The sequence below is a fragment of the Fischerella thermalis PCC 7521 genome (genome assembly GCF_000317225.1).
GTDB classification, from domain to species: domain Bacteria; phylum Cyanobacteriota; class Cyanobacteriia; order Cyanobacteriales; family Nostocaceae; genus Fischerella; species Fischerella thermalis.
Genome location: NZ_AJLL01000037.1, coordinates 1 through 57,671, shown reverse-complemented (window position 1 = coordinate 57,671; position 57,671 = coordinate 1). Strand labels below are relative to the sequence as shown.

General features: G+C 41.4%; 47 protein-coding genes (1 of these 47 running past the window's edge). 21 read left to right on the top strand and 26 right to left on the bottom strand.

Annotation, left to right across the window (positions count from 1 at the left end):
• A protein-coding gene (locus UYK_RS0109200; protein WP_009456029.1) for a CHAT domain-containing protein crosses the window boundary here: on the bottom strand, positions 1-1,325 show its 5' portion. The gene continues 790 nt to the left of window position 1, outside the view; only the first 1,325 of its 2,115 coding nucleotides appear in the window; it begins with the start codon at positions 1,323-1,325; its stop codon lies off the left edge, out of view.
• A 120-nt stretch (positions 1,326-1,445) separates the two neighbouring features.
• Between UYK_RS0109200 and UYK_RS0109195 the strand changes: the two genes are divergently transcribed.
• The gene (locus tag UYK_RS0109195) at positions 1,446-1,943 is read left to right on the top strand and encodes an acyl-CoA thioesterase (protein ID WP_009456030.1); all 498 of its coding nucleotides are present in this window, start codon (positions 1,446-1,448) and stop codon (positions 1,941-1,943) included.
• A gap of 154 nt (positions 1,944-2,097) precedes the next feature.
• Here the strand turns inward: UYK_RS0109195 and UYK_RS0109190 are convergent, their stop codons facing one another.
• Together UYK_RS0109190 and UYK_RS0109185 are read right to left on the bottom strand one after the other, a co-directional pair.
• The gene (locus tag UYK_RS0109190; RefSeq protein WP_009456031.1) at positions 2,098-2,289 is read right to left on the bottom strand and encodes a hypothetical protein; all 192 of its coding nucleotides are present in this window, start codon (positions 2,287-2,289) and stop codon (positions 2,098-2,100) included.
• A gap of 167 nt (positions 2,290-2,456) precedes the next feature.
• Positions 2,457-4,568: a phosphodiester glycosidase family protein gene (locus UYK_RS0109185; protein WP_009456032.1), complete on the bottom strand. Its 2,112-nt coding sequence runs from the start codon at positions 4,566-4,568 to the stop codon at positions 2,457-2,459.
• 769 nt (positions 4,569-5,337) lie between these two features.
• On the opposite strand from UYK_RS0109185, the gene UYK_RS0109180 reads away from it, so the two are divergent.
• A complete protein-coding gene (locus tag UYK_RS0109180) occupies positions 5,338-10,026 on the top strand; it encodes a glutamate synthase-related protein (RefSeq protein WP_009456033.1) in 4,689 nt (1,562 codons plus the stop codon).
• Between the two features lie 340 nt (positions 10,027-10,366).
• Here the strand turns inward: UYK_RS0109180 and UYK_RS0109175 are convergent, their stop codons facing one another.
• The 6 genes from UYK_RS0109175 to UYK_RS0109150 all read right to left on the bottom strand — a co-directional run bounded on the left by UYK_RS0109175 (position 10,367) and on the right by UYK_RS0109150 (position 20,134).
• Positions 10,367-11,281 carry a polysaccharide deacetylase family protein gene (locus UYK_RS0109175; protein ID WP_016871296.1) on the bottom strand — a complete coding sequence of 305 codons (915 nt, stop codon included), beginning with the start codon at positions 11,279-11,281 and terminating at the stop codon, positions 10,367-10,369.
• A gap of 1,051 nt (positions 11,282-12,332) precedes the next feature.
• A complete protein-coding gene (locus UYK_RS0109170; protein WP_016871295.1) occupies positions 12,333-13,619 on the bottom strand; it encodes a mannosyltransferase family protein in 1,287 nt (428 codons plus the stop codon).
• A gap of 428 nt (positions 13,620-14,047) precedes the next feature.
• Positions 14,048-15,508, bottom strand: coding sequence for a glycosyltransferase family 39 protein (locus UYK_RS0109165; protein ID WP_016871294.1), 1,461 nt, complete (start codon positions 15,506-15,508; stop codon positions 14,048-14,050).
• A 226-nt stretch (positions 15,509-15,734) separates the two neighbouring features.
• Positions 15,735-17,093 carry a DUF2079 domain-containing protein gene (locus UYK_RS0109160; RefSeq protein WP_009456037.1) on the bottom strand — a complete coding sequence of 453 codons (1,359 nt, stop codon included), beginning with the start codon at positions 17,091-17,093 and terminating at the stop codon, positions 15,735-15,737.
• A 138-nt stretch (positions 17,094-17,231) separates the two neighbouring features.
• Positions 17,232-18,614, bottom strand: coding sequence for a DUF2079 domain-containing protein (locus tag UYK_RS0109155; protein WP_009456038.1), 1,383 nt, complete (start codon positions 18,612-18,614; stop codon positions 17,232-17,234).
• A 245-nt stretch (positions 18,615-18,859) separates the two neighbouring features.
• Positions 18,860-20,134 (bottom strand): mannosyltransferase family protein, encoded by a 1,275-nt coding sequence (locus UYK_RS0109150; RefSeq protein WP_016871291.1) that lies wholly within the window; start codon positions 20,132-20,134, stop codon positions 18,860-18,862.
• 143 nt (positions 20,135-20,277) lie between these two features.
• Here UYK_RS0109150 and UYK_RS0109145 point away from each other — a divergent pair, with 143 nt between their 5' ends.
• From UYK_RS0109145 to UYK_RS0109105, 9 genes are all read left to right on the top strand, one after another.
• Positions 20,278-21,474, top strand: coding sequence for a 1-deoxy-D-xylulose-5-phosphate reductoisomerase (locus UYK_RS0109145; protein WP_009456040.1), 1,197 nt, complete (start codon positions 20,278-20,280; stop codon positions 21,472-21,474).
• A 523-nt stretch (positions 21,475-21,997) separates the two neighbouring features.
• Positions 21,998-22,414 carry a phosphomannose isomerase type II C-terminal cupin domain gene (locus UYK_RS0109140; protein WP_009456041.1) on the top strand — a complete coding sequence of 139 codons (417 nt, stop codon included), beginning with the start codon at positions 21,998-22,000 and terminating at the stop codon, positions 22,412-22,414.
• A 178-nt stretch (positions 22,415-22,592) separates the two neighbouring features.
• Positions 22,593-22,919: a HesB/IscA family protein gene (locus UYK_RS0109135; RefSeq protein WP_009456042.1), complete on the top strand. Its 327-nt coding sequence runs from the start codon at positions 22,593-22,595 to the stop codon at positions 22,917-22,919.
• A 143-nt stretch (positions 22,920-23,062) separates the two neighbouring features.
• On the top strand, positions 23,063-23,437 hold the full coding sequence (gene rpsL / locus UYK_RS0109130; protein WP_009456043.1) for a 30S ribosomal protein S12: 375 nt from the start codon (positions 23,063-23,065) through the stop codon (positions 23,435-23,437).
• 522 nt (positions 23,438-23,959) lie between these two features.
• Positions 23,960-24,430 carry a 30S ribosomal protein S7 gene (gene rpsG / locus UYK_RS0109125; RefSeq protein WP_009456044.1) on the top strand — a complete coding sequence of 157 codons (471 nt, stop codon included), beginning with the start codon at positions 23,960-23,962 and terminating at the stop codon, positions 24,428-24,430.
• Positions 24,431-24,579: 149 nt separating this feature from the next.
• Entirely contained in the window at positions 24,580-26,658 is a 2,079-nt protein-coding gene (gene fusA, locus UYK_RS0109120; protein ID WP_009456045.1) for an elongation factor G, read from the top strand.
• Between the two features lie 22 nt (positions 26,659-26,680).
• The gene (gene tuf, locus UYK_RS0109115) at positions 26,681-27,910 is read left to right on the top strand and encodes an elongation factor Tu (RefSeq protein ID WP_009456046.1); all 1,230 of its coding nucleotides are present in this window, start codon (positions 26,681-26,683) and stop codon (positions 27,908-27,910) included.
• A gap of 246 nt (positions 27,911-28,156) precedes the next feature.
• Positions 28,157-28,474, top strand: coding sequence for a 30S ribosomal protein S10 (gene rpsJ / locus UYK_RS0109110; protein ID WP_008232935.1), 318 nt, complete (start codon positions 28,157-28,159; stop codon positions 28,472-28,474).
• A gap of 358 nt (positions 28,475-28,832) precedes the next feature.
• Entirely contained in the window at positions 28,833-29,483 is a 651-nt protein-coding gene (locus UYK_RS0109105) for an LON peptidase substrate-binding domain-containing protein (RefSeq protein ID WP_009456047.1), read from the top strand.
• 66 nt (positions 29,484-29,549) lie between these two features.
• Here UYK_RS0109105 and pheA read toward each other — a convergent pair whose 3' ends face one another.
• Entirely contained in the window at positions 29,550-30,416 is an 867-nt protein-coding gene (gene pheA, locus UYK_RS0109100; protein WP_009456048.1) for a prephenate dehydratase, read from the bottom strand.
• Between the two features lie 623 nt (positions 30,417-31,039).
• On the opposite strand from pheA, the gene UYK_RS0109095 reads away from it, so the two are divergent.
• Positions 31,040-31,633, top strand: a complete 594-nt coding sequence (locus UYK_RS0109095; RefSeq protein ID WP_009456049.1) for a DUF1997 domain-containing protein — start codon at positions 31,040-31,042, stop codon at positions 31,631-31,633.
• A 103-nt stretch (positions 31,634-31,736) separates the two neighbouring features.
• Here UYK_RS0109095 and UYK_RS0109090 read toward each other — a convergent pair whose 3' ends face one another.
• The 4 genes from UYK_RS0109090 to UYK_RS0109075 form a co-directional block, all read right to left on the bottom strand.
• Positions 31,737-32,399, bottom strand: a complete 663-nt coding sequence (locus UYK_RS0109090; RefSeq protein WP_009456050.1) for a ribonuclease HII — start codon at positions 32,397-32,399, stop codon at positions 31,737-31,739.
• A gap of 24 nt (positions 32,400-32,423) precedes the next feature.
• Positions 32,424-34,463: a ribonuclease E gene (gene rne, locus UYK_RS0109085; protein WP_009456051.1), complete on the bottom strand. Its 2,040-nt coding sequence runs from the start codon at positions 34,461-34,463 to the stop codon at positions 32,424-32,426.
• Positions 34,464-35,025: 562 nt separating this feature from the next.
• Positions 35,026-37,698, bottom strand: coding sequence for a TIGR03960 family B12-binding radical SAM protein (locus UYK_RS0109080; RefSeq protein WP_016871290.1), 2,673 nt, complete (start codon positions 37,696-37,698; stop codon positions 35,026-35,028).
• Between the two features lie 438 nt (positions 37,699-38,136).
• Positions 38,137-38,439 (bottom strand): STAS domain-containing protein, encoded by a 303-nt coding sequence (locus tag UYK_RS0109075; RefSeq protein ID WP_009456053.1) that lies wholly within the window; start codon positions 38,437-38,439, stop codon positions 38,137-38,139.
• Positions 38,440-38,881: 442 nt separating this feature from the next.
• Here UYK_RS0109075 and UYK_RS0109070 point away from each other — a divergent pair, with 442 nt between their 5' ends.
• Entirely contained in the window at positions 38,882-39,076 is a 195-nt protein-coding gene (locus UYK_RS0109070) for a hypothetical protein (protein ID WP_009456054.1), read from the top strand.
• A 301-nt stretch (positions 39,077-39,377) separates the two neighbouring features.
• On the opposite strand, the gene UYK_RS0109065 is transcribed toward UYK_RS0109070, so the two are convergent.
• Positions 39,378-39,734 carry a hypothetical protein gene (locus UYK_RS0109065; RefSeq protein ID WP_009456055.1) on the bottom strand — a complete coding sequence of 119 codons (357 nt, stop codon included), beginning with the start codon at positions 39,732-39,734 and terminating at the stop codon, positions 39,378-39,380.
• A gap of 264 nt (positions 39,735-39,998) precedes the next feature.
• Here UYK_RS0109065 and clpS point away from each other — a divergent pair, with 264 nt between their 5' ends.
• Positions 39,999-40,280, top strand: a complete 282-nt coding sequence (gene clpS, locus UYK_RS0109060; RefSeq protein ID WP_009456056.1) for an ATP-dependent Clp protease adapter ClpS — start codon at positions 39,999-40,001, stop codon at positions 40,278-40,280.
• Positions 40,281-40,398: 118 nt separating this feature from the next.
• Positions 40,399-41,247, top strand: a complete 849-nt coding sequence (locus tag UYK_RS0109055; protein ID WP_009456057.1) for a CPBP family intramembrane glutamic endopeptidase — start codon at positions 40,399-40,401, stop codon at positions 41,245-41,247.
• A 394-nt stretch (positions 41,248-41,641) separates the two neighbouring features.
• On the opposite strand, the gene UYK_RS0109050 is transcribed toward UYK_RS0109055, so the two are convergent.
• From UYK_RS0109050 to UYK_RS0109040, 4 genes are all read right to left on the bottom strand, one after another.
• Positions 41,642-42,280, bottom strand: a complete 639-nt coding sequence (locus tag UYK_RS0109050) for a pentapeptide repeat-containing protein (RefSeq protein WP_009456058.1) — start codon at positions 42,278-42,280, stop codon at positions 41,642-41,644.
• Between the two features lie 146 nt (positions 42,281-42,426).
• Positions 42,427-43,824: a DICT sensory domain-containing protein gene (locus UYK_RS0109045; RefSeq protein ID WP_009456059.1), complete on the bottom strand. Its 1,398-nt coding sequence runs from the start codon at positions 43,822-43,824 to the stop codon at positions 42,427-42,429.
• A 246-nt stretch (positions 43,825-44,070) separates the two neighbouring features.
• Positions 44,071-44,319 (bottom strand): hypothetical protein, encoded by a 249-nt coding sequence (locus tag UYK_RS27760; RefSeq protein ID WP_373278430.1) that lies wholly within the window; start codon positions 44,317-44,319, stop codon positions 44,071-44,073.
• Between the two features lie 140 nt (positions 44,320-44,459).
• Positions 44,460-46,040 (bottom strand): photosystem II high light acclimation radical SAM protein, encoded by a 1,581-nt coding sequence (locus tag UYK_RS0109040; RefSeq protein WP_026086413.1) that lies wholly within the window; start codon positions 46,038-46,040, stop codon positions 44,460-44,462.
• 627 nt (positions 46,041-46,667) lie between these two features.
• Between UYK_RS0109040 and UYK_RS0109035 the strand changes: the two genes are divergently transcribed.
• The 4 genes from UYK_RS0109035 to UYK_RS0109015 all read left to right on the top strand — a co-directional run bounded on the left by UYK_RS0109035 (position 46,668) and on the right by UYK_RS0109015 (position 49,914).
• A complete protein-coding gene (locus tag UYK_RS0109035) occupies positions 46,668-47,060 on the top strand; it encodes a DUF1830 domain-containing protein (RefSeq protein ID WP_009456061.1) in 393 nt (130 codons plus the stop codon).
• Between the two features lie 175 nt (positions 47,061-47,235).
• A complete protein-coding gene (locus UYK_RS0109030) occupies positions 47,236-47,673 on the top strand; it encodes a DUF4079 domain-containing protein (protein ID WP_071588112.1) in 438 nt (145 codons plus the stop codon).
• A 695-nt stretch (positions 47,674-48,368) separates the two neighbouring features.
• Positions 48,369-48,935: a hypothetical protein gene (locus UYK_RS0109020; RefSeq protein WP_009456063.1), complete on the top strand. Its 567-nt coding sequence runs from the start codon at positions 48,369-48,371 to the stop codon at positions 48,933-48,935.
• 211 nt (positions 48,936-49,146) lie between these two features.
• Complete coding sequence (locus UYK_RS0109015) at positions 49,147-49,914, top strand: ABC transporter ATP-binding protein (protein WP_009456068.1); 768 nt, start codon at positions 49,147-49,149, stop codon at positions 49,912-49,914.
• A gap of 69 nt (positions 49,915-49,983) precedes the next feature.
• Here UYK_RS0109015 and UYK_RS0109010 read toward each other — a convergent pair whose 3' ends face one another.
• The gene (locus tag UYK_RS0109010; protein WP_009456070.1) at positions 49,984-50,751 is read right to left on the bottom strand and encodes a response regulator transcription factor; all 768 of its coding nucleotides are present in this window, start codon (positions 50,749-50,751) and stop codon (positions 49,984-49,986) included.
• A 519-nt stretch (positions 50,752-51,270) separates the two neighbouring features.
• Between UYK_RS0109010 and UYK_RS0109005 the strand changes: the two genes are divergently transcribed.
• Entirely contained in the window at positions 51,271-51,522 is a 252-nt protein-coding gene (locus UYK_RS0109005; RefSeq protein ID WP_009456072.1) for a DUF6761 family protein, read from the top strand.
• A gap of 212 nt (positions 51,523-51,734) precedes the next feature.
• Here UYK_RS0109005 and grxD read toward each other — a convergent pair whose 3' ends face one another.
• The 3 genes from grxD to UYK_RS0108990 form a co-directional block, all read right to left on the bottom strand.
• The gene (grxD, locus tag UYK_RS0109000; protein WP_009456074.1) at positions 51,735-52,058 is read right to left on the bottom strand and encodes a Grx4 family monothiol glutaredoxin; all 324 of its coding nucleotides are present in this window, start codon (positions 52,056-52,058) and stop codon (positions 51,735-51,737) included.
• A 164-nt stretch (positions 52,059-52,222) separates the two neighbouring features.
• Positions 52,223-52,474, bottom strand: a complete 252-nt coding sequence (locus tag UYK_RS0108995) for a BolA family protein (protein ID WP_009456076.1) — start codon at positions 52,472-52,474, stop codon at positions 52,223-52,225.
• 195 nt (positions 52,475-52,669) lie between these two features.
• Positions 52,670-53,281 (bottom strand): hypothetical protein, encoded by a 612-nt coding sequence (locus UYK_RS0108990; protein ID WP_009456078.1) that lies wholly within the window; start codon positions 53,279-53,281, stop codon positions 52,670-52,672.
• A 298-nt stretch (positions 53,282-53,579) separates the two neighbouring features.
• On the opposite strand from UYK_RS0108990, the gene UYK_RS0108980 reads away from it, so the two are divergent.
• Positions 53,580-55,682 carry a S8 family serine peptidase gene (locus UYK_RS0108980; RefSeq protein WP_009456080.1) on the top strand — a complete coding sequence of 701 codons (2,103 nt, stop codon included), beginning with the start codon at positions 53,580-53,582 and terminating at the stop codon, positions 55,680-55,682.
• A 79-nt stretch (positions 55,683-55,761) separates the two neighbouring features.
• Here the strand turns inward: UYK_RS0108980 and UYK_RS0108975 are convergent, their stop codons facing one another.
• From UYK_RS0108975 to grxC, 3 genes are all read right to left on the bottom strand, one after another.
• Positions 55,762-56,535 carry a lysophospholipid acyltransferase family protein gene (locus UYK_RS0108975; protein WP_083819797.1) on the bottom strand — a complete coding sequence of 258 codons (774 nt, stop codon included), beginning with the start codon at positions 56,533-56,535 and terminating at the stop codon, positions 55,762-55,764.
• A gap of 117 nt (positions 56,536-56,652) precedes the next feature.
• Positions 56,653-57,138 (bottom strand): tRNA adenosine(34) deaminase TadA, encoded by a 486-nt coding sequence (tadA, locus tag UYK_RS0108970; protein ID WP_009456084.1) that lies wholly within the window; start codon positions 57,136-57,138, stop codon positions 56,653-56,655.
• 181 nt (positions 57,139-57,319) lie between these two features.
• Positions 57,320-57,634 (bottom strand): glutaredoxin 3, encoded by a 315-nt coding sequence (gene grxC, locus UYK_RS0108965; RefSeq protein WP_009456087.1) that lies wholly within the window; start codon positions 57,632-57,634, stop codon positions 57,320-57,322.
• Positions 57,635-57,671 lie beyond the last annotated feature (37 nt).

Here is a 57,671-nt window from a genome sequence, read left to right as displayed (position 1 = left end):
ATGTAACGTAACTGCCCATCTGGTGCATAAACTATAGTTTGGGTAGCTGCTTGGGTCAGGTCTTTTTCTATTGGTTTGATCAGCCAATCATACAACTGGCGTGCAGGTTTTTTTACATCTAAACTAGGGTTTTCTAAGGCTTTACGAAAATTCAGAATTGTTTGGTGGAGGTTTTCTTTTTTAACGGCGACTGTACGATGAATTGGTGGAGAATCAGGGGTTACTAATACCAATTCCAAACTATTTTCTAAAACCAGAGGATATAAAATTACAGATTTTTCAGGTAGTCGGGCTAAGTTATCACGAATTGCATTAAGACTTTCCAAATCCAAATTTTGCCGCCTAGCTGTGCGGCTAATTTGTTCTAATTGTGCTTTGACATCTGGACGATTGATAAAATTATTGAATTCATCCAGAATTTTCTGCTGATTTTCTGCGATTTGTTGGATGCGTTGTTTTTGCTGTAGCGATCGCTTTTCCGGAGGAATCTGTCGTAATTTCGTCAATTCTTTGCCCAGGACAACTGCACTATCTAAGCTTTGATCTAATTTTTGTTTAATTGGTTTTTCTGGGGGTGTGATCTCAATTCCCTTAGCGGTGAGTTGATTACCTTGAACGTTTTGGAGATATTCTTCTAGTTCTTCGACTTTGATTAAATCCAGAATCCGCTGTCCTTCTGTGGTGCGATCGCTTTTTAGTAACTCTTCACCCAAAGCGTAGTATGTTTGAGTCACAGTGAGATTATAAGCGTCTAGTTGCTCACCAGTAAAAGCTGCTGGATTAAGACGGACTTTTTCGCGATTATTGACACAATGCTTATAAAAGAAAATAGCCAGTTCTGGTTGATTCTGAAGCTCTGATAAGTATCCTAAATTACTATAAGTTTTGCCTAAGGCAATGTGGGCCTGCCCAGGCGTCTTTTCATTGATACTAAGCTCTTTATTGATGGCTAAAGCTTGTAGATAAGAATTAAATGCTTGGGGAAATTTACCTTGTTGTTGGTAAACTCTGCCAATATTATTAAAAGTTGCTGCTTCTAGTGGACGTTCCTGAATATCTCTGCTGATAGCTAAAGCTGTTTCTAGTTTTGGCGATGCATCTTGAAAACGATTTTGTCTCGATAGTCGCATTGCCTCTTGATTAAGTTGCTTAATCTGCTCAGAACGACTAGTGTTTTTGATAAAACTTTGGGTTATTTCAGTATATCTATTTTGTATAATTGTATTTGCTGTTACCAGAGTAGTTTGAGAAAAGACCATCCCTGATCCCAGAGTAAATACCACTGTGGCAGTAACAATTTTTGAATATAGTTGCGGAGGGTGCATACAAAAACCCTACCTATTTTGTTTTGCTGTTTGCTAAAGGAAAATAGTTGTATAAAACAACTATTGTTTATGCTATTTCAAAATTTGGAAAATCTCTGAGAATTCCTAAGAAAATTTAAGATGTCTGAAGAAAAAACAAACTTATCCGAACTACCTACAACTGCTATAGACAGTCCCACGAGTCAGACACTGGAGTATTGGTTTGAGTACCCAGTCAGAGTGCAACCTCATCACACCGATTATTTAGGCGTGGTTTGGCATGGAACTTATATTGCGTGGATGGAAGAAGCGCGGGTAGAATGCCTGCGTTCCATAGGAGTAGAATATGCGGATTTAGTTGCTTTAGGTTGCGACTTACCGGTAGTAGAACTTTCGCTACGTTACCACCGTTCGATTCAATTGGGTATGGTAGCAGTGGTAAAAACACGCATGACTGAAGTCACCAGCGTCCGCATCAATTGGGATTATGTAATTGAATCTCCAGATAGGCAACAATTGTACGTTACAGGCAAAGTTACACTAGTAGCTGTAGACCGAGAAAGAGGTAAGGTCATGCGTCAACTACCTGAAAATGTTCAAGATATGTTGGCGAAAATCTCAGCTTCACTAAATAAATAGTGGTTGGTTGTTGATTGTTGATTGTTGGTTGTTGTACCAGACCTGCCATGGCACGTCTCTACATTGGTTAGTGGTTTACTTCTGACACTCCCTACTCTGCCCCTAATCCCCACTCCCTTGGGGGAGTGGGGGCGCCGAATCCCCCACCTCCCCACTACCTACCCAACTGTGGTAACTTCTGGGGTAATTGCACTATATAATTCCACATTTGTTGAGGTCCAATACCATAACCAACCTGTAGTAAAACAATGATTGCAGCAATTAAGAAAGCTGTTTTCACGGTTGTTTTGACTACTTTAACTAGGATTGTAAATATTAACCAAGCGACAATTAGAGCTATAAGCATAATCAGAAATCCTAAAATGTCGCCTTTACTATTAATGAGATGATGTTAGAAAAGGCGATTTTATTTTAAAAATTGGTTGATTCTCACTGATGACCTCGAAGCCTCTCAAGCCTCGCCACTGTGGTAAAGTACCTACACCTGTTAGACTCCCCACCTCCCCATCTTCTTCAGCGTGGTTGCAAGAAAATTCCTATGCCATTATGAACACGAGCTGCGGTATTGGGGAAACGATCTAGAAGTTGCCCTCCCAAGTAAAGACTGGTAGAACTACCACCGTCGAGATTCAACGCATCTACACATCCCATTTGCTGCATTAGTTGCGCGTGTTCTGCTAAGGTAGGGCCAGCACCACCAACACGATTGTGAACAGCAGCGAACATGAGGTTGCCTGTTGTAGTTTTACAAATAGCACTACGGACTGCTTTTTGGACAATAAAGGCATTACTGAATTGTTCGCCTTTGGCATCAAGGACAATTTGACGATTTTGTAGTAGCAGGGGGCCTGCTCCTAAAATATGGGGGTAATTGCTAAATTCAGCAGGATTGGTGGAACTTTCGATGCGAACTGAAGAACCAACAGGTAACATTGAAGCAATATTTGTACCACTGCCGCGTAAGGTGAGCAAATATCCATCCCCAGGAATTGGAAAGGTACTTTGACCAACCTTACCTGCTGGTAACTGATTAATTATTTGATTTTTCTGCACGGTTAGGATAATTTCGTTGTCAGTCAAGGGAGAATAGTTCGCTCCCCATGCAGGAGTATAACGAGCTATGCCACTTTGAACATAACCACTATTGAGGGTTAAGATCGGCAATTTTTGGTTGTTAGGAGTGATTAAATTTTCTAAGAGAGCCAGACGATCCATGTAAAATTGTCCAGAATCATTCCAAGCGATCGCACCTCGGTTCAAAATTGGACTTGACAACCATTGACCATCCCGACGAATTGCCCCCAAAGGTAAGCGATTATTGCGGTTAAAATAACCACCGTTAATGGCTGCGACTGCCAATTGTTGTTGTGCTGTCTGCAAGAGGGGAGCAGTTCCCTCCAGAGTATTGGAGTTGGTTAAAATTGGTTTGATTTTTAAGCCGACGGTACGCGGATTGATTTCTAACCACACGACTGGAAAGCGTTCTTGACCTAGATTGATATACTGCTGACGCCAGTTTAATCCCGTAGCCCAAGTAATTGCTCGTGGTAGTAATGGATCAGGGCGAATATCGATGAGCAGACGGTTAGGATTGGGTACAGTGCTAACTAAGGGAGCTAACCCAATGGGAACTTCTAGACGAATAATTGTTTGGTTATTAACTACCTGTACTTGCTTGATTAATGGCGGGGGAGGTGGAGGAGTGTTTTGTTGATTCTCATTTGGTGGCAATAATTGTTTTAGTAGATTTTCTGGAAATGGCCCAGGAGTGGGAATTTTTTCTACCGGAGGGGGTGGTGGAGGGGTGTAACGTTGGATTAAAACTGGATCGGCAATGCCATTTAAGGTTATTGTCCAATCTCTTGTGGTGGGAACAGCTGGTTTGGGAACTGGGTTATTTGGATCGTCGCTTAAAGGTTGATTTTGCTTAACTGGTGGTTCTTGGTTAACTTGCCAAGGAGTAGGACGATCTAAATTGACGGTGATGCGTTCTATTGAAGATTCTTTGCTTTGAGTAATATCTGTGATTTTGGTGTTGGGTGTGGATATGACTAAGGTGTTACCCTGCACTTGCATTTGCCATCCAGATGTTTTGGCAAAATTGGTCATATCCAAGTAGCGATACCCTCCTGCCAATGTGCTAACTAAAATCGGTGGTTTAGTCGCAGATGAATACCACTGGATTGGTTGCTTAGTAGCAATGTTGCTGTTTAATAAATCTACGCCGATAAATTGCCTAATTGCTGCATCGCTGATGTGAGTTGTCAATTGACCAGCTTTCAGACGTCTTTGTAACCACGCCCCTGTCAAGATTCGACCATTGAGAGAAATTTGATTACCATAGTATATTACCCCTCGCAAAGGAGGTGCAGGTGGTTTTGGGGTAAAAAATGTCGGTTTGGGTTGAGTTACATTTGGCGATTGGGTAATTTTTGTCTTGGTTTGTTTTTCGGAAGTGATTAACTTCTGAGGAACACTACTATAGGCGATCGCACTATCGCCAAGTGCTGTTAAGTACAGTACAGATAAAACCATTGGTGATGCCAAAAACTTGACAAGCTGGCTGATGTTACCAATTACAATATAACTGCGGTCGCGTTGCCTAAAATTCGATGTTTTTACCATATATGATTAGGTATTTTTGAAAACAATCAATTCACACACAAACTAAACAAACTTTTGCAATTATCAAAAAATCATGACGTGAGTTTGGAACACGAACGTGATAATGTATATATGGGCTTTTTGTCTCTTGTTAAAGCAACAAGCAACTCTGCCACTATGAAGACTGCGATTCTAAGTGCGCTAAATCACAACTAGCGCTAAATAAGTATATGACAGCAGTCAAAAGCTTTTGAGCTCGCTCTAAGTGGACCATCCTCACTAAATTACTTGCTACTTAAGTGAGGTTTAGCTAGCAGCAATACAGGTGACAAAGGGTGGTCAGTAAAAATCTAGAGAGTTACTCCAGAAATATTTAGGAATTGCCAAATGGGTATATAGTGTAATACGCTGATTTTGTTGCTGAATCAGGATCATTTGTGTCTCAAAATATAGACAACTCAAGAATTTGATTTTTTCAGTTAAGCCGAAAAAGGCTACACAAAAGTAGTGAATTTTATTGGAAAATAAAGGGCATTGAGGAGTGCGTAGCTTCACGAAATAAATATAATACTGGGTAAGCAAACTTCCTTTGCTTGACTCAGCAAAAACCCATAAGAAACGACGCAAAGATTTTAACACGGGTCTAGCAAATATCAGCCCGAAGTTAAAATTTTTTTTCCTTAAATTTCGGTTTTTGTGAATTTCTTCATCTGTCCATTTAGATAATTTTTCTCACTAGCAAAGACCCAATTGTTAATTCATATCGGCATGAGGATGACAGGGATAATCTATGAATAAAAAATCGGTGAATCAAGACCAGGACATGAGATTTGTGGACAACTCACAGCAGTATACCTACCAAGGACAAAGGTGGCTAGTTGAAGAAAGAGATGCTTGTGGTGTGGGTTTTATTGCCCATCGTTTAAATCATGCTAGTCACGAAATTGTCTCAAAAGCTTTAGCAGCTTTGACTTGTCTGGAACACCGAGGTGGTTGCAGTGCAGATCAAGACTCTGGTGACGGTGCAGGAATTTTGACCGCTATTCCCTGGGAGTTGTTCCAACAAGATTTTGCCACACGGGCAATAGAATTTCCTAGTAATAATAATGTTGCTGTGGGGATGATATTTTTACCACAAAATCCCCAAGCCGCACAAAAGGCTAAAGCGGTAGTTGAGCAAGTAGCAGCAGAAGAAAAATTGACTGTACTGGGTTGGAGAGTAGTACCAGTACAACCAGAGTTATTGGGTATACAAGCAAAAGAAAATCAACCCCAAATAGAACAAGTTTTTTTAGTCTCTGCTGAGAAAAGTGGCGACGAACTGGAACGGCAATTGTATATTACCCGTCGCCTGATCGCTAAAGCTATCCGCAATCACAATCACAACTGGTCAGAAGAATTTTATATTTGCTCCCTGTCTACTCGCACAATCGTCTACAAAGGTATGGTGCGTTCAGCTGTTTTGGGAGATTTTTATCTCGATTTAAAAAACTCAGCTTATCAAAGTGCTTTTGCTGTATATCACCGTCGCTTTAGCACCAACACCATGCCTAAGTGGCCATTGGCACAACCGATGCGGCTTTTGGGTCATAACGGCGAAATCAACACCTTATTGGGTAATATCAACTGGATGACAGCTAGACAAGCAAGTTTAGAGCATCCAGTGTGGGGCGATCGCATTGAGGAACTCAAGCCCTTTGTCAATATCAACAACAGTGACTCGGCTACCTTAGATAACGTCTTTGAGTTACTGGTTCGTTCCGGTCGTAGTCCCCTGGAAGCCTTGATGATCATGGTTCCAGAAGCCTATCAAAATCAACCATCTCTGCGTGATTACCCGGAGATTGTCGATTTCTATGAATACTATAGTGGTCTACAGGAAGCATGGGACGGGCCAGCACTTTTAGTATTTAGCGATGGTCGCAAAGTAGGCGCAACCCTGGATCGTAATGGTTTAAGACCTGCGCGTTATTGCATCACCAAGGATGACTACATCATCGTTGCTTCTGAAGCTGGAGTTGTGTCATTAGATGAAGCCAACATCATCGAAAAAGGCAGACTCGGGCCAGGACAAATGATTGCCGTAGATTTAGAAAGCAATGAAGTCCTGAAAAACTGGGACATCAAGCAGCGCATTGCGAAAAAACAACCCTATGGAGAATGGTTGCGGCAACATCGGCAAGAACTTAAAACTTTGGTCAATGGTCATTGGTCATCAGTTAATGGTAATGGACTGCGAACAACCACCAACGATCAACCAACAAATATAGACAGACAAACCCTGCTGCGGCATCAAATTGCCTTTGGCTACACCACAGAAGATGTGGAAATGGTAATTCAGCCAATGGCAATAGATGGCAAAGAACCAACTTTCTGCATGGGCGATGATATTCCTTTAGCAGTTCTCTCAGAAAAACCCCACCTGCTGTACGACTACTTCAAGCAACGTTTTGCCCAGGTGACAAACCCCGCTATTGACCCATTACGGGAAAAATTGGTGATGTCGTTAAAAGTGGAACTGGGCGAACGGGGTAATTTGTTAGACCCCAAACCCGAATATGCGCGACGGTTGAAACTAGAGTCACCAGTATTGACAGAAGCAGAACTCCAAGCTATTAAAAATTCTGAGTTTAGGACAGCTGAGTTATCCACACTATTTACCATCGCCAAAGGACCAGAAGAGTTAAAAGCCGCAGTCAAGTCTTTGCAAATCAAAGCAACAGAGGCGGTGCGTGCTGGCGCCAAGATTTTAGTCCTCAGCGATCGCGCTGGCAAAGGCATCAGTTCAGAATACTCTTACATTCCTCCCTTGTTGGCAGTAGGTGCAGTACACCATCACCTGATAGAAGAGGGGCTGCGGATGAAAGCATCCCTGGTGGTTGATACAGCGCAATGCTGGAGTACTCATCATTTCGCTTGTTTAATTGGCTACGGTGCTGGTGCGGTTTGCCCGTACATGGCCTTAGAAACAGTGCGTGATTGGTGGGCAGATCCCAAAACACAGCAATTTATGGAGCGGGGTAAAATCGCTACCCTCACCCTAGACCAAGCGATCAGTAACTATCGCCAAGCTGTAGAAGGTGGTTTGCTGAAAATTCTCTCGAAGATGGGAATTTCCTTACTCTCCAGCTACCAAGCAGCCCAAATCTTTGAAGCGATTGGTATTGGTGGCGACCTACTGCAACTGGGTTTCAAGGGTACAACTTCCCGCATCGGTGGTTTGAGTGTCAGCGACCTAGCCCAAGAAGTGTTGTCTTTCCACAGCAAAGCTTTCCCGGAACTGACGACCAAGAAGCTAGAAAACCTTGGTTTTGTCAATTATCGTCCTGGTGGCGAATACCACATGAACAGCCCAGAACTGGCAAAAGCACTGCACAAAGCTGTTGATGGCAAAAACTACGACCACTACGAAGTTTATAAGAAGTATCTGCAACAAAGACCGTTAACTGCACTACGAGACTTGCTAGATTTCCAAAGCGATCGCCCTCCCATTCCCATAGAAGAAGTAGAGCCAGTCAGCGAAATTGTCAAGCGCTTTTGTACTGGTGGTATGTCCTTAGGGGCGTTGTCGCGGGAAGCCCACGAAACTTTAGCGATCGCCATGAATCGGATCGGTGGTAAATCTAATTCTGGAGAAGGCGGTGAAGATCCAGTCCGGTTCACAGTCTTGGATGATGTAGACGCTTCTGGTCATTCGCCCACCCTCGCTCACCTCAAAGGATTACGCAACGGTGATACCGCTTCCAGCGCCATCAAGCAAGTAGCATCGGGACGCTTTGGTGTCACACCAGAGTACCTGATGAGCGCTAAACAAATTGAAATCAAAATCGCCCAAGGCGCAAAACCAGGGGAAGGCGGACAACTACCAGGGAAAAAAGTCAGCCCCTACATTGCTATGCTGCGGCGCTCGAAGCCTGGTGTCACCCTGATTTCACCACCACCACACCATGATATTTATTCGATTGAAGACCTAGCGCAGCTAATTTTTGATTTGCACCAAATCAACCCCAAAGCCCAAGTATCGGTGAAACTAGTTGCAGAAATCGGGATCGGCACGATCGCCGCTGGTGTAGCGAAAGCCAACGCTGATATTATTCAGGTTTCCGGTCACGATGGTGGTACAGGTGCATCCCCACTGAGTTCTATTAAACACGCGGGTTCTCCGTGGGAACTCGGTTTAACAGAAGTGCATCGTGTGCTGATGGAAAATAGCTTGCGCGATCGCGTGATTCTGCGTGTAGACGGTGGGATCAAGAGTGGCTGGGATATCATCATGGCTGCGTTGATGGGAGCAGAAGAATTTGGCTTCGGTTCCATCGCCATGATTGCCGAAGGCTGTATTATGGCCCGTATTTGTCATACCAATAATTGCCCTGTGGGTGTCGCCTCCCAGAGAGAAGAACTACGCAAGCGATTTACGGGTATGCCAGAACACGTAGTCAACTTCTTCTACTTTATTGCTGAAGAAGTACGGAGCTTGCTGGCAAGGCTTGGTTATCGTTCACTGTTAGATATAGTTGGACGTGCTGATCTATTGAAAGCACGGCGAGATGTGCATCTGACCAAAACCCAAGCATTGAACCTGGACTGCTTATTACAGCTACCAGATACTAAAACAGACCGTAGCTGGTTGGTGCATGAAGAAGTCCACAGCAATGGTGTGGTTTTAGATGATCAATTACTTGCCGATCCTGAGATCCAAGCAGCGATTAGTAATCATACTGTTGTCACAAAAACAGTACCTGTCGTAAACACTGATAGAACCGTCGGCGCCCGCCTAGCAGGAGCGATCGCTTCTCAATACGGCGACGATGGCTTTGGTGGACAGATTCACCTCAACTTCCAAGGTAGTGTGGGACAAAGCTTTGGTGCTTTTAACCTACCCGGAATGATTCTTACCTTGGAAGGCGAAGCCAACGACTACGTAGGCAAGGGGATGAATGGCGGTGAAATTATTATTAAACCACCTGCGATCGCCAACTACGACTCATCACAAAACGTAATTATTGGCAATACCTGTCTCTACGGTGCTACTGGTGGGATGTTATTTGCCAACGGTTTAGCTGGAGAACGCTTTGCTGTGCGCAACTCCAAAGGTACAGCCGTGATTGAGGGAGCAGGTGATCACTGCTGCGAGTATATGACTGGTGGGGTAATTGTTGTCCTTGGCAAAGTCGGACGTAACGTAGGCGCTGGTATGACTGGCGGTCTGGCTTACTTTTTGGATGAAGATGGTAACTTCCCAGAATTAGTCAACCGGGAAATTGTGACAATTCAGCGAGTCATGACAGCAGCTGGTGAAAAGCAACTCAAAGAATTGATTACAGCTCATCTGCATCGCACCGAATCACCAAAGGCTAAGATGATCCTAGAAAATTGGCAAGAATTCTTGCCTAAGTTCTGGCAGTTAGTTCCACCTTCTGAAGCCGATGGACCAGAAGCTAATCCTCAACAAGAAAAGCAGTTGAGTCCAGTTTAATTCAAAAGGCAGAAGGCACTTATCGTTATCATTTTGCCTTGATTTTTTCAGATTGATAGAAAAAAGGCGCAGATTTTTGCGCCTTTTCTATTTTTAGTTAAGGAACTAACCACACCAGACGTAGAAGACGCAGAGAAAGAGATAGAAGAGAATTTGACAACTGATTTAGGACTGCTACAGCGATTATTGTTAATAAATAATAACCACTAACGCAAAATCTATCTTCATTTATCGGTGTTTATCTGTGTGCATCTGTGTTCGACTTAAAAAAGATAATTGCCCAAGCGTAAAACCAGACCAGCCTATCAATTAACAATAACTAACTACAAGATCAAGCAAACTATTTCTTCATATTTGCAATCAACTTATAATTCTTATCTTGTAATTCTAATAATTCTGGGATCGTGACAAAACGATAGCCTTGTTGCCTTAATTTACTAATTATTTGCGGTAAAGCTGCTACAGTCTGAGAACGATTGCCACCGCCATCATGCATCAACACAATACCGCCTGGTTTTGATTGTTTTAAAACTCGACTGGTTAATATAGAGGTTGTCGGGCGATTATAATCTAAAGAGTCAGCCGACCACATTACTACTGTATATTTCTTGCTTTTGGCATAGCTAGCTAAACCATTATGCAGCATCCCTCCAGGAGGGCGAAATAAAGTTGTTTTTGCACCTGTAATTTGAGATATTAATTCTGATGTATTGTCAATTTCAAAAGCTGCTGCTTGTGGATTAAAAAAGTGATACCAATGATGCCAAGTGTGGTTACCAATGACATGACCTTCCGCCACAATTTGTTTGCCCAAATTGGGATAATTCTTAAGATTTTTTCCCACAACAAAGAATGTAGCTTTAATATTATTTTCTCTTAATATATTTAGGACTTGTGCAGTGTAGCCAGGCCAAGGGCCATCATCAAAGGTGAGAGCTATGACTTTATCATTAGGAGGAAGTTTTGCCTGATTAATTATTGCCCCTTGAAAACGCGGTGGTATGATATAAGAAATTCCCTTTAATTTTGCCTGTTGTTGCCAACTTGCTAGCATTGCAACTTTGAATTGATTGAGACGTTTTTGAGTCCCTGTTTTGACTTCTGTGTCATCTGTATTTTCTATATTATGTTTAGTATTAATTTCAGAGGTACTCTGATTAATAGGCATAATCAGACCAATACTCAAGCTGCCGCACAGTGCAATCAGCGAAATTAGTATTCCTTGCGGCCAGACAATAGACTTATTGTTTTCCACTTCATAGCTCCTTCACAGAATTAACCATCAGTTACCTTTCTGACGGTAATTTATAACACAGCTTTTCAGATAATTTTTAAATAGCCTGCTGTTTTCTGGTAATCCTCAAAAATTCACACAGATTAGCAGAAAATTAGATGTCGGTCAGAGAAATTATAGAAATCTCACTGAATCCTATATGGTTTAGCTTTGGAAGGCCAATGCTTGTAATTTACTATATTTATTAATATTTCGTTATTTTGAATATTTTATTGATTTCATGCTCTATCAAAGTATATTCTACTGCTAGACTATATTTTAACCTTGAAAAAAAATGTTAAATTTCTGATCAAGTTTCGCAATTAAATTTACATAAGGCAGCTAGACGTGTACTAATTAAAATAGTTTCTTGTCTGTTTAAGATATTTAAAATTTAATCTGTACCATCATAATATTGCACAGATTCTATAGATCCAACTAATTTCTTGACTAGTATTTTCACTGCGCTTTAATAGAGAGAACAACTTTATTCATCTAGAGATGAATTTTCTATAACTCTATAATTTTAGTTATAGGCTTAAATATGTGTACAGCTAATTTTAAGTAAGTCAACAAGTGCTATTTTAGCTATACCTGAATTTGTGGACAGTTAATCTAAGTACTATTTTGATACTAATACTTTAGTAATCTAGTCACTAAAATAATAATTTGTTGATCTCAAAAACTTGGTTACTTGGATTAGACTCAACAAAGTTAAGCTTTGTTAGATGTAGTACACAAACTCAGCTTTTTGCTCTCAGGTTAGGATACTAATTCCTGCTCTAGAGATGAGTAACAATTTAATTTTATATCTACTAATCTAAGGTAGACTATATTTTTTATATCATCAAGATTACAATTAAACACATACTTAACAGTATAAATACTAAAGACCTATAATTACCGATGATTAATGCCCTTTCTGGGTATGTAAATACTTCATTAATAAATTTTAATAATATTGGTTCTGAAACTAATCAGAGTAGGGCGTAAAGCATTATGCCTCACAACCGTCTCTGACCATGTATTTTCTTTAACCTACCCAACGGTTTTGAGCAAAGCCAATCGCAATCCTGGCCAGCAAAACCGAAAACCAGCCTATAATCAGGTATCCTTGACGGGGATAGCGCTCCAAAAAAACACCCAGAGCTATACTCAAGGGTACAATACCGTAGGCGAGACGGCTCAGGGATATCGTACCGCCAGATGCCAGTAACAAAGCAATACCGCAAAAACCGTAAAGAACAGTAACCGAGGTCAATTCTTTACGTAAGCGCCATAGAAGGTAAGCGCCTCCCAAAACCATGACAGCGTTGAGTACGTTGTTAATATATTGATCGCTAGCCAGTATGAGAGAAATTGTGACCACAGCATAAAAGCCATAAATCTTGATGACAGAACTTAACTTTTGTTGTTCGCGCCACAGCAGATAAACACTGCTAACTATAGTGCTAAAAAATAGTGGATGTAATAATCTTTGAATCCAGCTGTGCTGTCCGTCTGATTTACCTAGTGCGATCTCTAACAGCATATTCCACCAACCTTGCCCATCAAATCCCAAAGAAGGACGCCATCCTTTTTGGGCATTGATAAAAGCGATCGCATTACCAAAATCAATTGCACAATATAGACTGAACAGAAGCAGACCTGTAGCAGTAGCAGCAGCAGCCAGGTAGGCGACCCTTGGGCGACGTTCTTTCCAAGCTGCAAGTAAAAGGGCTGGAATTAATGCCATACCTGTAGGACGTGTTGCTGTCGCCATTGCACCCCAAAAGGCTGTCCAGCAATATTGCTGACGATCAAAGGCACGCAAAGCAGCCGCGCTTAAAAACAGATATAAGCCTTCGGTATAAATTACTGTGCCAAATAACGAGAGAGGACACCAAGCTAATACAGTAGCTGTCCATCTAGCCCCTTTTGTTCCATGATGTTCTGCAACCCAAAAGTATACACAGTAAAGGGCGGCTAAAAAGGTGATGTTATTTACTAGTAACCCTGCTACTTCAAACGACAGCCCTAGATTCATGACACCACGAACCATGAGGGGAAACAATGGGAAAAAAGCAATATTATGTTGACCTCCGTCATCAACAAATTCATATCCAGAAGTAGCAATGCTACGATAATGTACGCTATCCCAAGCATCAAATACTCCCAAATCAAAATTGGGTAATACTCCCTCCACAGGTTTGGGTAGATTTGGTGCAATGAGCAACATGGCAATCCAAATAAATAATCGGCTGACTAACCAAATTGCTCCTGGAAAAAGGAAATCACTTTCCCATATACTTTTTTTGATAAATATCTGAACTTGAGCCATAAGCATTTATTTTTAAACTCCTTGGAAAATGTTTTTGCTTATGGCTGTAAACGAAATGTCTCTTGGCAATATTTTGTACATTTCACTCCTCCACCACATTCAATTATCTACTGAAAAACAATTAAATTAACTAATATTTTTGAAGGTGATATTCATTAGGTAATGCTGAAATAATATTGATAATATTCTAGTAATTTATGTCGAAATTCATGGTATTGATATTAAAAATTTTTAATAATATAAATTTCATAGTACTTTGCTATTATAATATTCAATATTGATGTTAAACAGCTAAAAATAAATGTGCGATTGCTATTGCATTTCTATCCAAATTGGTGAAAATGAAGTTTAAGGAAAAACCACGGAGAGGCAAAGGATACAGAAGAGTAAGCAAATTATTTTACATTATGATGTAGTATTGCTGTAATTTATTTCAAAACATAATGTTCTTCGGTTTTTGTTGCATTTGTGTAAGTCAGTGAGTAATTATTATTGATGTAATTTATCAGATTTTTATCACTTTTAATCTGAGTAGTCCATCTGGTAAATATAATTTGTTCTGGGTGATATTTGTTTAATATGGCAAGCATTTTTGTAAACGTAAAATCTCCAGAGTTGATTCTTTTATAAGACATCACAGCAATTTCAGGCGGCACAATTAAATCATTGTAAAAAGCGTACATAGGATTATCTGTAAATACCCAATTTGTCAAACTTTTGTATTTTAGAATCATTTGCATTAACTCTAAATTTTTGGGTACACTCCCACGAGGATTTGGGGGAGTGATAATTATTAAGCTAATGAGTATTACAACTAAAGACGCAGGTAAAATTAATTTTTTTATATTGATTATCTGAAAATTTTTCTGTATGTTTTGAGAAAATAAATTATACAATAAGCACGCTCCATAAGCAGCAAGCCAACATATAGGAATAGCAAGTAAGGGATAATAGTGATACCAAAGCGGTTGATGTTTCAGTAAAATTAACGTGGCAGTAATTAGCCAGGTCAAGGGTAATAATCCTTTCTTCTGTTTTTGAGAAATAATTGCCCAGATACCGATACCGGCGAGAAATATATAATCATAATCTTGATGGATCATGTAATTGAGATATTGCAGATTATTAAAATTTTCTACTCTGGAATCTGGGGTTTGTTTGAGATGGGTAAGAAGTAATTGTTCTTGATTCCAGAATTGCTGATATAAGATTCCAACCAGGCTATAAACAAACACTAAAGAAATTAACCATAAAGATATAGATTGTAATAGAAATAATCGATTGGTTTTAATTTCCTTGCTTTGGCTACAAAAAGCTAATATCTGCAACAATATTAAAGGAATTAAAAATATAGTAAATAATTTTGTTTGTAAAGATAATGCCAAGCATCCACCAGATAAAATTAAATAAAATTTATTATATTTTTGTTGATATCTGTATAAAAAATAAATAGATAGCATTGCCAAAGCCAACGATGGAATGCCAATCATGACAGAAATACTTAGACGAATATATAACCAAGAGGTAAATACAAAAAATGTTGCTACTATAGCTGCGAAATGACCTAATTCAAAAAAGACTATTTGATAAAAACACCAGATTAATATTGCTGAGAATAAAAGCGTGAGTAAACGGGCAGAAAAGATAGAATGACCAAATGAATTAAGCCATTGTGATAAAATTGCTGTAAAAAGAGGTGGTTGATCGTTCCAAATTTGACTATAAAGAGAAAAACCTTTGGAATAAAGGACGGCTTTCATTAAATTAAAACCTTCATCATAGTCAAATTGAAAAGTTTTTGTCATTGGCTCAAATCTAATAGCAATGACAAAAATCATAAAAAATAATATTAGAGATAGCTGCAATAAAATATTCTTTAATTTGGGCATACTCTTGCCAATTGTAGGTTTGAGATAGTTGCTAGGATCGAGTATTGATAAATATTTTATTTATTAAATTCTGCCAATACTTTTAATTCTTGGCTTAGAGTTCAAGTCTTCTAAAGACGACTAAAAATTATTTTAGTTCACAAATATTGGACTTTGGTTATTAGTCAAAAATGAAGTAGTTCTGCCTATATAAGTTTAGTGATTACTATCAATTTATAACTAATTTTTATTGAGATCGTTTCACAAATAAATAAACGTCGTCACGTTGGTAAACCAGTTGAAATAATTGATGATTTTTCAGTTGATTGACTAAATTGGCAGCAAACTCTGGGTTACGAGTACCATCTGGGTGACGTACGTTCAGCAATATGTAATCAAACGGAGTGAAGCTTGGGGGCGACCCACTAATATCATCCACAAATTGAATCATCAGACGGTGGCTTAGATGCGGGGCGATACTGTGGGTAGTTAAAACAGCACCTTTTGTCTGCACTTGAGCGATCGCTTCAGTTGTTGCTTGCCAATTATCAACTGTTCTGAGATATCGTGACCAAAAATAGCCATATTTTCCTAACACCATAAAAGCCAATAATGCCCACAAAATTATTGCCCTTCTGGTACGTAGACATCCTTTATCAGCAGCAAGACTGGCAATGACAGCTACTATTAAGAAAGGCAGTATAGGTAAAGAATATTGATGAATTAAGTCACGTTGGGCTGGCTTGTCGGAAAGAATATTCAAAACTAATGCTGGAATTGCACTTACCAAAGGAGTTAAATGTTTCGGTGTAAGTCCCCAAATTAAGGGTGCAACTAATAATGCTAAATATTCCAGCGTCTTGAATGAAAATACCCTCTCTAAAACAATATTTGGCTTCAGCAGAAGATTGCTAGCAATTGCGATCACAGAATCGCCTAAATAGCTGTAACGTGAAACTGCTGCTACCTCACTATTACTAAAAAAGGGAATGATCACTTGGCTAGCAATTAAAAACCAACTGATACCAGCAATCAGGGCGAATGTACCGTAAAAACGCCGTCGTTCAAATACCAGCAACCAAAAACCCATTGCTGTTACCGTCAGCGATAACACGGCTTTACAACCTAAAATAAAAATAGTGCCAAGGCAAAACCACCCTATCTTACCTAACCGTGCTGCCAAAACAACCCCTAGAAATACAGGAATTGCCATTACTTCTGGATGAAATTCAAAGAGATTGACATTAAAAATCAATGGATACAGCAGATAAACTGCTGCCATTGCCACTGCTTGGCTTTCCTTCAGTCCTGCTTGTAGGGCAAGATAATAAGTTGGTACAGCACCCAAAGCCAAAGAAACAGCTTGTACAGCTAATAACCAGTAGGCACTGGGATAAATTTTATATAGTAAAGCCAATGGATAGACTGCCCAAGCTGCATGGTTCCCCATGTGATGAAAGCCCAAAAAAGACGAAATAGGCGGCTGTCCTTGGCTGATTAAGTAAACAACCTGATCGTAAATTCCCAGATCTAGAACTCCTGACTGATACAGTGTATGCCTAATACTGCTGCACGCAAATAACAATAGAGCACTGATGACAGTCATCCAACCTATGATGCCAAGCTGAAAAAGTTGTTTTTTCACTCCTTGTAAACAGTAAAAAAAGATTGTTAATATTTTCTTAACCTAATTATTTTACAATTTTCTGGAGAAAAGACAGAATTAAAGACATTTAAGTTTCAATTAACTCGTTTTATCTCTAACAGAAGAGTTTTTCAAAAATAAATAAACCTCGTCTTGCTGATAGCTGAGTTGGAACTGTTTAGTATTTTTGAGTTGATTGACCAAATTGATCGCAAAACCGCGATTACTCAGCCAACCAGGATGACGCGCATTTAAGAGTATATATTCAAATTTTGTCAGATCTGCTGGTGGCGAATTTGCATCTGTAAACTCGATCAGTGGGCGATGGGTTAAATGAGAGGCGATTTCGGCAGTAGTATAAACGCCTCCTTGAGTTTGAACTTGGGCGATCGCTTGCCGTGTCGCTTGCCAAGTATCCAACGAATCCAGATAAATTGTCCAGAAATAACCGTATTTTCCTAAAGCAAAAAAAGCTACTAAAGACCAGAGGATAATTTTTCTTGGTCTTTGTATCCATCCTTGACCAGCAGCCAGGGTTCCAATTAGGACCACTAACAAAAAAGGTAAGATTGGGAGAGAATATTGATGCACCAAGTTTCTTTGCTGACTAGCATCCGCGAGAATATTCAAAATCAGTGTGGGAATTGCAGCAATCAGGGGTAGCAGATGTCGAGGCGCAATTCCCCAAAGAACTGGTGCAAACAGTAAAGCTAAATATTCTAGAGTATCAAGGGAGAAAATTTTTCCCAGGGCTAAGCTTGGATTGAACAGCAGATTCTGGACTACTTCACCAAAGGAATTCCCCAGGTAGCTATAGCGTGAAATGTGGCGAGTGACTGAAGCTGCTTCCCCACCGAAAAAAGGAATGATTGCTTTGGTCGCGATCGCAAACCAAACGATACCACTGAGTAAGGCGATCGCACCACAAAACCGCCTTTTTTCAAATAGCAGTAGCCAGACTCCCATGGCTGCAACTGTCAGAGACAATACTGCTTTACATCCCAACACCAAGAAGATACTGAAACAAAACCAGCCAAATTTTCCCAAACGAGCAGCTAAAATTGCTCCTAAGAGTGCAGGTAGGGCGATGACATCTGGGTGAAAATCATACAGATTGATGTTAAATACTAGTGGATACAACAGATAAACAACTGCGATCGCTGCTGCTTGCTCCGTTGTGAGTCCAGCTTGACGCGCGATCAAATTGGTAAACAGCGCACCTGATGCTAAGGCAATTGCCTGCACAAGAAACAACCAGTAAACACTAGGATAGATTTTATAAAGTAAAGCCAATGGATAGAAAATTATAGCGGCATGATCCCCAAGAATGTGAAACCCCAAAAACGAGGAAATAGGGGACTTTCCTTGGCTAATCAAGTAGACGGCTTGATCAAAAATTCCCAAATCCCAGGCGGCTGAGTGAAACAGCATATGTCGTAAACTGCTACACCCAAATAACATTAAGGCACTCGCGAAAGTCATGCAACCAACAGTGCCAAGCCGAAAAGTTAATGTTTTCACTGGTTATTGGTTAGTTGTTGATGGTTGTTTGTTGATTGTTGGTAGTTGTTTGTTGGTTGTAGAGACGCGATGTTCCTCGCGTCTCTACATTAGTGGTTAGTGTTTAGTTCTTTACTCCTCACACTCTTCATACTCCACCCTACGGGAAGCCGCGCAAAGCGCGTCTACATATTACTCATACTCCTCATACTTCTCAGACCTCCCCATCACCCTACCCAAAGTTCCTGGGCAAACCGCACAGAGAAGCTGGCGAGTAAAATTGTGAAGAAGCATAAGGTTAAGTATCCGTAACGAGGATAGCGAGACAATAACACACCAAGGGCGATACTGAATGACACAATGCCGTAAGCAATGCGACTAAGTGACCAAGTACCACCAGAGGCAAAAATTAATCCCAAACCACAAAAACCGTAGATTACCGTGATTGGGGTTAATTGTTTGCGCACATACCATAACAAGTAAGCACTACCTAAAACCGAAATAGTGTTCAGCAGAGGGTCGCCTGCTAGTATCCATAAAAGTAAAAATAAAACTGCAAATCCATAATCTGCATTCGCCGCACCCAAGCGTTGGCGATCGCGCCAAATCAAAAAACCAACAATAACGATCGCAGTAAATAATAGGGGATGCAGGGGATCTTTAATCCAGCCATGTTTCCAATTGGCTGTACCTACTGTAATTTGCATCAGCATTTTCCACCAACCTTGCCAATCAAATCCCACAGTTGAACGCCAGCCTTTTTGGGCATGAATAAATGCCAGAGGATCAGCAAACTGGATGTGACAATACAGGCTGAATAGTAGTATGCCCCCAGAACTAGCTAAACCAGCAAAATAAGCAATAGGCGATCGCTTTTGTTGCCAAGCAGTGATTAAAAACGCTGGGATCAATGCTAATCCTGTAGGACGCGTTGCTGTTGCCATTACCCCACAAATGGCAGTCCAAGTGTATTGCTGTTGATCAAAAGCCCGTAAAGCTGCTGTACTCAAAAATAAATACAGTCCTTCAGTATAAATTACTGCTGTAAACATTGACAGCGGACACCATGCCAGTACAGCTGTTGCCCATCTTGCTCCCTGGAGATTGTGAAATTCCTTTACCCAAAAGTACACACAGTAAAGTGTGGCTAAAAAAGCAACATTGTTTACTATTACCCCTGCGATTTCAAATGGCAAGCCAAAATTCATCATTCCCCGCACAATTAGAGGAAATAAGGGGAAAAAGGCTACATTGTGTCCCTTACCATCATTGAGGTATTCATACCCTAAGATAGCGATGTTACGGTAATGAACACTATCCCAAGCATCAAAAACCCCCCAGCCAAAAATTGCGTCTTTTCCTCCCGGCGGTGCATCTAAAAGAGGAGCAAGCAATAACATGGCACTCCAAATCACTAGCCTGCTGGTTAGCCAGATTGTAATGGGAAATAGAAAATCATTTTTCAATAAATATTTACTGATAGCTAATTCCTTTTGAGCCATAAGTTTCATTTATGAGTTAAGTGAGATATGTAGTCTCAAAAATCAAGTAAATATTTCTTCATCCTTCATCCTTCACCCTTCATCCTTTATCTGAGAGTCCCAAGCAATTTAAGATTGAGTTGTCTGTCGATCCCTAAATAATTGTGAAAGCAATAACTCTTGTTGGTTCTACTGGCTCTATTGGTACTCAGACCTTAGATATTGTCGCTAATAACCCCGATAAGTTTCGGATTGTTGGCTTAGCGGCTGGGAATAATGTGGAATTGTTAGCTGCCCAAATTCGGCAGTTTCGACCGAGTATAGCAGCGATTTGTGCAGAGGAAAAATTACCAGCACTCAAGGAAGCGATCGCAGATCTTGATCCCCAACCAATTCTCATGGCTGGTGATGCGGGAATTGTGGAAGTTGCTCGTTACGGTGATGCCCAAACTGTTGTCACAGGTATTGTTGGCTGTGCAGGATTATTACCCACTATTGCCGCCATTGAAGCTGGTAAGGATATCGCCTTAGCTAACAAAGAAACTCTCATTGCTGGTGGCCCTGTTGTTCTGCCTCTGATTGAGAAACATGGTATAAAATTGCTACCAGCAGATTCTGAACATTCGGCAATATTTCAGTGTTTACAAGGTGTACCACAAGGAGGCTTGCGAAAGATTATACTCACAGCTTCCGGTGGCGCTTTCCGCGATTGGCCTACAGAAAAATTAGCAGAAGTAACTGTTGCTGATGCCCTGAAACATCCCAATTGGTCAATGGGGCGGAAAATTACTGTAGACTCAGCCACTTTGATGAATAAGGGATTGGAAGTAATTGAAGCTCATTTTTTGTTTGGCTTGGATTATGAGGATATTGAGATTGTCATCCATCCCCAAAGTATTATTCACTCTTTAATAGAACTTCAAGATACTTCGGTGTTAGCTCAACTCGGCTGGCCTGATATGCGTTTACCTTTGCTCTATGCTTTATCTTGGCCGGAACGCATTTACACCGACTGGGAAAGATTAAATTTGGTCAAAGCTGGCAATTTGACCTTCCGGGAACCAGACCACCAGAAGTATCCTTGTATGCAGTTGGCTTATGCTGCTGGTAAAGCTGGTGGTTCTATGCCCGCTGTTTTGAATGCGGCAAATGAACAAGCCGTAGCATTATTTTTGTCAGAAAAAATTAGTTATTTAGATATTGCCCGGTGCATCGAATCGGTGTGTGATCGCTTCTCATCCAACAACCGTCCAAATCCCACTTTAGACGACATTTTGCTTGCCGATCAATGGGCTAGACAAGAAGTTTTGACTGCCACTAAAAATTTAGAATCTCGCTCACATATAATTTCCTTACGATAACCAATAACAAACTCTAATTAGTCAGCGTTCAGTCTCATACTGAACGCTGATACTAATCAGCATATTTTCATATATTTCATTTCCTTACATCAGAAGTATTGCCACCAGTTTTCTTTTGATATCAATCTTTTCATGCAAAAGCGATCGCAAATGGTCAGCAATCCCAAGACAAAACAAAAGATGAGACGGGGAAGATTCAAACAAACAGGGAGATAAAAGTGTCTCCCTTGTCTGGTTTGTCTCCCTTGTTTGGTTCGTCCTCCAAGTCGTCCCCCTTGTCGTTGATCCTCTATCCCCGTTCCCTTAATTTAAAGCTAACCAAAAGTTGCCTCCTTATTTGATGAAGACTTGATATAGATACGTTAGCGATCGCAGTCATTGATCACACCCTAGACAGTGATTTTGCTATGTTTGGCAGGTGTGGGCTAGATTGCTGATTTATACGGTTGCAACATAGCGCCATATTTTTACATCAATGGTTAAGAGTAATAACGGTTTTGTTATGTCTCCAAACGAGGTAACTATGGCTCAATACCAAGAAACAACACAAACTAATGCGCTGCCTTTGCCTTCAGCTATTACTAGGGGTGTTGCAGCAACAGAACTGCGCCCTTGGGGTTCTTTTACAGTTTTGGAAGAAGGGCGTGGTTATAAAATTAAGCGTATCGAAGTTAAACCTGGACATCGGCTAAGTCTACAAATGCACCATCACCGCAGCGAACACTGGATAGTTGTTTCTGGTACAGCGAAGGTAGTTTGTGGTGATCAAGAAGTGTTGTTGGGCAATAATCAGTCTACGTATGTACCCCAATGTACAGCCCATCGTTTGGAGAATCCTGGTGTAATTCCTTTGGTTTTAATTGAAGTACAAAACGGAGAATACTTAGGCGAAGATGATATTATCCGTTTTCAAGACGATTATGCTCGTACTGGAGATTAAAGCCATAACATTCATGTACTAGATTCATTTACTCACAAATGAGGTGGGGCAGTGGGGAGGTGCAGAGAATATGACAAGTGTGAGGAGTAGTAAACAACCACCAACCACCAACCACCAACCATTCACTAAATACATGTAATATTTTTAAGATCAAGCTTTTAATTTCCAGACCAATACTATGATTTATCTGAGTCCAGCAGCCGCAAGTGAGATTAAAAGATTAAAATCTAAGCAGCAGCAATCAAATTTATTGTTTCGGTTGGCAGTTAAACTCGGTGGTTGTTCTGGTCGGTATTATGAGATGTGTTTTGATGAAATTGCTTCATCAGGCGATCGCACCTTTGAATGTGAGGGCATTCCAGTAGTCATAGATGCTGAAAGCCTTAACTACGTTGATGGTTTAACCATCGATTATTCTGAAGATCTCATGGGTGGTGCTTTTCGCTTTTATAATCCTCAAGCAATTGCTAGTTGTGGCTGTGGTAATTCATTTGCTATTGGTTAATTGTTGGTAGTTGGTGGTTGATGGTTATTCCAAACAACAAACAACAATTAACAAATTTCTATTGACTCTTCATACCTAAAAAAGGTATAATCAGGGTTTGTTGTCAAAAGTTAAACTATAAGCAGCTTCACGCGCTGTAAGTCATGCCCACAATACAGCAGCTAATACGTAACGAACGCGAAAAAGCGCGTCAGAAAACCAAGTCCCCAGCTCTGAAACAATGCCCACAACGTCGGGGCGTTTGTACCAGGGTATACACGACCACACCGAAAAAACCGAACTCGGCTCTGCGTAAAGTCGCAAGGGTAAGACTGACATCTGGATTTGAAGTCACAGCCTACATTCCAGGAATTGGTCATAACTTGCAAGAACACTCTGTTGTGATGATTCGTGGCGGTCGGGTTAAGGACTTACCAGGCGTGAGATACCACATTATTCGTGGCACTTTAGATACAGCCGGAGTCAAAGACCGCAAACAAGGTCGTTCCAAGTATGGAACCAAACGTCCAAAACAATAGAGAAGGCGCGATTAATCGCGTTTCTACTCGATTAATCGCGTTTGCTAGCTAATTGTTCCAAGTAAAGTCAGTGATAAAATTTAAATTGGTTCGGTGCAAATACACGAGAATCAATTTCATGGTAGCTAGTTGCAGTCCCAAAGTATCCTGAGGGATTAAGGCTATGTAAATCAGAACGTAAGACCTGAATGAAGTAATAACTCACAGGCGGTTTAAATCAAGCAGCTAGCATCTATGAATCAAGTGTGAGAGTCAAAAAAATCAAGTTACATTTGTAAGGCCTCCTACATCCTATTGGCTCTGAGTGTAGGAATTTTTTAGAATGCTATTAGCGACACAGCATTTTAAATAGGGTTTTATTAGCTATTAAATTAGCTATTAAGGTATATAATTGTTGTCGCCTTGTATGTCTAGTTGAGGGCAGCAAGTTATGTAGGTTCAGGGTCATTGCTATTTTAGTAATGAAAAACTGCCTATAAATAAATCATCTAGTAGCTAAATCCAGAAATTTAAGGTTGAATTATGTCTCGTCGTGGTGTTACTCAAAAGCGCCCAGTTCCACCTGACTCTGTTTATAACAGTCGCTTAGTAAGCATGATGATCCGTCGTGTAATGCGTAGCGGCAAAAAATCACTTGCCGCGCGGATTGTTTATGATGCGATGAAAAATATCGAGGAAAGAACCGGAAGCGATCCGTTGGAAACATTTGAAAGAGCAGTGCGGAATGCAACGCCCTTGGTAGAAGTAAAAGCTCGGCGAGTAGGCGGTGCGACCTATCAAGTTCCAATGGAAGTACGCGCAGAACGCGGCACAAGTTTGGCATTGCGTTGGCTAGTACAGTTTTCTAGATCTAGACCTGGTCGGACAATGGCTGGCAGACTCGCTCAAGAATTGATGGATGCTGCCAACGAAACTGGTAGTTCAATTCGTAAGCGTGAAGAAACTCATCGGATGGCAGAAGCAAATAAAGCCTTTGCACACTATCGCTACTAAATGTAGGAACGCGCCGCTTGCGCGTTTCTACAAAAACAAAAGTATATCGTGGTATTTACTAAAAGAAAAAGACGGTTTACCGAAAAGATAGAATCTTAACAAAGTGTAATATACAAGATATCATGAGGCGAAAAGTATAGGAGGCAGCTGTGGCACGTACGAACCCGCTAGAAAAAGTACGCAATATCGGTATTGCGGCGCATATAGATGCGGGCAAGACAACAACAACAGAGAGAATTTTATTTTACTCTGGCATAATTCATAAAATAGGTGAAGTCCATGAGGGAACCGCTGTCACTGACTGGATGGATCAGGAGCGAGAGCGGGGAATTACTATTACAGCTGCTGCCATTAGCACCAGTTGGAGAGATCATCAAATAAACATTATCGACACTCCAGGACACGTAGACTTCACAATTGAAGTAGAACGTTCCATGCGGGTTTTGGATGGTGTAATCACAGTTTTATGTTCTGTAGGTGGTGTGCAGCCGCAAACAGAAACAGTATGGCGGCAAGCGGATCGCTACAAGGTTCCGCGTATTGTCTTTGTTAACAAGATGGATCGCACGGGCGCGAACTTCTACAAAGTTTACGAACAAGTGCGCGATCGCTTGCGGGCTAATGCTATTCCTATTCAACTGCCTATTGGTAGCGAAAGTGATTTCCTGGGTCTGGTTGATCTAGTAAAGATGCGGGCGTATATCTACACCAACGACCAAGGAACAGACATCAAGGAAGAGGATGTTCCCGCAGACATGCAGGAACTGGTTGAAGAGTACCGTACCAAGTTAATTGAAGCGGTAGCTGAAACCGATGACGACTTGATGACCAAGTACTTTGAAGGTGAGGAACTCACAGAGGAAGAAATCCGTACTGCTCTGCGTAAAGGCACCATTGCTGGTACGATTGTGCCCATGCTTTGTGGTTCTGCCTTCAAAAACAAAGGCGTACAGTTACTATTGGATGCAGTAGTAGATTACCTGCCTGCCCCCCCTGACGTACCTGCAATTCAAGGTACACTGCCCAATGGCGAAACAGTGGAACGTCACGCTGACGACAACGAACCCTTGGCAGCACTTGCCTTCAAGATTATGGCTGACCCTTACGGTCGTCTGACTTTCGTTCGAGTTTATTCTGGCGTTTTGAAAAAGGGTAGCTACGTCCTGAACGCCACCAAGAACAAGAAAGAAAGAATTTCTCGTTTGGTGGTCTTAAAGGCAGATGAGCGGATTGACGTAGATGAACTTAGAGCAGGTGATTTGGGAGCCGCACTAGGTTTGAAAGAGACTTTAACAGGTGACACCCTCACTGATGAGAATTCGCCAGTAATTTTGGAATCTCTGTTCATTCCAGAGCCTGTAATCTCGGTAGCGGTTGAACCCAAAACCAAAAACGACATGGACAAGTTGTCCAAAGCTCTACAATCTCTCTCCGAAGAAGATCCGACCTTCCGTGTGAACGTTGATCCGGAAACCAACCAAACCGTGATTGCTGGAATGGGAGAGTTGCACCTAGAAATTCTGGTAGACCGGATGTTGCGGGAATTCAAGGTAGAAGCGAATGTTGGTGCGCCACAAGTAGCTTACCGCGAAACTATTCGCAAGCCAGTCAGCAGAGTAGAAGGTAAATTTATCCGCCAAAGCGGTGGTAAAGGTCAGTATGGTCATGTAGTAATTGACCTAGAGCCAGGAGAACCAGGAAGCGGCTTTGAATTCGTCTCCAAAATTGTTGGTGGTGCTGTACCAAAAGAGTACATCTCGCCAGTAGAAGCAGGTATGAAAGAAACCTGTGAATCGGGTATTCTAGCTGGATATCCGCTCATTGACGTCAAAGCAACCCTGGTTGATGGGTCTTACCATGAAGTGGACTCCTCGGAAATGGCCTTCAAAATCGCTGGCTCAATGGCAATGAGAGAAGCTGCAATGAAAGCTTCACCCGTCCTTTTAGAGCCTATGATGAAAGTTGAGGTTGAAGTTCCCGAAAACTTCCTTGGGGATGTGATGGGCGACCTCAATTCCCGTCGCGGGCAGATTGAGGGGATGGGTTCCGAGCAAGGTATTGCCAAAGTGACTGCTAAAGTCCCATTGGCAGAAATGTTTGGGTACGCCACTGACATCCGGTCGAAGACCCAAGGTCGAGGCATATTCTCGATGGAATTTAGCCACTACGATGAAGTGCCTCGCAACGTGGCTGAGGCAATCATAGCTAAAAGCAAAGGGAACGCTTAATTAAAAAAGGAAACGAGCATTCATGGCACGCGCAAAGTTTGAAAGGACTAAACCCCACGTTAATATCGGCACTATTGGCCACGTTGACCACGGTAAAACCACATTAACAGCAGCTATCACTATGACTTTGGCTGCGATCGGTAAGGCTACCGGTAAAGGTTACGACCAAATCGATAACGCACCCGAAGAAAAAGCGCGGGGTATTACTATTAATACCGCTCACGTTGAGTATGAAACCGACAATCGTCACTATGCTCACGTGGACTGTCCCGGACATGCTGACTATGTGAAGAACATGATCACTGGTGCGGCGCAGATGGATGGTGCAATCCTGGTGGTTTCCGCAGCAGATGGCCCAATGCCCCAAACCCGTGAACACATTCTACTAGCACGCCAGGTGGGTGTACCCAACCTAGTTGTCTTCTTAAACAAAGAAGACATGGTGGATGACGAAGAATTGTTGGAACTGGTAGAGTTGGAAGTTCGTGAACTACTTTCCAGCTACGATTTTCCTGGTGATGACATCCCTGTGATCAAAGGTTCTGGTCTACAAGCTCTGGAACAAATGACAGCTAACCCGAAAACACAACGGGGTGAAAACAAGTGGGTAGATAAAATCTACGAACTGATGGATGCTGTAGATTCTTACATCCCCACACCAGAGCGTGATGTTGATAAGCCCTTTTTGATGGCTGTAGAAGACGTATTCTCAATTACAGGTCGTGGTACAGTAGCCACCGGACGTATTGAACGGGGTAAAGTCAAAATCGGCGACAACGTGGAGTTGGTTGGTATTAAACCAACTCGTGCCACCACCGTTACTGGTATCGAGATGTTCAAGAAGAGTCTCGAAGAAGGTATAGCTGGAGATAACGCTGGTATACTGTTGCGCGGTATCCAAAAAACCGATATTGAACGGGGCATGGTAATCGCTAAGCCTGGTTCTATCACTCCTCATACTGAATTTGAAGGAGAAGTATACGTTCTGACTGAGAAAGAAGGTGGTCGTAAAACTCCTTTCTTTGCAGGTTATCGTCCCCAGTTCTATGTACGGACAACCGACGTAACTGGTACTATCAAGACCTTTACCTCCGATGATGGCAGTGCCGCAGAAATGGTGATGCCCGGAGACCGGATCAAGATGACAGTGGAACTGATCAGCCCGATCGCTATCGAACAAGGAATGCGCTTCGCTATCCGTGAAGGTGGTCGTACCATCGGTGCTGGCGTCGTTTCCAAGATTATCAAATAGCATCTGTTGATCTTGATTAAACAAGGAGCAGAGCTGGTATAATACCTCTCTGCTCCTTTATATTCCCCCAATAAAATTTTGGATTTTAGATTCAATCCAAAATCTGTATTGAAAAGCTTTGAAGTTCTCTCCGCGACGCTGCGCGTAGACGCCCATAGGGCGGCTTCTCGTAGAGTACGCCCCAAGCCCTAGCTTAAACTTTTCGCAAAATCTAAAATCTCTAGAACAGAACCAGGACAACCGAAAATGGCTACTTTGCAGCAGCAAAAGATTAGAATTCGCTTACAGGCATTTGACCGTCGCTTACTAGACACATCTTGCGAGAAGATAGTAGATACTGCAAACCGTACCAATGCCACAGCGATAGGACCTATTCCCTTACCCACAAAACGCCGGATCTACTGTGTGCTGCGATCACCACATGTGGATAAAGATTCACGAGAACACTTTGAAACCCGCACCCATCGCCGCATTATTGATATTTATCAGCCTTCTTCTAAAACTATTGATGCTTTGATGAAACTGGATTTGCCTTCAGGTGTGGATATTGAAGTAAAACTCTAAATTGGTTGGTAGTTGATAGTTGTTTGTTGGTTGGATGTCCCAAATCGAATTAACCCCCTTAATCCCCCCGAAACGGGGAAATCTTACTCCCTCCCCGTATTGGGGAAGGTTGGGGAGGGGTTATTTTTATTTTTGCAAGAAGTCTATTGTTTTCATCCAAACAACAACCAACAAGCAACAATCAACAAATAAATGTGTGAATATTTACCTTGCCCTGAAAGATATATCTTCAGGGCTTTTTATTAGCCGGGAAACAGATGATAGAATGTAGACATAGTACGGCAAAAGCAAAAAATAAAAGAATATTTTAAAGAGAATCATCAGATAAAACTTATACCAAAGTCGTAACAAGGTAAAAATGACATCCTCTTCTAAAATTGCCGTTCGTGAGCTACCTCTGTTCCCTTTGTCAGAAGTAGTTTTGTTTCCCACAAAGCAGTTGCCCCTGCACATCTTTGAATTTCGCTACAGAATTATGATGAACACAATTCTGGAAAGCGATCGCAGGTTTGGTGTACTAATGGTCGATCCGGTTAAAGGCATGATCGCAAATGTCGGTTGTTGTGCTGAAATTATTCATTTTCAGCGACTACAAGATGACCGAATGAAAATGATCACTTTGGGACAACAAAGGTTTCGCGTTTTAGAGTATGTGCGCGAAAAGCCTTACCCCGTAGGTTTAGTGGAATGGATTGAAGATCACCCACCTACAAAAGATTTGCGTCCTTTGGCTAACGAACTGAGTCAGTTATTACGAGATGTTGTACGTCTGTCAGCCAAGTTAACTGAACAACAGATCGAACTACCAGAAGATTTACCTGATTTACCTTTAGAATTATCTTACTGGGTAGCAAGTAATCTCTTGGGTGTACCTTTAGAACAGCAAGCGTTACTAGAAATGCAAGACACTGTTGCTCGTTTAGAACGGGAAACAGAAATTTTGACTTCTACTCGTAATCACTTAGCAGCTCGTACTGTTCTCAAAGACACTTTTAATCAGAAGTTGTAAAAATTGGTAGTTGATTGTTGGTTGTTGTTTGGAACATCCAATCAACAAACAACCAACAACAAACAACTAACCCATAGGCAAAACACCATAACTGCCAAAAATTTTTAGTATTTCTGTGTATTGAGTTAATTCTTGTAAGGCAGATTGCATTTGTAGTTGAGATGTGTCTGCTTCTGCGTCGATAAAAAATAAGTATTCGCCTAGCGATCGCTTTGTCGGACGAGACTCAATTCGACTCAGGTTAATACCTAATTCGGCAAATACTTGTAGTGGCTTCACTAAGGCTCCCGGTACATTAGCACCAACGCTAAAAGCTAGGGAAGTGTGGCTAATCTTGAGAGAAGATTTTTGATAGCTATTAGGCATATCACCCTGACTTACTACCCAAAAGCGAGTACAGTTTTCTGGGTAATCATTGATGCCATTGACTAGTACGGGTAAATTGTAAAGTTGTGCTGCTCGCTCAGAGGAGATAGCCGCTGCTGTCAAATCTTGCTGGAGTGTTTGCAATGCTTCGGTTGTAGAATTAGCAGGAATTATCTGTACACTTGGAAGAAATTCCTCCAACCATTTTTGGCATTGTGCTAAAGCTTGCGGGTGAGAATAAACTGTTTTGATGCTCTCTAGGCTATGAGCGCAGGAAATTAAGGTATGAACAATTGGTATCACCAAAGCCAACTGAATTTGTAAATTGTCCAGTTGCCATAGGGTGTCCATAGTCATAGTCACACTACCTTCAATCGAATTTTCTACAGGTACGACAGCCTGGTGTACCTGAGATTGGGCAACAGCTCGCAGTGTTTGGGCAATGCTAGGATAAGGACATAAGATAGCCTTCAGTCCTTGATTTTTACTTAACCAATTGACATACAAAAGTGCTGCTTGCTCTGCGTAAGTGCCAGGGGGACCTAAATGTGCGATCGATAAAGTCATGAGGTTTTGTTTAAAATGTAAGTCTTTTTAGAGTCGAAGAAGGTAGGGATACTAGAGAAAGTTAGTTAGGGAATAAAGACTTCTATTCCAAATCCAAACTGCTAAAGTTACTCTGCATGAAGTCTGCACTTCAGATTTGGTAGATACTTTTTCAATTTCTGTTGAGAATAAAAACTTGAATGGTAAAAATTACACCTAATACTTGATAGAATACACTTTATAACATATAATCACTTAGCAGCAAATAGAATAACAAATAACAAAGTAATTAAAATATAAATTTATAATCGTAGACGTCCGAAGATCGACTTCAAGGTAGAGTAGCCGGAGGGAACTACCCGAAGGGCTTTTCGCAGGGTACAAAGATAAACACAGATCACACTGATAATCTATCTGCGTGAATAGTATTGTATTGTGTTTGCTAAGCAAATCAAATTCTGGAAAATTACCAAAAAACTTATATCCCTTCTTCAGTTCACATTAGGTGTGATTTATAATTTATAATATATAACTCTTCAGTCAATACAGATGAAAAAAATTTAGTCTGCTCGCCCTGATTTGTTATCAAAAACTCCAAGAATTAAAAAATAATAGAATTATAAAACAATTATTTTCATGAACGCATGTCTACCAAATTTACCGCTTCCCAGTCGGTAGAAATTGCTGTTCCACAACAGCCCATTCCCATTCAGCACTACTTGCGTCAGCCTCAACGTCTGGTCTATGCATTAGTAGACACCAATCGAATTCAGCCGTTAGCTGATGATATATTTCGTTTAAAAATGCGTCCCCTTGCTTTTATGTCACTCAGTATTCAGCCCACCGTAGACATGAAAGTTTGGGCAGAATCTAATGGTAAAATTCATTTGCGATCGCAAGGTTGTGAAATCCTTGGTATTGAGTATATTAACCAGCGCTTCAATCTAAATTTAAAAGGGCATTTATCACCATATCAATTCAGCACTGGCACTCATTTACGAGGCAGAGCGGATTTAGAAGTCGAGGTAGAGTTACCACCACCGTTTTCCTATACTCCTAAGCCAATTTTAGAAACCACTGGCAACGGTTTATTGAAAAGTGTACTTTTAACGATTAAGCAAAGACTATTACATCAATTAATAGCTGATTATCGTCGCTGGGTAATGCTACAAACCCAAGAAGGAAAGCTGATTAGCGATGATCAAACTCCAGAGTTACCGATTTTTAATCTTGAGTAATCATCGTCGAGACTGGTAGGAGGAAGGAAGACAAGGAAGACACGGAGGAGAAATTGCTTCCTTGTCTCCGTGTCACCACGTCTTTTTCCCTCTCCCTTGTCCATTAAATTCGGCAAGGACGAAAAGACTTGCGGTGTAAAGGTGAAGGCCCATGTTCTTGCAGTGCTAGTAAATGCTTTGGACTTCCATAACCCTTATTTTGCTCTAAGTCATACATGGGATATTTAGAGGCAAGCCGCACGATTAACTCGTCTCGCCACACCTTAGCAATAATACTAGCAGCAGCAATAGCCAGCGATCGCTCGTCCCCCTTGACAATCGTTTGTTGCAGGAGTGGCAAATCGTTAATTGATTGCTTACCATCAATCAAGCAGAGTGTAGGCTGCACCTTTAGCTTCAGCACTGCTCGCTTCATCGCTAAAAGTGTAGCCTGCAAAATATTTATTTGGTCAATTTCAACAACTGAAGCAAAGCCTATTTTATAGTCAATAGCAACCGACCGGATATGCTGAGCTAGCTGACTTCTGCGAGAGCTAGACAGCTTTTTACTATCCTTGATTTTTGCTGCCATCAGTGCAGACAAAGCATCATTTGGTAATATCACTGCTGCTGCGACCACAGGCCCAAACAAACAGCCCCGCCCTACTTCATCCACACCTGCAACTGGCCCACAGATGTCTGAAAACGCGGAGAATTCTAGCCAACTTGCTTGCTGTTGAAGTGTTGGCGAATCAACAGAAGCTTTATCTGGCTTGAGCTTGGCCATATTTAAGGTTTTGAACTTTTAGCTTTAGCTTTCCCCTGTTGCTGAATCTGTCTCCAAAGCAGAAGAACGACGGCGACGACGACGGATAGCAGTACTGGTAGTAGCTTCTGTTTCATCTGCCATCATAGGCAAGTCAGGTGTCTCTGTCGTTACTGGTGGTGATGGTTCTGTTTGTACCGGAGCCTCTATGGTACTAGTTGCCGTTTGAGCAATTACTTCCGGGGTTGTTTCTGGGGGCATAGTAGCAGCTTGACCAGGCAGAGTGACGTTAATAATCACAGACTTGGGATTTCTCACTTCCCGGTTCAACTTCACTAATGGTGAAACTCCCATCAAAGCATACACATCTTGTTCCGGTGGTGTCATTTCCACGGTGACAATCTCCGGTGGTTCTACCACTGGTTTGACTATCTCTGGTCTTGAGACTTTAGCTCGTTCTCCTCTTTCCACCCAACCTGATTTATTAATATTAGGTATTGGTAAATCAGAAGTCTCTACTAAGTCTCTGTCTGCATCAATGTCCATATCTGGCTCATTTACCAGTGATAACGGGTTGCCATTGATGCGTGGTTCTTCTTTACCGTTGCCACCATTTAGACCAATGCGACGACGACGACGCCTTTTGCTATCACTAATTTCTTGATAGCTGGGATGGTTGCTAAGATTCAATCCACCTAAATCGCTATCGTGTTCGTATGCTTCCCCGAATCCTTCGTAAATTTCTCGTGGTTCACTCAAGCGAGGAGATGGTAAACGGGGTTCTCTTTGAGGCAAAGATACAAAGCGTTCTGGTAATTCAGCTGGTGATACGATGGAACGGCTTTCTGTTTCTCCGGGTAAATGCACAATATGCCCTAAACCACCACAGGTTTGACAAGGTTCGCTAAACAATTCGTAAATGTTTTGACCTTGACGTTTGCGGGTGAGTTCTACTAGACCAAGTTCCGTTAATTGAGCAATCTGAGGACGGGCTTTGTCTGCTTTCAGGGCTTTGTTAAAGTGTTCCAGGACGTGCTGTTGGTCACGTCGTGTTTCCATATCAATGAAATCAACGACGATCACACCAGCAATATTCCGTAAACGTAGCTGGCGGGCTATTTCTGTAGCAGCTTCGCAGTTTGTCCACAACACTGTTTCCCTAGCTGTTGCCGATCGCGTAAATGAACCAGAGTTGACATCGATCACTGTTAATGCTTCGGTGGGCTGGATGATAATGTAGCCACCAGAAGGCAGGTCTACTCTGGGTTTCAGGGCTTCTTTGATCGCTGCGTTGATCCGGAAGTATTCTAAAATCGCCGTGCGATCGCGGTGGTGGTCGATTAACAATCCTTGTGGTACTTGTCCACCACTCCAGTTTTGCAAATACTGCTTCACCCGTTTTAAGCCAGTACTGGAGTCTACGACTATGCGGTTGACATCCGCACCGTACATATCTCGCAATACACGCTGGATAAAGTCATCATCCCGGTTGAGCAGTGCAGGGGCGCGGGTAGAAACTGCTTCTTGCTGAATAGCTTCCCATTGTTTTTGTAGGTTTTCTAAATCCTCAATGATTGCTTCTTCTGGTTTGCCTTCTGCTTCGGTGCGAACCAACAAACCCATCCCCGCAGGTTTAATTAAAATTGCTAATGCCCGTAAGCGGTTACGCTCATTTTCATTTTTGATTCGACGGGATAAATTTACACCCCGTCCGTAGGGCATGAGTACGACGTAACGTCCGGGTAAGGTAATGTTACCTGTAAGCCTTGGTCCCTTTGTTCCTGTTGGCTCCTTCATTACTTGCACCAATACTTTTTGTTGTGGTGCTAGTAATTCTGTGATGGCTGCTGCTGTACGCTTCAGCCGTAATGGGCCTAAGTCTGTAACGTGAATAAACCCATTGCGTTCTGGGTCGCCGATGTTTACGAAAGCGGCATCTATCCCAGGTAATACATTTTCCACTACTCCTAAGTAGATATCACCAATCTGGTGATGACCTGTAGCAACAACTAATTCTTGTATTTGATCTTCAGAAAATACGGCAGCTATTTGATGCTGCTCCGCGATAATAATTTGTTTTGGCATTCAATTTCCTCAAAAATTGGCAGCAAAAATAGACTTGGGGGTATGTTGTCCCTGTTGCCCCTACAAGCCCAAACAGGCGCTGCTGTTGTAAAAACTGCGAACTAAAGCCCACACTTAAAGAGCTATCGACTGGGAAAATGCGTTTACACGCCCGGTTCTTCCAGAACGGCTGCATATTATTTAAGCAATTTAATCACCCGTCCGTGGTTAATTTTTAATGCAATGCACTCATTCTCTAAGAATTAGGCATTCAGCATGTGTGTTAAAAATCATAAAGTTGAGAGAAGCCGACGAAGCCTTTTATGTAGTCACTGATTCACAAGGTAGCCATCAAGAGAGAGTGTTCTTGAATCTGCCTGGTGGTGGTCTGGGATAAAATCCTAGATGTTGCTCTCTAAATCTTTGCTTTCAAACCCTGAGTACCAGGATTGTGAACCAAATAACTCAATGCAGCGCCAGAAAATTCTCTTCATATCATTCTAACGCAACCTTGTTAAAAATCAATTCCCTATATCCAAAATTGAGGGGCAACTAAGTAGCAAGTTACCCCTTAAAGTGTTAATTAGTCGCGCAAAAGCAAACGCTGGCGATGGATTTGCAGTAGTTGTAATTCTTGACCTGATACTTGTTCCAGCATAAACAGAACTTGTTCAGGACGCAACAGCGTGCCATCTGGACGACAACTACCTAGATAACGCAAACTCAATGCTGATTGTGTAACAACATCAGTAGTTTCCACCAATTCCATCTCAAATAAGCGATCGCGCAGATTTACTAACTGAGTTTTGCCTGACTTGGTTGTTTGCTCGTACCAAAGCTCGCTTTTGTGTTTAATTGTATCCAGCCAATCTTGCCATTGTGTTGCTGTTGATGATTCTGGGACAGCGATCGTAAGTACATACTCCGCAGCTTCTAGCCCTTGGGTAGCAGCAGGAGCTTTTAAATCCAACTCCGCCACATCATATATAGGTATGTCACTGGGTAGTACCTCTACCAATCTCTGGCGAAAAGTATCCACATCCAGTCGCTGGGCTAACTCAAAATCCACAATTTCACCACTACTGGTAGCCCCCAAAGGCAAAGCCGAAGCCACAGAAATCCGTGGTGATGGATGATACCCACCAGTAAAGGCAATTGGCAATCCGGCTCGTCGCATGGCTCGATCAAACAAGCGCATGATATCGAGGTGGCTAACAAGAGCCATATCGCCCTGTTTACCAAACCATACCCGTAGTCTTTGAAATCTTGTAGTATTAGGTACAAACTGTCCCGCAAATTCTGGAATTGGTAGTGGGGGAATGACAATGTTATGACCAAAGTCTGGGCCGCAGACACCACAGTGAGAACAACCATCAAAAGAGCAATCAGGAACGATCACAGCTTCGAGGGCACGTTTTAAGTCTTCTTGTAGCCACTTTTTATCGATACCCGTATCTATGTGGTCCCAAGGTAGGGGTTTGTCGAGGCAGGGTTCTGTGATAGGGTGGTGGGGTGAAATCTTTCTCCCCATCTCCCAATCTCCGAATCCCCCCATCTCCATAACATTCCACTCGCCATTCTCAACTTGGCGGTATTTCCAACTGAGACCAGCTTCAGCGATCGCAACTCCCCAAGCATTATATGCACGCTCGATGCTGTCGTACCAGGAATCCATACCTGCACCTAATTCCCAGGCTCGATGTAAAACTTTACCAAGAGAGCGATCGCCTCTGCCGATAAAGTCTTCCATTGCCGACAGCCGCACATCTGTAAAGTTTACCTTCACGCCTTTCATGCGGCGAAATTCTTGTTGCAGCAATTTTTGCTTACGTTCAAACTCAGCAGTAGCAACTGAGTGCCACTGAAATGGCGTATGGGGCTTGGGTGTAAAGTTAGAAATTGTTAAATTGAACGCCAGTGGTTTTCTACCTTTGGCTCGACATTCCCGTTGTAACCAACTGACTGTCTCCGCAATACCCAACACATCTGCATCGGTCTCCCCAGGTAAACCGATCATGAAATATAACTTAATTTTATCCCAGCCTTTTTCCCAAGCTGTTTTTACACCTCGTAATAACTCTTCATTCGTCAAACCTTTGTTGATAATATCTCGCATTCTTTGAGTGCCAGCCTCTGGGGCAAAGGTTAGACCACTTTGTCGCATTCCACCCAGGATATTAGCGATATTTTCATCAAATCTGTCTACCCTCTGGCTGGGTAAAGAAAGAGAAATATTATCATTTTTGAGGCGATTTTTGATTTCCATGCCCACTGCTGGGAGGGACAAATAATCAGAACAACTCAAAGAGAGCAAAGAAAACTCATTATACCCAGTTTCCCGCATTCCCTTCTCAATTGCTGTCACCACCTTTTCTGGTTCCACATCCCGTGCTGGACGGGTGAGCATTCCTGGTTGACAGAAGCGACAACCACGAGTACAACCACGTCGAATTTCAATCGTCAAGCGGTCATGGACTGTTTCAACGTAAGGAACCAACCCAATTGAATAAGCAGGGATTGGCGTAGCAACTCGTCGCAAAATCCGTTTGGGTACATCTGGGCGGTTGGGATGTACAGAACCATCCGCAGCCATATCGTAAAACTGGGGAACGTATACACCCGGTATCTGTGCCAAGTCTAGCAAAAGTTCTTGCCGACTTAACCCTGCTTGTTTACCTTCTTCTAAAACTAAACCAATTTCTGGCAGAAGTTCTTCACCGTCTCCTAAGGCGAAAAAGTCAAAGAAATCGGCGTAGGGTTCGGGGTTGGATGTCGCCGTCTGTCCACCAGCAAAAATCAAAGGATAACAAGAGGATTGGGGAATATTGCCATGTCCCTTTGTCCCTTCATTTCTTTCTTTCCAGGTCAAGGGAATCTCAGCCAAATCCAACATTTCTAAAATGTTGGTGGCTCCGAGTTCATAACTGAGGCTAAAACCCAAAATATCAAATTCTGTGAGCGATCGCTTTGACTCAACGGCAAATAATGGCGTTTTGGTTGCCCGCAATTTAGCAGCTAAGTCTGAATTTGGTAGGTAAGCGCGATCGCATAATTGACGTGGTTGGGCATTCAAGATGTTATAGAGAATGATATGCCCTAAATTAGAGGCTCCTACTTCGTATACTTCAGGATAAGTCAATACCCAACGTATCACTGCCGTTTCCCACGGCTTGCGTATTGCCAGATGCTCATTACCCAGGTAACGACCTGGTTTGATGATATCTGAGGTGATTAGTTTTTCAACTGCAATAGCCACTGTGCTATTCTTTTAGCTATTTTTAATAAATTTCTTTGACACAACTTGGATATAGATTAAATCATTTAAGATTTGCTGAACAGCATTCTGCTAAAGAATTTTAATCCGTCTTAAAAAGCTTTGAGATTTCCTCCGGGACGCTGCTCGCAGATGCAAAGCATCTACAAACTTTTCGCAAAATCCGTCTTGAAAAGCTTTTAGCCTTGCTATCGCTTTCGGACTTACGCTAACGCCGGAAGCCACTACCCTTACGGGAAGACCCTGTGCGTCTACGTGTCTACAAACTTTTCGCAAAATCTAAAATCCAAAATTGGTATTACTCACCTCCAACCTTAGCATTGATTAGGTAGTTTCAGAATGTTAATTAGTGTTTACAAAATTTTTCATGGCAATAAACTCAAAAGACAGTGAGAATAAACCTAAAATACTACTTTAGCTTCAAAATATGTCAAAAACTTTATCGAGTTGGGTAAGTTCAAATACAATTCTGATAGATGGGGAAACCGAGCAAAGGCTAAATTGTCTACCTAAGTCTTGAGCAAACTTGAGTGCAGATACTAGCGCCATTAAGCCAGCACTATCTAATGCTTCTACTTGCTCCAAATCTACCAGCAATCTATTGCTTGTATTTTGTGCCAGTGCTTTTGTTAAATCTTGTTGAAATTCCAGAGCATTAGCAGCATTTAAACTACCCTGAGGACGAATGACCGTAATTGTTGGATTCTTAAGCACCGCTTGCATAGTGTCATCCTAAATGTAATGTAAAGTTTTTGAATAGTGGAAGATAGATGTATTTGACCATATACTCTTTCTGCTTACATCGACCATTCGTATTACTTCTCTTTGCGGAATCTTTATTGGTCTAATATTTCTGTTTAAAGATTGTCAAATCCCGGATAAAATGTATTTAAGTATACTTTTGTTAAAATAAAGATTAAATATTATTGCTTGCCATGTCCCTCAGTTTTCAATCAGTTATTACTAAAGTTGGTGGATGCCAACATTAAAGCAATGTTAAAGGTTCTGCCTGTACCTCAACCATGTGATAGACACAGGAAGCGATCGCTAATCAAATCACTTCTAACCTGTGATTCAGATCACTGCTAACCTACGTGCCAGATCACATTTTATACAAAATTGTGACTGGAATAATAACTATATAAAGTTAGTTGGTTAATTACGTATGAAAACCAGATATGTTATTCGTCAACTCGTAGAAAAAGCGCTTCTGATTAAAAAATTAACTCCTGAAATAGAAAATGAAATTAACTCAGAACTAACAGAAATGGGTTACATCTCTGACATTGATTATGAAGCATTAGAATTGTTAATGGCAGAAATGGATGCTGGTCGTATCCAATTAGTATCCAATATTTAAAGAAATACTTACTATTAAAGTACTTTTAGAAACCCAAAACCAAAGCTTTACTATTTAGAAATCATGTCCGATGTGAATTGATATAGCTGAAGACATCATATTTTCATCAAGACATGAGGAACTTTGCGTCTTTTCAGATATAAACTGAAAATCTTTGAGTATGTAATATCAAGTTCGGCTAATTGCTTACGATATAATACTTCCTTGTTGGGCGTTGGGCATGGGAAAATCATCAGTGTCTTAATTACCCATTACCCATTACCTACTGGGTTTAGCTAATTTTTAATTCCACACAACAGTACTAACCTGTACATCCTTTCTTATAGGCTTGCCAAACTTTATGAATAAACTGATGAAGTAGCTGTTTAGCAGGTGAGTCTAGTTCAGGTTTTGGTTCTTTTGCTAATACGTGACTCAATATATCAATGACTTCTGTATCTAAAGCTGGTCTAAATAAAGTTATAGGCCAAAGTAGGTCAGACGCTTCACGTAAATCATTAATGATTGGTGGTTCCGAAGATTTGACCAATAACAGCAAAGGACGTACCCAGCACAACTGACGGGAAATCACAACTTGAATCACTTCCGCATATAGTTTGCTATCATCATGCTCTAAAGATACTATTTGCCCTAGTTGAAAATTAGGTGTAATCTCCATATTCACATAGCTTCGGCAGTGGCAATCATTGTGCTGCTGCTCTTTTAATTTTAAAAGCTATCATAGGCAATAGCAATTTGCGGACAAGGGAAAGGGGAAAATACAAACGACTAACAACTAACCATTAACCATCAACAACCAACTAATTACTACCAACAGCCTTTTCAGTGCTATACAATAGTTTAAGTAACTGTGAAGCTAATTCTAGTAAACAACCTTTAAACAAAAATTTGTTGTAGTAAATTACCAAAAGAGCAAACTACCGTGTCAGTCGAAACCCAACAGAAGCGTTCAACATCCAGAAAACTAGCGCCTCAGTATCGCGTTTTGCTCCATAACGACGACTACAACACTATGGAGTATGTGGTACAGGTTCTATTAACCACGGTGCCCAGCCTGACTCAACCTCAGGCTGTTAGCATTATGATGGAAGCCCATAGTAACGGTCTTGCTTTAGTGATTACCTGCGCTCAGGAACCTGCTGAGTTTTATTGTGAGACATTAAAAAATCATGGTTTGACCAGCACAATTGAACCAGAAGAATGAATCAGTTAACAGTGAACAGTTATCAGTGGTCAGTTTGATCACTAAGAAATTTTAAAACCAAGTTGGTTTCTCAGTGAGATAAACTAACTTAAATTCCTAAAACTATATCCAACTTGGTATGAAAATAAACCTTGCTTCTATAGCCCAGCGTTCTGTATTCATCAGGCTGGGTTGTTTTATTTTGGCTTTATTAGTACTGTGGTCGCCTTTTGCCATACCAATATATTTACTAATTCATGACAATAATTTGGTAAATATTATTACTATGGCACTACTGTATATAGAATTTATTGTTCTACTAAGAATATGGAGTAAGCAAGTTTACAAACAACCTCACATTTTTCAGCACTACGGTTTACAATTTACGCGATTAAACGGCGTAGATTTACTAAAGGGTTTGGCTATTGGATTTATTAGCATTTTGATTTTATTTGGTTTAGAAGGTTTGCTAGGTTTATTGGTATGGCAACAACCCAAAGTTTTTTTACTAAAAGTAGTATTAGAAGGTTCCCTCACAGGTTTAAGTGTTGGGTTTGCTGAAGAATTGTTATTTCGAGGCTGGTTGCTGGATGAGTTGCAGCGAGATTATTCTCCTCGTGTAGCACTTTGGGCAAATGCAATGATTTTTGGAATCTCGCATTTTATTAAGCCAGTCCAAGCAATTATTCACACATTGCCACAACTCCCTGCTTTGGTGCTGCTGGGGTTGACCCAGGTATGGGGAAAGCGCTGGCGTAGGGGACGTTTGGGTTTACCTATTGGTTTGCATGGTGGTTTAGTTTGGGGTTATTACATCATTAATGTTGGGGGATTGATTGAATACACCAATCGGGTTCCTGATTGGGTGACTGGGGTAGATAAGAACCCTTTGATGGGGGTGATGGGGTTAGTGTTGATGGGCGTTTTGGCGTTTTGGATGAGGGGACAAGCATCCAGAGTGGCTATAAGTGGATCTAAGAATACATAATTGCGAATAGATCCGATGATTTCTTGATGATACAAGCCGCCAAATTTGCCAGTGGGGTGAATCTAAAATTTTCTGACGTAATTACTGAACTGTTAAGGGATTGCGAATATAGCCATCTTTTTCACTATCAATCCATGCCAACCCTTCAGAAAAGGTTCCAGCACTGTTAAATTGTGGTTGACTTTATCCCTGCTAAGCCTTATCTTTTGCTAAATATGTGTCAGCAAATCCACCACTCCCCAATTGTTGGACTATCTGGTAGTGATTACGCAGGATTGTTCCATTGACCAGCATAAGGCTGAACCAGTAGGGCTAAAGCTAATGTGATTGTATTAATCAACATCAATGCTCAACCGTTTGATTAATGAAAAAATAATATTTTAGTTACTTTTGTTTAAGAAGTAACCTCAGCGATTGTCCCCACTAAGCAAGCTCGATCTAAATTCGCTCCACTTAAATTTGCCCCTTCTAACTCTGCACACAGTAAATTTGCACCCGTCAAATTTGCCCCTGCTAGATTTGCCTCTCTCAAGTCTGCTTCTTCTAAATTTGCTTCACTCAATAACGCCCCTTGTAAATCTGTACGGCTTAAGTCTGCACCTTTGAGATTAGCTCCTGTAAGGTTGGCACCTCGCAAGTCAGCACCCCGCAAGTCAACCCCTTGTAAGTTGACATTCATTAAATTTGCACCACTGAGAAAAGCACCAGCAAAAGATACTTCACTCAGTCTCGCCCCCATTAAATTTGCACCACGTAAATTGCTACCCCGTAAGTCAGCGCCTGTCAAATCTGCTTGCATTAAATTCGCACCCATTAAATTAGCGCGCAAATCAGTTGCTTGTAGGTTTGCTCCCATTAAATTTGCACCTTCCAAATGGGCGCCTTCAAGTTTAGAAGCAGTAAAATTTGTACCTACAAGAGTAGCACCAGCAAAATTGATGCGGTTTAAATCCAAGTTTGATAAATCTTCGTCTTCTAAATTGGCTCCTGCTAAGTGCTTGGTTTTTCCTGATTTAATAGCTTCGATGTTCATGTGGTTAGTTAAAAAATTTATTTAACAATTAAGTGTAGCTTTGTGAAAAGTCGTAGTAAAAGGCAGAGTTTCTCTACGTATAATTTACTACGAATTAATAAAAATTTAACTAATCTAGAAAAACACTGAGTAAAAAAAAGCGTTCATTATATACGTGAATTTTGATTTCTTTCAACACTGCTTTTGGTTTCACTATCTAGTCGAGAATCTAATAACCACATACCAGCACTGACTTTGGGTGTAATTATGGGTAACTCTAGTCCTTGTTGTAAGCCCATAACTAATAGTGTCAAGGTATCTATCAGTTTTGGATCGAACCGTCGCGATTGTTGTCTGCATTCTTCTAAAGCTTGATTGATGATTTCTTCACGGCTTAACTGAGATGATTGTTTTTGATGCACTCGCCATTGAAATTCAACTATGAGCGCCAAAATTCTCGATTCTAGAGGAATTTCATCGCCAGCTAGTCCCGCAGGTTCACCAGTTCCATCCCACCACTCACTTTGGTGAGTTATAATTTGTGCTGCTGCTCGTAGCCTGGGCATGGTTCGCAGTACCTGCACGCCTGGTACAAGAGGACAAGTTAAGGGACAACTGGGTGCATCTTCTTGGTAAGAGGTAGTGATACCAGAAGTGAGTACACTTTCTACTCTTTGTAGTGGCTCAATACGGTGTAGTAATCCGGCTAAGCGCAATCTTTTGATTTGCCATGCGGGTAAATCTAAAAGTTGCCCCATTGTTTCTGCCAACGCTACAACTTCTGCTGCTGCCATGGGATTGGTTATATCAGCAGCATCTATAATTTGTGCCATCCGCAAAAATGCCTGGATTTCATTAGAAACTAGGTTATTATCTAGGGCTTGGTGGCGGATGGTGGTGGGAACGGATATGTTTACTTGTTCGGTTTGGAGGTAATCAACTACGCGGGAAACTACTGCACTTAATTCTTCTGGTGTAGCTAAGCTAGGTTGAATAGCTTGTTGCTCAGCAGTGAGTTTTGCTGCTAATTCTGGATTGTAGCGTTGGATGTGAGCGATCGCTAATGTGGCTGTTTCTTTGACTAACTCTGGTTCAAATGTCCACAAGCCGTAAAATTTTCTTTCTAAATCTGACCCAGGCAATCCAGAACTACCATAATCAGCAGCAGATAGTTCTTGACAAATTACCATTGCTGTGTATTTAGGTGATAAAATAATCAAGTGCCATTCTAGGGCTACCGGATCAGCCGGATCTAAAGCAACTAAGTTGACATTAGGTAACTGACTTGTGGAATGTTCTGCCCAGCCAGTATCTGGGGCTGCCATGATGGCTATTTGACGCGATTTTTTGGCGATGTCTGCGTATCGTTCTGCCTCTTGGAGATACCATTTTCCTCGTTCAAAGGCGGTAATTACCAAGGGTGAGGTGACATCATTCAATATATGGTCTTCTAGAGCATGACAGAGGGCGACTAGGGTATTTTTATAGTACACCCCGAATCTAATCGGTCTTTTGCTATGGCGATGAGCTATTTCCAGCTGTTGGAGTATGGAGCCTTCTAACATGAGGTTTGATTAAACGAACCGCGAGTGATGCCTCTGGGCAATGAGAGAAAATAAGGGCTTATGACACCTTAGTTTACTGTTTGATACTGAATTATGCTATCTAATTAGAGTCCTAATATTCTGTAAACAACTTAAGCCAAAGCACCCAAAGCTATTAGGGTAGATTTTTGTGCTGTAGTTAAACCATAAGCTCCTGTAATATTCATGCCTTCATATAATCTAGGAGTTTTTAAAGTTTTTAGACACTCACCTGTTTTGATTAGGACTTACGCAAGCTCTATAAATCCTTGGCGTTCTTGGCATCTTGGCGGTTAAAAAATTAAGCTTTTTGGCAATTTTTACGTAAGTCCTGTTGATATCCCATAGTCTCACGATCTGATCGGCACTACCACTTGCCAGAATACAATCAGTCTGACTCTGGACGACGCAGAAGACATAATTGCTATGCTGTACCCAAGCTCCGCACTCAGTAAACTTTGAATCGCTTAAAAACACGGATTCAGATCATGAAGCGAAGAATTTAGATTCAAACATGGGATCGAGTTAGGTTAATTACGAACACAGATGCACCCAGATGAACACCGATAAAATCAGGTTCATCTGTGTTAGTTTTTTTGAAAATAGACTTATTGCTATCAAACACCCACCAATTGTTTTGGTTTTGTTTCGATGGGTGCAGAAAGTGCTTCTTCTAGTTCAGCACACCCTAGTCTTTCCTCTAATATTTTCATAACTTCGCGTCCAAAGTCGTTGGGGTTTTGTTGCCAAGCTTGTAAGCAGACTTCGCCAAAGAAGGAACCAAGGGGTTCGGGGTTCCACAGCATCTTTTGGACAGTCCAAGGTGTGATGTTCATCGGATCGTACCCTGGTTTGAGAATATTTTCTTTGAAGGCATATTCTTCTAGGTGGGTGTGGGGTTGCAATCCGATAAAGAAGATGGCAGGTTCGACTTTATCTGCACCAAAAATCCGTTCTAGTTCGCGGTGGTAGGCAATAGTTTGACGAATTGTTTCTGGACGTTCGTCAATCACATTAAAGGAATAATTCACCGAAACTAAGTCGTTAAACCCAGCGGCTTTTAAATCCCGACAGTTTTGTAAAACAGTACGGAGATTGTAGCCCATCCGCATTTTCCGCACCAATTCTTGCGAACCGCTGGTGATACCGATTTCAAAGTAGTTCATTCCGGTTTTCACCATCAATTCACATAACTCGGGTGTGAGGTTATCAGCCCGAATATATGCTGCCCAGTGAATGTCTGTCATTCCTGAATCGACGATTTTTTGTAAGAGTTCAACAGCATCATCTATAAATTTGCGGGCGGGGATAAATTGGGCATCGGTAAACCAGAAATTGCGAACACCGCGATCATATAATTGTCGCATTTCGGCAACGACTTCATCGGCGGGATTAATGCGTACTTGCTTACCTTCAACAACGGTGTAAACACAATAGCAGCAGTTGTGAGGACAGCCGCGTTTGGTTTGGACACCAATGTAAAAGTCTCCGTCTTGCAGGTAATATTTAAACTCTGGCCAGATTGTTTCGATATAGTCGTAGTTACAAGCGGTTTTCTCTAATGGTGTGGGTTGTTCATGAATGAGGCGATCGCGTGGTTTTTCTTCGCCAACAACATAACACCGTTCATCCCGAAATTCTTGTCCGCTCAGTAGTTTTGTCAGCAAAGTTTCGCCTTCACCCACAGAAACAATGGTTCCTTTTGGTAAGCTTTTGCCTAGTTGTTCGTAAAAGACGCTGACTGCACCACCACCGACAATTACACGAGCATTAGGGTTATAACGTTGAGCGCGTTTGATACCCCGCTTTAGTAAGCCTAGATTCCGCCACAGTTCGCCGTAGTATCCTGATGCAATCCGCAGCAAACCCATTGCTCCCTGTAGCTTGAGAAATGGATTGCGAGAGTAGAAAAACTCAAAGGTATACTGTAGTGGATTACCGCCACGTCCACCTACTGGTGCATAAATTTGAATATCCCGCCACGAGAATACTAGCAGTGTCGGCTGAAATTCATCGATACAGCGATCTAGGGCTTTAGCATAATCTAGAGGTGGCACTGTTCCTAAATCAAAGATCCGCTGTTCAATGTTAGGAAACTGTTTGTGGACATGATCGCTAAGATATACAACCCCAATAGGAAAGATGGGGTTACAAGGAAGGCGAACATAGAGAATCCTGTTGAATGTTTTAGCTTCCATCTTGCCGATTGTCTGGGGTAAAAGAGCAAATTTTGGTTCTGTAATCGGTTTGTTTTGATTTTTGTCTTCTATTACAATCGTACTTGACATTAATGACGATTATTGGTAAAGACATTTTTAAAATGATGAGCAAAATAGCTAATATTGTCCGGTATCACAAATGCATAGCATAAGTTAAGTTTTATGAAAGTAATATATCTATAGCTTTACAATAACATTGAGTTCATTCTGTAAGCGATAAGCTGCACTTGATACGTCTGAGCAGGAAAAATACAAAATAAGTCTTAAGGTTAATGTAAAGTAACTAGACTGTTTTTAATGAATGGGATCACACAATCAACAGGAGAAAAAAGTGTAAGTTATTTGCTTTGTCCTGATCCCAATGTCCATAAGAGTTACACCTGATTGATTTACCTCTAAATTATTGATGAATTGTTCACGCATAATGTATAATTGCGATAAAAGCATAGATTTTTACGAAAATTTCATAACTACAGTCTGTATTTCTTTAGGTAGAAATAATTTAGAAAACTTCAGTTGGTAGTCGGGGTTACAGCAACTGGGGATCACTCAGTGTTAGCGTTGCATATGTAAGATAAAAATGTGGCGTAAAGCTCCTCAGCAGTTATGGCTCAAATATTAGATCCTCTACCACCGGAGCAATCGGGAAAGATTCTCTGCTGTTACGTAAATGCCACGAGCAAAATCCAGGTGGCTCGCATCTCTAACATTCCTAACTGGTACTTTGAAAGGGTTGTTTTCCCTGGACAAAGGCTAGTGTTTGAAGCACCCGTTGAAGCTCAACTTGAAATTCATACGGGTATGATGGCAAGTGCAATTTTGTCGGATAGAATTCCGTGCGATCGCCTTGCACTCAACGAACCTAGCAGTTATGAGTTGGAAGGCTCAGAACAAGCAAGTGACTCTATCAATAAAAAAACGATGGCACAGCCAATTAATACAAGAACCGAAGATACAACAAAACCCTTAACAGTAGCTGGTTTCGTATCCGTTGATTAAGAAAATTCATTTAATTTCTGGCAGGGTTGCATCATTTAGCAGCCCTTTTTCATTTATAGTCATTTGTCATTTGTCATTTGTTAGGGGTTAGTGGTTAGTAGTATTTCTCCACCTCTCATATCCCCCACTCCTCACACTCCCCACTGCCCCACCTCCTCATCTACAATCATTAATTATGGATCTACCTTCATTTTTGTGGTTGTGGAGAATAGCAGCGTGGTCAATGGGTTTGTCGCTAGTAGCCTATGTGCTATTAGCGCTCATCGGTATACGTATGCTTCGTGCCAGAACGTTGTGGCAAAGAGAATCAAGCTGGTTGCGCTCTCTCCACTATAAAATTGGTATCTGCCTGGTCAGCTTGGTATTATTATTACTACTGATTGGAATTGTTGGTACTTACGGTCACTTTGGTTCTTTAGGACACTCACAGCACCTCTGGGCTGGATTAACGACTGTGATGTTAGTTTTATTATCAGTTGGGAGTGCTACACAAATTGGTGTTGGACATCCTTGGGCTAGACATATTCACATCGGCGCTAATATTGCCATATTCTTTGCTTTTGCTTGGGTATCAATAACTGGTTGGAGTGTGGTGCAAAAGTATTTACCTTAATATCATTTTCCCTTGGTAATTGAGATATGACCTAATAGTTGCGATCGCTTTATTGAAACACTTTTCAACTAGATAAAATCAAACTAAATCTTGGCAATAAGCCAAACGAGCTACTGCCATTGGTGCTTAGGATATTCAAATTGTCGCTATTGCTTTAGCAAACGACTTGACCTTAGTAATTCATAATGTAGCTGAATTTAGTCGTGTCGATGAGTTAAAAATTAAAGATTGGGAAGCAGAAGGTGATAGTTAATTTCCCTGAAGTGCGATCGCTCTGTTAACGAACGATCACATCTCCATAACTGAATCTCATGAGTAAAAATAAATTTTTGAATCTCTTGTCCTTCTCAATAAAACTCCAATCCCAGAAGCTTCAATTAACAGCCTCATGGCACAGTTACACTCAAAACGCTGTTTGTTAGTTGTTGATAACATTGAATAAATCTTGTCAGGTGGAAAAAGATTATGGCGTAGCGGGAGGGATAATAATTAGTCGAACACAGATGAACACAGATGAACACGGATGTAGACGCATCCAAGGGCGGCTTCCCTTAGGTACACAGATGGTTTTTGCCTGGACTGGCTGTCTTTTTTATCGGTGTGCATCGGTGTTCGCTTTTCACACCCTTGTTATGAGCTATTAACCCATAGAATTCTAGCTAGTATATAGTTAAAGTTAACAATTGTAATGAGCCGTGACAGCAAACTCAGATAATACCTCGCCTGCAATTTTTCGCCTATCTCCTCTAATTCGGATTACCCTTTTAAGTTTATATGTAGCCCTAACCCTACCTTTACCTTTTCTGTCTGAAGTCACAAATGCACCCATTCCACCAAAGTTACTTTGGTTAGGGATTAGCATTGGTTTAGTTGGCTTGTATGCAGTGTTAACAGAACGTGTAATTTTAGATGACCAAGGAATTCAGGTAACTTATCCAAATTGGGTTCCACGTTTTTTTCGTAAAGGTTGGTCGTTACCTTGGTCGGAAGCCGAACAGTTAAAACCCCGCACAACCGGACAGGGAGGACTAGTTTACTATTTTCTCAGCAAAGACGGAAAAGCTTATTTATTGCCCATGCGTGTGGCAGGTTTTGCTCGGATGGTAAAACTGGTACAACAAAAGACAGGTATTGATACCAGTGATGTCTATCCTTTAGCACAGCCATGGATGTATTTAATTTTACTATTATTTACAGTAATATTACTTTTGATAGATGCTTGGACTATTTTGATTAGTCTAAATCAGGGTAATTTAAGTTAAAAATAAATGTAAAAAAGAGTCTAAAACTAGCGGTGATATAAATACTATAATAACCATCAATAAGCAACCACCACTTAGCCACAAACGGAAAGTTTATCTGTGTGTGTCTGTGTGCATCTGTGTTCATCTGTGGTCGATTTCTAAAACCATAGATGTTTGTCACAGTTTCAATTCACATCAGGCATAATTCATAATTGATTAAAGGTTGAATTTGGAAACTTTGCCGACAGCAAAACTAAGACTAGAAAAAGTTAGTCTTCATACAACTTTACAGGGTAAACAGCAGGGATACCCAATATTACAGGATATCTCCTTTGAGGTATTTGAGGGCGATCGCATTGCCATTGTCGGACCATCCGGCGCGGGAAAAACTTATTTATTACGCCTCCTCAACCGTTTGAGTGAACCTACTAGTGGCAAAATTTATTTAGCTCATCAGGAATACCGTCAAATACCCGTTTTACAGTTACGTGCTTGTGTGACACTGCTTCTCCAAGAGTCAAAACTGCTAGGAATGACAGTCAAAGAAGCTTTGGAGTATCCTCTAGTTTTGCGTGGTTTGCCTAAACAGTCTATTCAGCAAAGACTCAGTAACTGGATGGAACAGCTGCACATACCCGATGACTGGTTAGGAAAAATGGAAGTGCAACTTTCTGTTGGACAGCGGCAATTAATTGCGATCGCCCGGGCATTAATCATTCAACCACAAATTTTATTATTAGATGAACCTACCTCTACCTTGGATGTGGGTACTGCTTCTCGTGTGATGGCAATTCTTAATCAACTAGCCCAAAGTCGTCAAACTACAGTTTTAATGGTAAATCATCAGCTAGAAATGGCTGAATTATTTTGCGATCGACTGTTGCACTTACAACAGGGACGGCTAATAGCAAATCAAAATGCTACTGATATAAATTGGGCTAAGTTACGAGAAAGCTTGATACAGGCAGAAACACAAATTGCTGAAGAATGGAGTTAGTTGATAGTTGATAGTTGTTAGTTGTTGATGGATTTTTCCAAACAACAAACAACAAACAACAAACGACAATTACCTTTGACTACTCAATGTTGAAGGTTGATTGTTGAATCTTTCTGCTGTTAACTTTGTCAGTGATTGTGGCAAATTGGTATTCAAAATCTCCATGTTAAACCGATATCCTACATTACGGATGGTTTGAATTAAGCTAGGTTGGCGCGGATCAAGTTCTACTTTTTTCCGCAGCGATAAAACGTGAGTATCAATGGTACGAGGATTATCAATTGCATCAGGCCAGGCACGCCGCAGCAATTCCGACCTACTCAAGGGTACTCCTCCTGCTTGTGCTAAAACATATAACAAACTAAATTCCTGTGGTGTTAAATCTATAAATTCTCCTTGGAAACGGACACGGCGTTGCACTAAATCTATTTGCAATGTTCCATAATCGAGATAAGCTGGGGCAACAGGTGTACGGTTGCGGCGTATTAGCGCCTCTACCCGTGCTAAAAATTCCTGCATTCCAAATGGCTTGGTCAGGTAATCATCTGCCCCCGCCTTCAAGCCAGCAACAATATCAGCTTCATTACTACGGGCAGATAGCATTAAGATTAATGGCTGCTGCTGACGATGCAACCATCGGCAAAACTCAATGCCATCTCCATCTGGCAAGTCCGCATCCAAAATGACTAGTGTCGGATGGTGAGTTAGAAAAACTTCCCTGGCTTGATAAACACTTGCGGCTTGATGCACCCGATAGTCCAGTTGTTGCAAGTGCCAGCCAAGCAACGACCTCAGATGGGGATTTCCCTCTACGATTTCAATACAAACCGAACCCACGGTGGCAAGACCCCTTAGCGTGCATGACTTTCAAAGTAACAAAGCCTATGTGTTGGGTTTTGTAACCCTTGTTACTTCAATTGCCAATAATTTTTAATTTAATCATGCATAAGCTGGCAATGCATCGAACTAAAAGCCTTATCTCAAGCTCAGTTGGTAACATTCTTAAATTTTTGTTATAATTATTAAATCTTTTTATAGTTAGCTATTCCGTTGGGTATAAGGGTGTCACTTAAAGTCACGTCTGTCTGAGAACAACAGATATTGCCAGGCACAAACAACAGCCAAGTACGTCAGCTAATGTAAAAGCGTTGTTTTGATAGCCAAATATAAAAATAACTTACCGACCCATTCAAATTCATGTTTTTCTGGAATAGGATCAGTTTAGGTTGTAGCTCAAGCAGGGGTATTCCCTACAGTAGAAGATAGGGATTTTAAATAAATGCCAAACTGAAATGTACTTCACATTTCAGCTTGAATAATTTACAATTCTCATTCCAAAGAGATTTTTACAGCAGTATGCTCCAAGACACACAAACCATCCGCTATTACCAAAGACTCACTGACGCCTTCGTCGAGTTATGGAATCGCGGTTATCGCACTGATGATATGCGGATGTATTTGGATGGTTATCTAGCCGCGCTGCGACATGGTAACGCCATTGAGCCTTATTTGATCCATCGCCTAGAGGAGGAAGCTACCCGCTATTTATACGATGTATCGAACTTCACAATGACGCAACCAGAGCCAGAGCCAGACTACTACAAGTGACTTTCGGTCAGTCACAAGATGCTCACTCCTGATTGACGCAGACAATTATAGCACGTTGTCTGCCCTAGTCAATGATGCTGGCGGTGTGAAATTTGGAGATTTTTGAGCAACAATCCCCTCTGTGACGTTTCGGCTTTTCGACAGGGGGGATTTTTGGTACTTGGGGATTGGGGATCGGGTATGGTTAATAACCACCAACTACCAACAAATGACTAAGAAGCTAAAGCCACTTCTACCATTTGCTGCAATTCACCCTTTTGATAAAGTTCGATCATGATGTCTGACCCACCAACAAATTCCCCGTTAATATAAACTTGGGGAATTGTCGGCCAGTTGGAATATTCTTTGATTCCCTGGCGGAGTTCGTAGTCGTCCAAAATATTCACAGTCTCAAAGGGAACTCCTAATGTGTTTAAAATCTGTACCACATTGTTGGAAAAACCACACATGGGCATTAATTTGGTTCCCTTCATAAAAACCAAAATTTTGTTTTCTTTGAGTAAATTATCAATTCTTTCTTTTAGTTCTGGTGTCATAGTATTCGTGTTCCTACTCTCTATACTTGCTTGTGGTTGGTAGTTGGTTGTTGGTGGGTAGATAGTTGTTCCATTGACACGCCTTTACTTGGCTACTATAGAGAAGAGCTATGCCCTACAGTGCAGCGTAGAACAAACAACAATCAACAATTAACAAACAACTATTAACTATTATTAGCAAATGCTTCTGGTGTATATGTTTTCAGTGCTAAAGCATGAATTGCTTCAGTGGACATAGCTTGTCGTAAAGCACCGTAAATTAACTGATGTTGCTGCACTAACCCTTTACCTGCGAACTGCGATGAAACTACTGTCACTTGGTAGTGATCACCACCACCAGTCAAGTCTTGTACTTGAACTTGGGCATCTGGCAGTTCCGCCTTGATCATTTCCTCAATCTGTTGCGGACTAATCATCGCGATTCCTAATCAAACTTCTTTTCTATTATTATCAATAATGACGCTAATACATTGCCAATCTGCGAGTTTCTAGAAGGCTGAGTGTCAAGACTGTTCACAAACAAAAACATCCTAGCATTTAGACACCTAAAAATCCGCCCACCTGCTGGCGGCGGTCTATTAGAGGAATTAATGGTAGGTATTATTTTTTAATTATTTCTTTTGCTGAGACGAAGAAGAGGTGTTGCTTCCTCCTCTTGGGAAAGGTGCATCCACAAAACCCAACTCGAATAATTGCTGATAAGCTTTCTTTCCTAAATCCCGTGTGGGGTTTTGACTTTTGATAATTTGAACCAACAAAGGCACTGCTAATTCTGGCTTATTTTGCGCCCGATGTACTAATGCTAGTTGATAAGTGGCTTCATCGCGCATTTGGGCTGTTTCTAGTGCCAGTTTGCGCTGGGAGTCAGCTACTCTATTGTCAATTCCAGCAAAGCTAGAATTTAGTTCTTGATAGAAATTTGATAGCTGATTAAAAACTAATCTTGCTTCCTGAAGTTTCTTAGCGGCGACATCATAGTTTTGAGAATTGACAGCTTGACTAGCCTCTGCCATCAGGCGCTTACCACCATCAACACTTAAGATGCTATTATTTTGGACTGTTGGACGTAGGGTATTGGGGTTGTTGGGGTCTATAGGCTGTGCTTGGTTGGGAATGTTTATAATCTGTGCTTGTTGAGCATGAACAGGTAACAGCAGACCAAAGGCTGTTATGACTGACAAAAAAGTGAAGCGAATCAAGGGAACATTAGCTAAAGACTTCATGGGATGAATTTATGCAACAACTTAACAAAAAAGGATAGAAACTTCGGGTATCTTAACTCTGTTTTGGACTTTAACAAAATAAAGCCACAAAATAGACTTTTTGCAGAAGCTGGAAAAGGGATAAGGGAAAAAGGCATTCAGAAACTTTTTTCCTTTAGCTTTTAAGCTTTTCCCATCTGTGGCAAAAGTTTCTTTTGCCACAGGTCTACTACAGTTTCTCCGATCTAAAACGAAAATCGGTGAAATCATGTTCCCATTATTTCCTGACAGTAGCTTAACAGTAGCTTGAATCACTGCTATGAACGATCGCCTAAATTCCTCTGATTATCCTCCCACAGATATACCTACTAGTAGCCAAGGATTCATCTTACAACGTGGTGGCGAAGAATTAATCTTAGAAAAAGTGAGCGATCGCTTTACTGTCCGTCCTCAGGATAATTTGTCACCGCAAGATTTATCTCAGGCAAATTGGGGTAATTGGCGTCGCAATATTCCCAAAGCACAGCTAGCATTATTCGCTGTTCCACCTTCCCAGCTAGAAGGGGCTATGTCTGTGGCGCGGGCTTCTGACGATGTGGCGTTTGCTAGTCATGTTTATCAAATCAAAGATAGTCCTAGCACCAGAGTTTATCTGACTGACCAAATCACAATTCAATTCGCCACTTGGGTAGACAGTAGCACTATTAATGCGATCGCCACTAAATTTGGTTTAATCCAACAAAAATCTGTTCCTAGTCTTCCCAACACTTTTGTTTTCATTGTCGGTAAACAAGCACAGGCAAATCCTATTAAAATTTCTAATCAATTAATTGCATTACCAGAAGTTGTAGTTGCTGAGCCTAATATCATCACCCATCAGCAATCCCATTATCAACCCCGTGACCCCCTCTATCCCCAACAATGGTATCTCAACCACAACGGCGGAAATCAATTAGCTAATGGTTCTCATATCTCTGTAGAAAAAGCTTGGGATATCACTCGCGGTATTCGTTCGGTTGTCGTGGCGGTAGTAGATGATTCCTTTGATTTAAATCATCCAGATTTTCAAGGTAGCGGCAAAATTGTTGCCCCTAGAGACTTAAAAGAAAACGACTTTTTACCCTTACCCAATGAAAAAGAAGCCAGTCATGGTACAGCTTGTGCAGGTATCATCTTAGCAGAAGAAAATGGTACAGGTATTGCTGGGGTTGCACCTGGTTGTGCTTTTATGCCAATTCGCAGCACAGGGTTTTTAGATGATGAGTCAATAGAAGATATTTTCAATTGGGCGGTCGAAAAAGGAGCAAGTATAATTTCTTGCAGTTGGGGAGCATCAGCAATTTACTTTCCCCTTTCTTTACGCCAACGCGCTGCTATTACCCGCGCTGCTACCAAAGGACGTAATGGTAAAGGCTGTGTTATTTTCTTTTCCGCAGGCAATGCCAATCGCCCAGTCAGTGGAACTGTGAATGAACAAGGTTGGCAGAAAGATTTAGTCAAAGGAAATACTAAGTGGCTCAGTGGATTTGCTGTGCATCCTGATGTAATTACGGTATCTGCTTCCACAAGCTTGAATAAAAAAGCTGCTTATAGTAACTGGGGAAATAATATTTCTGTGTGTGCGCCTAGTAACAATGCTTTACCAGGGATGTGGTTTCAAGACCAGGGTTACGTATACACTCAACCAAGCATCAATACAGCACTATCTGGACGAGGAATATTGACAACCGATCAAATAGGGGCTGCTGGCTACGACCCAGGTAACTTTACTAGCAACTTTGGCGGTACTTCTAGTGCTACCCCTGTGGTTGCAGGAGTAGCAGCATTGGTTTTGTCAGTGAATCCTGACTTAACTGCTAAAGAAGTCAAACGTATTTTAGAAGAAACCGCCGATAAAATTGTTGACCTGGAACCAGACCCCCAATTAAAGATGCGTTATGGTACTTATGATGAAAATGGCCATTCGCAATGGTTCGGCTATGGAAAGGTGAATGCTTGGCGGGCGGTACAAGCAGCCCAAAAACTTCGTACAGCCACATTTAGCACAACTGGGATTTTGAGAGGAGAGAACACTAATAAAGTCGCGATTCCAGACAATGACAAACAGGGAATTAAAAGTGCGATCGCGATAACTGATTCTAGCCTAGTCAAAGATATTCAAGTCAGCGTCAATATTACCCATGATTTTTTAGGTGATTTAGAAATTTACTTAATAGCCCCTAATAATCACCTCGTGCTACTGCAAAATCGCACCTTGGGTCGTCGCATTCAATTGCAAGCAACTTACACCGTGCGATCGCATCCAGTCCTGCAACAGTTATTATCTTTACCAGCCAAAGGACGTTGGCAATTGTGGGTCATTGACTATGCATTAAAAGATACAGGGAAACTCAATAGTTGGGAATTAATTTTGGGAATTTAGTTGTTTGTTGGTGGTTCGTTGTTGGCTGGAATAAACACCAATCAATTATCAACTATCAACTATCAACTATCAACAAAAATTACGAATTTGGCATTTCTGCAAACGTATGAGCAGTAATTGTTGATTCATGATGGCTTAATTCTTTAAGTGCATTTGCTAGATCAGCTGTCAGACGTTTAGCATCCTGCTTTACAGAACCATTGATATAATCCGCTACCTTAATCGTAGACCCGATGTGAATGCTAACATCGGTACCCCACTCGGGGTAAGGATGGCTGTAGTTGATACCAACAGGTAAAATTTTGACTCCTAAATCTGGGTGGCTAGATTCAGCAGTTAAAGCCAAACGAGCAATTCCAGACTTGAGGGGATGAACTTCGCGATCGCGAAAAATGCCACCTTCAGGATAAATAACTAACATTTCTCCATGCTGAAGTAATTCTACTGCATGGCGAAGAGTAGTGATCGATGGGCGTTGTGGATCTACAGGAAAACCTCCTAAGCGTCGCACAAACCAACCCTGCAAACCTTGACATTCGCTAATAGTCACCATAAACCGCAGGTCACGACCTGTAACAAAACGACCAGTCGCGTAGGGTAACAGTAGTGAATCCCAGCGCGCGCGATGGGTAGGTGCAAGGATAACAGGACCTTTTGCAGGGATATTTTCTTGTCCGGTAATTCTAATCTGACCAAAAAATAAAGGTAGAAAATGGTGTCCCAAGAAATAGGCCAAAGGCGTTAACCAGGGAGACAGCCATGAAGTACTAGTAGAAATCGCCGTCTCACCATTGGCTGGAGTATGGGCTAGTGTTGGATGGTAGATCTGATCTTCGGAAGAGTGAAGTTCCATGATGAGGGTGGCAACTGACTGTAGGGTAGAAAATGTAATCAAAATAGGAATTAGATACACCGTAGATTTTCTTCCTAAAGTTGTGTTGTTGCAGCTGGACAGTTTTACCTCTGTCCGTTATTCGCTGCTGTGTCGCCGATTTACAAACCATGCTTGTAACTGCTGACGACAAGCAGTTTCCATGATGCCTCCAATTACACGCAGACGGTGATTAGAAGCCGCACTATCAGGGATATTAACAACAGTACGAATTGCACCAGTTTTGGGATCGTCCACGCCATAAACGAGAAGTCCAATACGGGCTTGGACTATTGCACCTGCACACATCGGACAAGGTTCGAGAGTAACATAGAGAGTACATTGGTTCAGACGCCAAGTTTTTAACTTTCTAGCTGCTGCTTTCAAAGCAATAATTTCTGCGTGGGCTGTTGGGTCTTGGTCACGTTGTTTGCGATTTTCACCTTCCGCTATCAAATAACCTGATGAATCAATAATAACAGCACCTACAGGCACTTCACCCGCATCACCCGCCATTTGTGCCAATTTTAGGACGTGATCCATCCACTGGCGATGTATAAGATATTCCGAGTATTCGAGTGACATGTTCTTGTGTTTACAAATTTAGTACTCGACCATATAATTTATAAGTAGTTGCGAGGGATCTCGCAGCCTATGACATGTTTTTGACGACCAAAATTGAATGCCCTTAGACTGGAAGTCTAGGGCTAGCCACAGTTATCAGGCTTATGGTGTAGTATTTAGCTAGTAATGAAACTGATAACTATTAAACTCCTGACTGAGCTAAAAGAGTGTCGAGTTGACCTTTTTTATCTAATTCGTAGAGGTCATCACAGCCACCAACGTGTTGATTATTGATAAAAATCTGCGGTACAGTGCGACGTCCCTTGGCACGTTCCGCCATTTTTGCTCTAGCTGTTTCGTTACCGTCAATTTTATATTCAGTGAAATTAACACCTTTCCACCACAACAACATCTTGGCACGGATACAGTAAGGGCAAGTTTGCCAAGTATAAATTTCAACGTTGGCTTTAACGTTTTCTGGATGGCGATTTAAAAGGGAATTGATGAAGTTGAGCATATTTTGAAGTTTAAATAGATTTGTAATTACTTTCTAG

Coding starts and splice junctions, on each gene's coding strand:
- UYK_RS0109195 (WP_009456030.1), top strand. CDS start 1,446: ATGTCTGAAGAAAAAACAAACTTATCCGAACTACCTACAACTGCTATA.
- UYK_RS0109190 (WP_009456031.1), bottom strand. CDS start 2,289: ATGCTTATAGCTCTAATTGTCGCTTGGTTAATATTTACAATCCTAGTT.
- UYK_RS0109185 (WP_009456032.1), bottom strand. CDS start 4,568: ATGGTAAAAACATCGAATTTTAGGCAACGCGACCGCAGTTATATTGTA.
- UYK_RS0109180 (WP_009456033.1), top strand. CDS start 5,338: ATGAATAAAAAATCGGTGAATCAAGACCAGGACATGAGATTTGTGGAC.
- UYK_RS0109170 (WP_016871295.1), bottom strand. CDS start 13,619: ATGGCTCAAGTTCAGATATTTATCAAAAAAAGTATATGGGAAAGTGAT.
- UYK_RS0109165 (WP_016871294.1), bottom strand. CDS start 15,508: ATGCCCAAATTAAAGAATATTTTATTGCAGCTATCTCTAATATTATTT.
- UYK_RS0109160 (WP_009456037.1), bottom strand. CDS start 17,093: ATGACTGTCATCAGTGCTCTATTGTTATTTGCGTGCAGCAGTATTAGG.
- UYK_RS0109155 (WP_009456038.1), bottom strand. CDS start 18,614: ATGACTTTCGCGAGTGCCTTAATGTTATTTGGGTGTAGCAGTTTACGA.
- UYK_RS0109150 (WP_016871291.1), bottom strand. CDS start 20,134: ATGGCTCAAAAGGAATTAGCTATCAGTAAATATTTATTGAAAAATGAT.
- UYK_RS0109140 (WP_009456041.1), top strand. CDS start 21,998: ATGGCTCAATACCAAGAAACAACACAAACTAATGCGCTGCCTTTGCCT.
- UYK_RS0109135 (WP_009456042.1), top strand. CDS start 22,593: ATGATTTATCTGAGTCCAGCAGCCGCAAGTGAGATTAAAAGATTAAAA.
- rpsL (WP_009456043.1), top strand. CDS start 23,063: ATGCCCACAATACAGCAGCTAATACGTAACGAACGCGAAAAAGCGCGT.
- rpsG (WP_009456044.1), top strand. CDS start 23,960: ATGTCTCGTCGTGGTGTTACTCAAAAGCGCCCAGTTCCACCTGACTCT.
- tuf (WP_009456046.1), top strand. CDS start 26,681: ATGGCACGCGCAAAGTTTGAAAGGACTAAACCCCACGTTAATATCGGC.
- rpsJ (WP_008232935.1), top strand. CDS start 28,157: ATGGCTACTTTGCAGCAGCAAAAGATTAGAATTCGCTTACAGGCATTT.
- UYK_RS0109105 (WP_009456047.1), top strand. CDS start 28,833: ATGACATCCTCTTCTAAAATTGCCGTTCGTGAGCTACCTCTGTTCCCT.
- pheA (WP_009456048.1), bottom strand. CDS start 30,416: ATGACTTTATCGATCGCACATTTAGGTCCCCCTGGCACTTACGCAGAG.
- UYK_RS0109095 (WP_009456049.1), top strand. CDS start 31,040: ATGTCTACCAAATTTACCGCTTCCCAGTCGGTAGAAATTGCTGTTCCA.
- UYK_RS0109090 (WP_009456050.1), bottom strand. CDS start 32,399: ATGGCCAAGCTCAAGCCAGATAAAGCTTCTGTTGATTCGCCAACACTT.
- rne (WP_009456051.1), bottom strand. CDS start 34,463: ATGCCAAAACAAATTATTATCGCGGAGCAGCATCAAATAGCTGCCGTA.
- UYK_RS0109075 (WP_009456053.1), bottom strand. CDS start 38,439: ATGCAAGCGGTGCTTAAGAATCCAACAATTACGGTCATTCGTCCTCAG.
- UYK_RS0109070 (WP_009456054.1), top strand. CDS start 38,882: ATGAAAACCAGATATGTTATTCGTCAACTCGTAGAAAAAGCGCTTCTG.
- UYK_RS0109065 (WP_009456055.1), bottom strand. CDS start 39,734: ATGGAGATTACACCTAATTTTCAACTAGGGCAAATAGTATCTTTAGAG.
- UYK_RS0109055 (WP_009456057.1), top strand. CDS start 40,399: ATGAAAATAAACCTTGCTTCTATAGCCCAGCGTTCTGTATTCATCAGG.
- UYK_RS0109050 (WP_009456058.1), bottom strand. CDS start 42,280: ATGAACATCGAAGCTATTAAATCAGGAAAAACCAAGCACTTAGCAGGA.
- UYK_RS0109045 (WP_009456059.1), bottom strand. CDS start 43,824: ATGTTAGAAGGCTCCATACTCCAACAGCTGGAAATAGCTCATCGCCAT.
- UYK_RS0109040 (WP_026086413.1), bottom strand. CDS start 46,040: ATGGAAGCTAAAACATTCAACAGGATTCTCTATGTTCGCCTTCCTTGT.
- UYK_RS0109035 (WP_009456061.1), top strand. CDS start 46,668: ATGGCTCAAATATTAGATCCTCTACCACCGGAGCAATCGGGAAAGATT.
- UYK_RS0109030 (WP_071588112.1), top strand. CDS start 47,236: ATGGATCTACCTTCATTTTTGTGGTTGTGGAGAATAGCAGCGTGGTCA.
- UYK_RS0109005 (WP_009456072.1), top strand. CDS start 51,271: ATGCTCCAAGACACACAAACCATCCGCTATTACCAAAGACTCACTGAC.
- grxD (WP_009456074.1), bottom strand. CDS start 52,058: ATGACACCAGAACTAAAAGAAAGAATTGATAATTTACTCAAAGAAAAC.
- UYK_RS0108995 (WP_009456076.1), bottom strand. CDS start 52,474: ATGATTAGTCCGCAACAGATTGAGGAAATGATCAAGGCGGAACTGCCA.
- UYK_RS0108990 (WP_009456078.1), bottom strand. CDS start 53,281: ATGAAGTCTTTAGCTAATGTTCCCTTGATTCGCTTCACTTTTTTGTCA.
- UYK_RS0108980 (WP_009456080.1), top strand. CDS start 53,580: ATGAACGATCGCCTAAATTCCTCTGATTATCCTCCCACAGATATACCT.
- UYK_RS0108975 (WP_083819797.1), bottom strand. CDS start 56,535: ATGGAACTTCACTCTTCCGAAGATCAGATCTACCATCCAACACTAGCC.
- tadA (WP_009456084.1), bottom strand. CDS start 57,138: ATGTCACTCGAATACTCGGAATATCTTATACATCGCCAGTGGATGGAT.
- grxC (WP_009456087.1), bottom strand. CDS start 57,634: ATGCTCAACTTCATCAATTCCCTTTTAAATCGCCATCCAGAAAACGTT.